At 63.0% G+C, this 57671-nt stretch carries 48 protein-coding genes (1 of these 48 running past the window's edge); 23 read left to right on the top strand and 25 right to left on the bottom strand.

Going from position 1 to position 57671, the window contains the following annotated elements; genetic code table 11:
• The 19 genes from CKO27_RS12785 to surE all read right to left on the bottom strand — a co-directional run.
• Positions 1-73: the 5' end (the start) of a response regulator gene (locus CKO27_RS12785; RefSeq protein ID WP_200375283.1), read on the bottom strand. The gene continues 296 nt to the left of window position 1, outside the view; the window shows 73 of its 369 coding nt (coding positions 1-73); its start codon is at positions 71-73; its stop codon lies off the left edge, out of view.
• 17 nt (positions 74-90) lie between these two features.
• Complete coding sequence (locus CKO27_RS25295; RefSeq protein ID WP_420825831.1) at positions 91-771, bottom strand: methyl-accepting chemotaxis protein; 681 nt, start codon at positions 769-771, stop codon at positions 91-93.
• A gap of 741 nt (positions 772-1512) precedes the next feature.
• Complete coding sequence (locus CKO27_RS12775; RefSeq protein ID WP_200375282.1) at positions 1513-2667, bottom strand: DUF5610 domain-containing protein; 1155 nt, start codon at positions 2665-2667, stop codon at positions 1513-1515.
• Between the two features lie 139 nt (positions 2668-2806).
• Positions 2807-3031, bottom strand: coding sequence for a DUF2835 domain-containing protein (locus CKO27_RS12770; RefSeq protein ID WP_200375281.1), 225 nt, complete (start codon positions 3029-3031; stop codon positions 2807-2809).
• A 109-nt stretch (positions 3032-3140) separates the two neighbouring features.
• Positions 3141-3434 (bottom strand): PilZ domain-containing protein, encoded by a 294-nt coding sequence (locus tag CKO27_RS12765; protein WP_200375280.1) that lies wholly within the window; start codon positions 3432-3434, stop codon positions 3141-3143.
• 49 nt (positions 3435-3483) lie between these two features.
• Entirely contained in the window at positions 3484-5139 is a 1656-nt protein-coding gene (locus CKO27_RS12760; protein ID WP_200375279.1) for a methyl-accepting chemotaxis protein, read from the bottom strand.
• Positions 5140-5273: 134 nt separating this feature from the next.
• Positions 5274-5477 (bottom strand): cbb3-type cytochrome oxidase assembly protein CcoS, encoded by a 204-nt coding sequence (gene ccoS, locus CKO27_RS12755; RefSeq protein ID WP_200375278.1) that lies wholly within the window; start codon positions 5475-5477, stop codon positions 5274-5276.
• 5 nt (positions 5478-5482) lie between these two features.
• Positions 5483-8029, bottom strand: coding sequence for a heavy metal translocating P-type ATPase (locus CKO27_RS12750; RefSeq protein ID WP_338116017.1), 2547 nt, complete (start codon positions 8027-8029; stop codon positions 5483-5485).
• Positions 8030-8033: 4 nt separating this feature from the next.
• On the bottom strand, positions 8034-8543 hold the full coding sequence (locus CKO27_RS12745) for a FixH family protein (RefSeq protein WP_200375277.1): 510 nt from the start codon (positions 8541-8543) through the stop codon (positions 8034-8036).
• A gap of 67 nt (positions 8544-8610) precedes the next feature.
• A complete protein-coding gene (ccoG, locus tag CKO27_RS12740; RefSeq protein WP_200375276.1) occupies positions 8611-10044 on the bottom strand; it encodes a cytochrome c oxidase accessory protein CcoG in 1434 nt (477 codons plus the stop codon).
• A 432-nt stretch (positions 10045-10476) separates the two neighbouring features.
• Positions 10477-10623, bottom strand: a complete 147-nt coding sequence (locus tag CKO27_RS12735; protein WP_200375275.1) for a hypothetical protein — start codon at positions 10621-10623, stop codon at positions 10477-10479.
• 63 nt (positions 10624-10686) lie between these two features.
• Positions 10687-11583, bottom strand: a complete 897-nt coding sequence (gene ccoP / locus CKO27_RS12730; RefSeq protein WP_200375274.1) for a cytochrome-c oxidase, cbb3-type subunit III — start codon at positions 11581-11583, stop codon at positions 10687-10689.
• The gene (locus CKO27_RS12725; RefSeq protein ID WP_200375273.1) at positions 11570-11788 is read right to left on the bottom strand and encodes a CcoQ/FixQ family Cbb3-type cytochrome c oxidase assembly chaperone; all 219 of its coding nucleotides are present in this window, start codon (positions 11786-11788) and stop codon (positions 11570-11572) included. The genes ccoP and CKO27_RS12725 overlap by 14 nt, the downstream gene beginning before the upstream one ends.
• On the bottom strand, positions 11781-12527 hold the full coding sequence (gene ccoO, locus CKO27_RS12720; RefSeq protein WP_200375272.1) for a cytochrome-c oxidase, cbb3-type subunit II: 747 nt from the start codon (positions 12525-12527) through the stop codon (positions 11781-11783). The genes CKO27_RS12725 and ccoO overlap by 8 nt, the downstream gene beginning before the upstream one ends.
• 17 nt (positions 12528-12544) lie before the next feature.
• Complete coding sequence (ccoN, locus tag CKO27_RS12715) at positions 12545-13978, bottom strand: cytochrome-c oxidase, cbb3-type subunit I (protein ID WP_200375271.1); 1434 nt, start codon at positions 13976-13978, stop codon at positions 12545-12547.
• Between the two features lie 239 nt (positions 13979-14217).
• Positions 14218-15231 carry an RNA polymerase sigma factor RpoS gene (gene rpoS / locus CKO27_RS12710; RefSeq protein ID WP_200375270.1) on the bottom strand — a complete coding sequence of 338 codons (1014 nt, stop codon included), beginning with the start codon at positions 15229-15231 and terminating at the stop codon, positions 14218-14220.
• Between the two features lie 30 nt (positions 15232-15261).
• Entirely contained in the window at positions 15262-16095 is an 834-nt protein-coding gene (locus CKO27_RS12705) for a peptidoglycan DD-metalloendopeptidase family protein (RefSeq protein WP_200375269.1), read from the bottom strand.
• Positions 16096-16206: 111 nt separating this feature from the next.
• Positions 16207-16878: a protein-L-isoaspartate(D-aspartate) O-methyltransferase gene (locus CKO27_RS12700; RefSeq protein ID WP_200375298.1), complete on the bottom strand. Its 672-nt coding sequence runs from the start codon at positions 16876-16878 to the stop codon at positions 16207-16209.
• Positions 16869-17618, bottom strand: coding sequence for a 5'/3'-nucleotidase SurE (gene surE, locus CKO27_RS12695; RefSeq protein WP_200375268.1), 750 nt, complete (start codon positions 17616-17618; stop codon positions 16869-16871). The genes CKO27_RS12700 and surE overlap by 10 nt, the downstream gene beginning before the upstream one ends.
• Before the next feature lie 228 nt (positions 17619-17846).
• On the opposite strand from surE, the gene CKO27_RS12690 reads away from it, so the two are divergent.
• The 9 genes from CKO27_RS12690 (at position 17847) to CKO27_RS12650 (ending at position 30869) form a co-directional block, all read left to right on the top strand.
• Entirely contained in the window at positions 17847-18404 is a 558-nt protein-coding gene (locus CKO27_RS12690; RefSeq protein WP_200375267.1) for a Smr/MutS family protein, read from the top strand.
• The gene (locus CKO27_RS12685) at positions 18401-20374 is read left to right on the top strand and encodes a glycoside hydrolase family 17 protein (protein ID WP_200375266.1); all 1974 of its coding nucleotides are present in this window, start codon (positions 18401-18403) and stop codon (positions 20372-20374) included. Before CKO27_RS12690 ends, CKO27_RS12685 begins: the two co-directional genes overlap by 4 nt.
• Positions 20375-20388: 14 nt before the next feature.
• The gene (gene lgt, locus CKO27_RS12680; protein ID WP_200375265.1) at positions 20389-21237 is read left to right on the top strand and encodes a prolipoprotein diacylglyceryl transferase; all 849 of its coding nucleotides are present in this window, start codon (positions 20389-20391) and stop codon (positions 21235-21237) included.
• Between the two features lie 230 nt (positions 21238-21467).
• Positions 21468-23495: a type I restriction-modification system subunit M gene (locus CKO27_RS12675; RefSeq protein WP_200375264.1), complete on the top strand. Its 2028-nt coding sequence runs from the start codon at positions 21468-21470 to the stop codon at positions 23493-23495.
• Positions 23492-24601, top strand: a complete 1110-nt coding sequence (locus CKO27_RS12670; RefSeq protein WP_200375263.1) for a hypothetical protein — start codon at positions 23492-23494, stop codon at positions 24599-24601. Before CKO27_RS12675 ends, CKO27_RS12670 begins: the two co-directional genes overlap by 4 nt.
• Entirely contained in the window at positions 24598-24978 is a 381-nt protein-coding gene (locus CKO27_RS12665; RefSeq protein WP_200375262.1) for a hypothetical protein, read from the top strand. Before CKO27_RS12670 ends, CKO27_RS12665 begins: the two co-directional genes overlap by 4 nt.
• A complete protein-coding gene (locus CKO27_RS12660) occupies positions 24975-26345 on the top strand; it encodes a restriction endonuclease subunit S (RefSeq protein ID WP_200375261.1) in 1371 nt (456 codons plus the stop codon). The genes CKO27_RS12665 and CKO27_RS12660 overlap by 4 nt, the downstream gene beginning before the upstream one ends.
• Positions 26342-29572, top strand: coding sequence for a type I restriction endonuclease subunit R (locus tag CKO27_RS12655; RefSeq protein ID WP_200375260.1), 3231 nt, complete (start codon positions 26342-26344; stop codon positions 29570-29572). The genes CKO27_RS12660 and CKO27_RS12655 overlap by 4 nt, the downstream gene beginning before the upstream one ends.
• On the top strand, positions 29565-30869 hold the full coding sequence (locus tag CKO27_RS12650; RefSeq protein WP_200375259.1) for an ISL3 family transposase: 1305 nt from the start codon (positions 29565-29567) through the stop codon (positions 30867-30869). The genes CKO27_RS12655 and CKO27_RS12650 overlap by 8 nt, the downstream gene beginning before the upstream one ends.
• A gap of 91 nt (positions 30870-30960) precedes the next feature.
• Here CKO27_RS12650 and rpsT read toward each other — a convergent pair whose 3' ends face one another.
• Positions 30961-31224 (bottom strand): 30S ribosomal protein S20, encoded by a 264-nt coding sequence (rpsT, locus tag CKO27_RS12645; protein WP_200375258.1) that lies wholly within the window; start codon positions 31222-31224, stop codon positions 30961-30963.
• Between the two features lie 163 nt (positions 31225-31387).
• On the opposite strand from rpsT, the gene murJ reads away from it, so the two are divergent.
• Together murJ and CKO27_RS12635 are read left to right on the top strand one after the other, a co-directional pair.
• A complete protein-coding gene (gene murJ, locus CKO27_RS12640; RefSeq protein WP_200375257.1) occupies positions 31388-32917 on the top strand; it encodes a murein biosynthesis integral membrane protein MurJ in 1530 nt (509 codons plus the stop codon).
• 364 nt (positions 32918-33281) lie between these two features.
• A complete protein-coding gene (locus tag CKO27_RS12635; protein ID WP_200375256.1) occupies positions 33282-33641 on the top strand; it encodes a PilZ domain-containing protein in 360 nt (119 codons plus the stop codon).
• A 21-nt stretch (positions 33642-33662) separates the two neighbouring features.
• On the opposite strand, the gene CKO27_RS12630 is transcribed toward CKO27_RS12635, so the two are convergent.
• Complete coding sequence (locus CKO27_RS12630; protein ID WP_200375255.1) at positions 33663-35666, bottom strand: HDOD domain-containing protein; 2004 nt, start codon at positions 35664-35666, stop codon at positions 33663-33665.
• A gap of 211 nt (positions 35667-35877) precedes the next feature.
• Here CKO27_RS12630 and CKO27_RS12625 point away from each other — a divergent pair, with 211 nt between their 5' ends.
• Together CKO27_RS12625 and CKO27_RS12620 are read left to right on the top strand one after the other, a co-directional pair.
• Positions 35878-36141 (top strand): SemiSWEET transporter, encoded by a 264-nt coding sequence (locus CKO27_RS12625; RefSeq protein WP_242470893.1) that lies wholly within the window; start codon positions 35878-35880, stop codon positions 36139-36141.
• Positions 36142-36209: 68 nt separating this feature from the next.
• Positions 36210-36725, top strand: coding sequence for a hypothetical protein (locus CKO27_RS12620; RefSeq protein ID WP_200375254.1), 516 nt, complete (start codon positions 36210-36212; stop codon positions 36723-36725).
• Between the two features lie 26 nt (positions 36726-36751).
• Here the strand turns inward: CKO27_RS12620 and CKO27_RS12615 are convergent, their stop codons facing one another.
• A complete protein-coding gene (locus CKO27_RS12615; RefSeq protein ID WP_200375253.1) occupies positions 36752-37594 on the bottom strand; it encodes an MBL fold metallo-hydrolase in 843 nt (280 codons plus the stop codon).
• 477 nt (positions 37595-38071) lie between these two features.
• Here CKO27_RS12615 and CKO27_RS12610 point away from each other — a divergent pair, with 477 nt between their 5' ends.
• On the top strand, positions 38072-40609 hold the full coding sequence (locus CKO27_RS12610; RefSeq protein WP_200375252.1) for an autotransporter family protein: 2538 nt from the start codon (positions 38072-38074) through the stop codon (positions 40607-40609).
• Here the strand turns inward: CKO27_RS12610 and CKO27_RS12605 are convergent.
• The 3 genes from CKO27_RS12605 to CKO27_RS12595 are packed head-to-tail and all read right to left on the bottom strand — an operon-like array spanning position 40606 to position 44834.
• On the bottom strand, positions 40606-41463 hold the full coding sequence (locus CKO27_RS12605) for an alpha/beta fold hydrolase (RefSeq protein WP_200375251.1): 858 nt from the start codon (positions 41461-41463) through the stop codon (positions 40606-40608). The genes CKO27_RS12610 and CKO27_RS12605 overlap by 4 nt on opposite strands.
• The gene (locus tag CKO27_RS12600) at positions 41460-42929 is read right to left on the bottom strand and encodes a transglycosylase SLT domain-containing protein (RefSeq protein ID WP_200375250.1); all 1470 of its coding nucleotides are present in this window, start codon (positions 42927-42929) and stop codon (positions 41460-41462) included. Before CKO27_RS12600 ends, CKO27_RS12605 begins: the two co-directional genes overlap by 4 nt.
• Before the next feature lie 57 nt (positions 42930-42986).
• Positions 42987-44834: a type VI secretion system Vgr family protein gene (locus CKO27_RS12595; protein WP_338116015.1), complete on the bottom strand. Its 1848-nt coding sequence runs from the start codon at positions 44832-44834 to the stop codon at positions 42987-42989.
• Positions 44835-45474: 640 nt separating this feature from the next.
• Between CKO27_RS12595 and tssA the strand changes: the two genes are divergently transcribed.
• From tssA to tssH, 9 genes are all read left to right on the top strand, one after another.
• The gene (gene tssA, locus CKO27_RS12590; protein WP_207280791.1) at positions 45475-46521 is read left to right on the top strand and encodes a type VI secretion system protein TssA; all 1047 of its coding nucleotides are present in this window, start codon (positions 45475-45477) and stop codon (positions 46519-46521) included.
• Between the two features lie 34 nt (positions 46522-46555).
• On the top strand, positions 46556-47083 hold the full coding sequence (tssB, locus tag CKO27_RS12585; protein WP_200375248.1) for a type VI secretion system contractile sheath small subunit: 528 nt from the start codon (positions 46556-46558) through the stop codon (positions 47081-47083).
• Positions 47084-47086: 3 nt separating this feature from the next.
• Positions 47087-48583, top strand: a complete 1497-nt coding sequence (tssC, locus tag CKO27_RS12580) for a type VI secretion system contractile sheath large subunit (protein WP_200375247.1) — start codon at positions 47087-47089, stop codon at positions 48581-48583.
• Between the two features lie 212 nt (positions 48584-48795).
• A complete protein-coding gene (locus CKO27_RS12575) occupies positions 48796-49296 on the top strand; it encodes an Hcp family type VI secretion system effector (protein ID WP_200375246.1) in 501 nt (166 codons plus the stop codon).
• Positions 49297-49388: 92 nt separating this feature from the next.
• Positions 49389-50210, top strand: a complete 822-nt coding sequence (locus CKO27_RS12570; RefSeq protein ID WP_200375245.1) for a type VI secretion system accessory protein TagJ — start codon at positions 49389-49391, stop codon at positions 50208-50210.
• Positions 50203-50715 carry a type VI secretion system baseplate subunit TssE gene (gene tssE, locus CKO27_RS12565; RefSeq protein ID WP_338116013.1) on the top strand — a complete coding sequence of 171 codons (513 nt, stop codon included), beginning with the start codon at positions 50203-50205 and terminating at the stop codon, positions 50713-50715. Before CKO27_RS12570 ends, tssE begins: the two co-directional genes overlap by 8 nt.
• Position 50716: 1 nt before the next feature.
• A complete protein-coding gene (gene tssF, locus CKO27_RS12560; protein ID WP_200375243.1) occupies positions 50717-52609 on the top strand; it encodes a type VI secretion system baseplate subunit TssF in 1893 nt (630 codons plus the stop codon).
• Positions 52573-53607, top strand: a complete 1035-nt coding sequence (gene tssG, locus CKO27_RS12555; RefSeq protein WP_200375242.1) for a type VI secretion system baseplate subunit TssG — start codon at positions 52573-52575, stop codon at positions 53605-53607. Before tssF ends, tssG begins: the two co-directional genes overlap by 37 nt.
• A 102-nt stretch (positions 53608-53709) precedes the next feature.
• Positions 53710-56403 carry a type VI secretion system ATPase TssH gene (gene tssH / locus CKO27_RS12550; RefSeq protein WP_200375241.1) on the top strand — a complete coding sequence of 898 codons (2694 nt, stop codon included), beginning with the start codon at positions 53710-53712 and terminating at the stop codon, positions 56401-56403.
• The last annotated feature ends 1268 nt before the right edge of the window (positions 56404-57671 follow it).

Below are 57671 nucleotides of genomic sequence, written 5' to 3'. Positions count from 1 at the left end.
CACCCTTGAGCGCGATCGTCACCACGCTCCGGAACGACGCCGAATCGTCGATCACCATGATGGTCTTCGCCATGCCAAACTCCGTTTCGTCTAAAAAAATGTCAGCTCGGAGGCCGCCGATTCTACCCTCGCCGCCCCTCCGGTGGTGTGCAGATCACGCTCCTCGATGGTGCTGTAGGAGGCCAGCATCTGGGCCAGCAGGCCGTCGATCTCCAGGATATCCAACTCCTGCTGGGTCAGATCGTGCTTGGAGGTCGCCAGCAGCCGCTCGCTCAGGTGTTCGAGTCCCTCGCAAACGTGCGCGAGAACCTGACTGGTCCGATCCTGGAATTGAAGATCCACCAGCGAGGCCCCGACCCGCGACCGAATACTCTCGCTGAGATGACGCAGGCGCTGGGCATCCTCGTTGAGCGACTCGGTGGTTTGCCGCAGTCGACTCATGACGGCCTCCACCTTGTGCTCGGATGATTTCACCAAGGAATCCGCGCTGCTCATGGACGCCTTCACCATGCTCTGGGTCTGGGCCAGCGAGCGGGCCAGTTCCTCCACCTTGACGCTGATTCGCGCCCCGGTCGCGGCCGAGGAGCCGGCCAGCTTGCGCACCTCGTCGGCGACCACGGCGAAGCCGCGACCCTGCTCGCCCGCGCGAGCGGCCTCGATCGCGGCATTGAGCGCCAGCAGATTGATCTGCTCCGCGACCGAGCGAACGTCCTGGGCCATGCGTTGCATCTCGCCGCCGAAGCCAGCCAGGCGCTCGACCTGTTCGCTCATGGCCAGCTCGCGATGCAGGATGCTTTCGAAATCGCCGATCACCTCGGTCAGTTTCGCCTGACTTTCCTGGAATTGCCCGACGATGACGTGATCCTGGAGGTCGCCCGCCTGGGTGGCCGCGATGACCTGCTCCAGGTCCATGACCAGTTCGCTGAAGGAGCCCGCCAGATGGGTGACGCTCTGCTCGGTGAGTTGGCGGGAATGCTCGATGTGACGGACGAAGATGGGGAAGAGTTCGATGCCCAGCCGCTCGAAGGCACGCTCCCAGACGTTCAACTGACGGGATTTGTTGTCCAGATGCGACTGGAATTCGGCGCGGGTGGCGGCGATCGCGGCCTTCAGCATCCGATGCTGGTGGTACTCGATGAACAACGCGAACGACAGGAGCGCGGCGGCGAGCAACCAGGCGAGCGGCGAGGCGTGATCCATCACCAGGACGGAACCCGCCGCGAATACCCCCAATAGAATGGTTTTCCAGGGTTTCCCGACGAAGGACGAGATCGAACGCATGGCTTGGTTGGACACCAGCTTCTCCTTATTCACCAACCGAACGCGGGAAACGAGGCTCGATGCGACATCCAGGTGATGCCCCGAGCCGAAACCAAGCCCGGCGACTCGCCAATGGCGGGAGCACCCGGTCGTTTCCCGTAAAAGCGATGGCGACTACCTCGTAGTGCCACCGGCACGGATCCTAAGCCAACTCGCCCCGGCGTGAATACCGGGCTGAACCAGGATAGCGTCTTATTTTTCCACTTCGAGCGAACTCAGCAACCGCTCAAAGTTCTTCTTATAGAGCGTCTGCTGCTCCTCCGACGCATCCTTGAAGCGACTGTCCTGCTGGACCAGACCCTTCATGATATTACTCGCTTCCTTGCCAGCCTGGTCCAGGAAACCCAGCTCCGGTTTCTCGAAGCTATCGCGGAGTTCACGCATCATATGACCCAGACGGCGGCCGGATCTGGCCTGCTCAGGCTCTTCCAGACGCTGCGTCCCTTCATAGATCTTGGCCGCGCTGAACTGTTCGGACCGGCTCATGCGCAGATTCATCGACGCGAGTTGGGATCCGTCGAAGGCGACATCGGAGACCTTCTCGAACGCCTTCTGGACATCGCCGCTGAAGAAGTCGTTGGCGACCTTCCCGACATCGCGCACCAGATTCTGAATCGCGTCGATCTCATCCACGCTGAGATCGCCTTCCACGCTGAACGCATACTGGCTGCTTTCCGAGCGACTGAGATCCATGACCGCCGCTCGATTGCCCTCGCCGTCGCTGGACACCGCGAAACTGCCCTGCGCGTCCAGATTCCGGCTGAAGCTCACGCGGACTTTGTCGCCGTCGCGCGTCGTCAGGTTCAGCTCGAAATCCTCGGCCTTCTGATAACGTTGAGCGACCGCCATCCCGGTCATGGCGGTTGTTTCGGTCACGCCTTCCCCGCTCTGGCTTGGCGACAACCCGGCCAATGCCTCGAAGGTCGCCTTCTCGGTCGCCTCCACCTGCTCGGCGACGGGTCCATCCAGGAGCTTGAGGTTGGAGAGAATCTCCTTGGCCTCCTTGAACCCCTGCTCCACGCCCTTCACCGCGCTGTCATAGAGCGCCTGAACCTCCTCCTCGGACTTGCCGCTCGCGCGGGCATTCTCCAGCCCCATGGCAACGAACTGGCCGATCCGCCCGGCGACCTTATCTGGCGTGTATTCTGCCGGATCGAGCGCCTTCAAGGATGAGGACTCCATCCCAGGAATCTCGCGCGCCAAGGCGTTCAGCGCCTTCTCCTGAAGACTGGACAACGCCGTCTGGCTGGGGTTCTGGCCGACCGTGGTTCCCTGGCTCCAGCTTTGACTGGTGGATTTCAGGGTGAAACGGCTGGATACGAGCGAGAGTTGCGATTCGATGGACATGCGGGTTGCTCCGAGGGCGGTGGGCACGCCCTGGTTAACGGCGAACCGGCGGTTTCCTTGAGCCGATCGGGCGAATCCTCGCCCGAGCCGCCGAGGCCCCGCGCCAAAACCCAACGCCCGTGCCACGGGCCTGGCCCGTCTACGGCGTCTGTCGTTCGAGCGAGATCAAACGGTGGTCCTGATCGACCGTCAGACAGAAGCGACCCTTGACGCCCGCGCTGGTGACGAAGGGACGCAGATTGGCGGCCGGGATCGACAGGCTGCGCGCGTCATGGGCGCGTACCAGCACCCGCCTGGCGGAGCCCTGGTAGTAGCGAAGATACTCGCTGGCCGAGATATCCAGACTGAAATAGAAGCGCTGCATGGATGGTTGGGCGGACGAAGCAAGGCCCGACCGGGCCTTGGACAATGGTGATGGAGCCACGGGACGCGTGGCCAATGGCTCGTTCGGGAGGCTGTTCCCGGATCGCGCCTCAGTCCTTCTGGTCGAGGAATCGCACCCCCACCAGCCGCCCCTGGTCGCTCTGTGTCACGCGCACGACCAGCGCGGCGCGGCGCAGCGGTTCGATCCGGTCGCTTGGGCTGCGCACCAGGATCTCCAGTTCCTCGTCCAGCTCGATTCGCGGATCGGAGTGGAAGGCGCAGCCGGAAGCACTCAAATCGACCAGATCGGCCTTCAGCACATCCCCGGAGGTCAGTCGGGTGATGGTCACGTCCGTTTCGGCTATCAGACGTTTGAAATCGCGGCGTTCGTCATCGACTAACATTGAGTTTTACCCCCTGCGGAAGGCTGTCGCAAAGCGACATTCCAATTGATCATATCCGGAATCGGCCGGTCGTATCTTGCAGGTTCGCCGCGAGTTTCGCCAGTTCCGCGCTGGCGGCGGTTACTTGCCGCGACCCACCTGAGATCTGGTTCACACCCTGGGCCATGGATTGGATGTTGCGGTTGATCTCCTCCGCCACGGCCGATTGCTCCTCGGCGGCGCTCGCGATCTGGGTGTTCATGTCGTTGATTCGGGCAATGGCGACGGCGATCGCCCGGAGCGACTCGCCCGCCCGCCGCGCCTGGGCCACGCCATCGCGGGCCTTGATCTGGCCCTGCTCCATGACCGCGACCGCGCCGATGGAACCCGTCTGGACACGCTCGATCTTGCCCTGGATGTCCTGAATCGAGTCCTGGGTGCGGCTGGCGAGCGTGCGCACCTCGTCGGCGACCACGGCGAATCCGCGCCCCTGCTCGCCCGCTCGCGCCGCCTCGATCGCGGCGTTCAAGGCCAGCAGATTGGTCTGCGCCGCCACGGCGCGAATGACGTCGAGCACCGCGCCGATCTCGCGGCTGTCCTCCGAGAGTCGGCCGATGAAGCCACCAGCGGTTTCGACCTCGCTGGCCAGGCTCTCGATCGCCAGGATGGTCTGTTCCACCACCAGGGCGCCGGCATCGGCCTCGCGGTCCGTCTCCTGGGCGGCGCGCGCGGCGTCTGCGGCGTGGCGCGCGACCTCCTCGACCGTCGCCGTCATTTCATGGATGGCGGTCGCCACCTGATCGGTCTCGGACAATTGATGCCGGACCTGTTCGCTGGTCTCACCGCTGGTGACCGACAGCTCCTCGGCCGCCGACGCCAGATGCGCGGAGACGCCCGCGACCTCCCTCACCATTCCATGGATCCGATCGACGATGAGATCGAAGGTTCGGGCCAGATCCGCCAGCTCATTGCGACCCTCCACCCCAAGTCGCTGACTCAGATCGCCCTCGCCTTCCGCGATCTCCTTGAGCCGCCCGGTGACTTGCCGGATCGGCCGGGTGATCATCCGCGACAGCCCATAGACACCGACGACCCCGAGCACCATCACCAGCGACAGGGCCAATCCCATGCGCCGGAGCAGATCGCCCATGCCGGCCGACTGGATGGCGTCGGCGCGAACCCGCGATATCCCGAGGCCGTAGGCGCCGATCACCTGACCGGACTCATCGAGCAGGGACTCATAGGCGGTCAGATGCGGCTCGCCCAGCACATCGGATTCGCCCACATAGCGCTCACCCCGAATCAGTGGCGCATGGGCCGCGCTGGACTCCCCGAGCCGGGTGCCGAGCTGACGCTGCCCGTCCTTGTCGCGCACGCTGGTCGAGATCCGGACGAATTCACCACCGTCGCGGCTGAACAGACTGAACACCAGCCCCAGATCCTGACTGATGGCGTCGACCACCTCGAACCGACCCTCGACCGCCTCGCCCTTCGCATCCACCAGGCGGCCGTCGCGCGACAAGAAGCGACCGTGGATACGCTCGATGTAGAGCTTGGTGGCGCGCAGATCCCCATCCGCCTTCATGAGCAAGGTCTGATCGACCAGGCTCCGCGCCATGCTGGACGCGGTGAGATAGGCGATGAGAACGAGCAGCGTCCCGATCAGCAAGACACCGGGCATCGCAACGACCATGAGCCGGGTGCGGATGGTGAGATTCTTCCACATGCGAGCGTTCCTTGATCCACGAAGAAAGAGAGGGTCAGCCTAGACTGGAAATATCGGCAGGGTGCAGTGAAGGATGAGCGGAAGTTAGATGCCGTGACCGCCATCAAGCGTTGAGAATGCGGCACGGGTCAACATCAACCGTTACGGTCGCCAGGATCCTCGTCCGGATCGGCGTCCGGCAGGCGTCTGGGATCGATCTCGTCCTCGTCGAGCAGGATGCGCTGGCCGTCGCCGTCCAGGTCGTCGAACTGGCCGCTGCGCGCGGCCCAGAAGAGCACGGCGACCGCCGCGAGCCCCAGGACCAGCATGCCGGGAATCAGGCCATAGATGACGTCCATGATGCTTAGCGGGCTCCTGGGAATGACTTGAAGGAAGCGCCGATGCGGGCCGAGTTGCCGATGACGGCCAGGCTGCTCAGGGGCATGGAGATGGCGGCGATCAGGGGTGTGATGAATCCGGCCATGGCCAGCGGCACCATGATGAGATTGTAGAGAATGGAGAGGGCGATGTTCTGGCGGATGGTTCGCAGCGTGCGCCGCGATAGTTCGGCGGCCTCCAGCACCCGCTCCAGTTCGCTCGACATGAGCACGATGTCGGCGCTGGCGATGGAGATGTCGGTCCCGCTCCCCATGGCGATGCCGACAGCGGCGCGCACCAGGGCCGGGGCGTCGTTGACGCCATCGCCGACCATGGCGATGGGCTCGCCCTGGCGCTGGAGATCATCGATGACGCGATCCTTGCCCTCGGGCAACACCTCGGCGATCAGGTCGACATCGCCGATCTGACGCGCGATGCGCTCGGCGGCCTCGCGCCGGTCCCCGGTGAGCAGGGTGACGCGAATCCCCTGTCGACGCAGACGCGCGATGACCGAGGCCGCGCCCGGCCGCAACCGATCCTCCAGGCCCAGTCGCATCACCAGGCGACCATCGAGCGCGCAGCAGACCTGGCTCGTCGGATCCGGATCCTCGGATGCCGAAGCGTCCGTCTCCCCAGCCCAATCCGGGATGCCATCGAGGATCAGCCAATCGCGGCTGCCGATGACCAGACGCCGCCCCTCGACTTGTCCCTTGATCCCCATTCCTGGGACCACTTCGACGGCTTGCGCCTCGATGCCGGACGGATCGATCCCGGCGCGCGCGCAGAGGTCCAGCAGAGCGAGCGCCGCCGGATGCTCGGAAAGACGCTCCAGGGCGGCGAAGCGCCTCAGATCCGCGCGATGTTCCGGCGTCAGGTTCGCGCCATCCGTCTCGATCGGCCACCACGGACCCGAAGCGTCGCGCAGGGCCATGACCGCCGGACGCCCCTCGGTGAGGGTGCCGGTCTTGTCGAAGACCAGGTGGCGGATCGCCGAGAGCCGTTCCAGCACGGCCCCGTTCTTGATGAGGATGCCCCGCGCGGCGCCGACCCCGGAGGCGACCGCGACCGCCATGGGCGTGGCCATGCCGAAGGCGCAGGGACAGGTGATGATAAGCACGGCGGTCGCGGCGGTGAGCGCCAGTTCGATATCGACGCGGAACCAGAGGGAAAAGGTCAGGGCCGCCAGCCCCAGGGTCGCGCCCACGAACCAGGGCACGATCCGATCGGCCAGACGCTGGATGGGGGCGCGGCTGGACTGGGCCTCCTCGACCAGCCGGATGATGCGCCCGAGCGTCGTCTCGCGCAGCAAGGCGGCGGCGCGGACCTTGAGTACACCAGCCCCGTTGATGGTTCCGGCCGAGACCCGATCGCCGGTCCGCTTGGCGATCTGGCGCGACTCGCCGGTCAACATGGACTCGTCGACCCCGCTCCGTCCGTCCATCACCTCGCCGTCCACCGGGATGCGTTCACCGGGGCGCACTAGCACCCAGTCGCCAAGAATGAGCGAGCGGATCGGGACCAGCCGCTCCCCGCCATCCTCGATCCGGGTCGCCACCTTGGGCTGGAGATCGAGCAGACGCTGGGTCGCGGCCACCGCGCGCCGCCGCGAGATCGCTTCCAGATAACGCCCGACCAGGATGACGAAGAGGAAGTTGACGACCGTGTCCCAGTAGACCGCGCCGATGTCCGACCCGCCCAGGGTCACGTACAGGGAGTAGCCATAGGTGGTGGTCACGCCGATGGCGATCGGCAGGTCCATGCTCAGATGACCGGAGCGCAGCCCCGACCAGGCCCCCTTGAAGAAGGGCGCGCCCGAGTACAGCAGGGTCGGGGTGGCCAACAGCCAGCCGATCCAATGGAAAAGATCGCGGAACTCCCCCCGATCCGCGCCGCTGTAAAGCGCGATGGAGATCCACATGAGATTCATCATCGCGAATCCGGCCCAGGCAAGCCGAAACAGCAGGTCACGATTCTCGCGGCCGATGGCGCCCTCGGCGGAATCCGGATCGAAGGGGGTCGCGGCGTAACCCAGATCGGCGAGACGGCGCAGGATGCGCGAGAGTTTGAGCCGGCCGTTATCCCAGCGCACGCGCAACCGGCGGCCGGTGAGATTGACCCGCGCCTCCTCGACGCCGGGTAGGGTTTGCAGTCCCTTCTCGATCAGCCAGACACAGGCGGCGCAGTGGATGCCTTCGACCAGCAGGTTGATCTCGCGGCCTTCGCCGGCGATGTCGGTGAATTCCTCCTGCACCGCGTCGAGGTCGAAGATGGCCAGATCCCTGGGCGGCTCGGGGGGCGGCCCAAGCACCTCGCCCTCGGGCGTGCGCCGGTAGAAGCCCTCCAGACCCGCGGCATGGATGGCCTCGCAGACCGCTTGGCAGCCGGTGCAGCAGAAGCCTCGCTCACAACCCTGGATGACGGCCGTCTCGGGGGCCGAGGCCGAGACCGGCAGTCCGCAGTGAAAACAGCGGAGCGCCTCTTGGGATTCGGCGGTCGGATGGTGCCCGATCGCAAGCGTCTCGGCGCCAGGCACGGATTCAGTCGCGACCCACGCTGACCCGCTCGCCGAGGCTGAGTTCCTCCTCGCCGGAGCGCACGGCGATCAGGGTGTCCCAGACGCCGACCAGGGGAAAGGCCAGCTTGACGACATAACGCCCGCGATCCTCTCGGGTCATGGGCCGGGAGAAGTCGTGTCCGGCGTCGGAAGGACGATAGGCGTGGAAGGTGACCGAATCCGGATCGACCGGCTGACCCACGCGATCGACGAGCACGATCCGGATGGTGTCGGGGGCGTCGACCGTGAGCGGCTTGGGGATGTCCGAGCGCATGGTCCAGTTTGGAGCGCGGGCCTGGCGCGAGACGAGCGTCTGCTCGTAGTCCTGGCCACGCTCGTAATAATCGGCGTTGACCAATCCGGGACTGGTCGAGAAGGCGAGATAGACCATGAGGACGTTCACGAGGAGAACGGTCGAGAGCAGGGCGAGCCAGCCAAGCACCCAGGGGCTGCGCAAGGCGGGCGTGGGGGTTGCGTGGGTTTCGGAAGTCATTTCTGTTGATCCACATGAGGCGCCGATCCAGATAGGCGCGGACTTTAGGCTGTTTCCCGGAAATCGCCTATTTCGGGGGTCCGATGAAGACACTTTCACGCTCGGTCGCGACGGGATCGCCGGATGAGCGCTCGGCCTCCACCCGGAAGACGATGGGTTGCTGTTCGGCCGCGAGCAGCCGGCGGGGGATGCGCACGAACACCACCGCTGGGGTCACGCCGCCCGGCGCGGTCTCGATCGGCTCCTCGGCGCCGGCCAGTCGGATCTGGTCGTGACCCGAGACACGGATGGTCACGGACAGTATGTCGGGCGTCTTATTGAGAATTTTCAAGGTGTATTTGTTCTGGATCGAGCCGTCGCTTTGCAGAACGAAGAGTGGCGCCCGTTCGTGCAGCACCTTGAGTTCCATCGGGGCCAGGGACGTCAGTCCGTAGACGATTCCACCCAAGGCCAGGGCGAGAATGGCCGAATAGACCCAGACCCGCGGCCGTAACAGCAGGGTCTTGGTCGGAAGGCCCTCCAGTTCGTCCAGAGAGGCATAGCGAATCAGGCCGCGCGGACGCCCGACCTTATCCATCACCTGGTCGCAGGCGTCGAGGCAGAGGGCGCAGGTGATGCAGCCTTCCTGCTGACCGCGCCGGATGTCGATTCCGGTCGGGCAAACCGCGACGCACTGATTGCAGTCGACACAGTCCCCGTTGGCACGCTCGGCGGTTGCCTCGTCGCGCCTGACACGTCCGCGCGGCTCGCCGCGCTTCTCGTCATAGGTGGGGACGATGGTGGTCTTGTCCAGCATCACGCCCTGGATCCGCGCGTAGGGACAGAGCCAAAAGCAGGTTTGCTCGCGCAGAAACCCGGCCAGCACATAGGTTCCGGCCGCGAACAGGGCGACCGTCGCATAGGCCACGCTGTTGGCTTGACCGATGAAGAAGGTGCTCCAGAGGGTCGGGGCATCCGTGAACCAGGCGACGAAGCTGAATCCGGTGAGGAATCCAATGAGGATCCAGAGGGCATGTTTCGTCACCTTGACCCGCGCCTTGGCCAGGGTCAGGGGCGCCTGATCGAGCTTGCGACGAGCAGCCGGTGGTCCTTCGAGCCGCTCCTCGATCCAGGTGAAGACATCCGTCCAGACCGTCTGAAAGCAGAAAAAGCCGCACCAGACGCGACCGACCAGGGCCGTCATGACCGCCAGCAGGATCGCGAAGAAAAGCAGCAAGAGCGACAGCATCCAGAAATCCTGGGGCAGCACGGTCGCCGAGAAGATGTGGTACTTGCGATTCGGGATATCGAAGAGAACGGCCTGTTGCCCGTCCCAGCGCAGGTAGGGTCCGAGGAAATAGACAAGCCAGACGGAGGCCAGCAGCCATTTGATGGTGCGCCAGCGTCCGGGGAGCCGTTTGGCATGGATGGTCTGACCGCCGGTATTGAGGTGCCAGTCCTCGGACTCCGCGTAGAGGGCGTCCACGGCGGACAACGGGGCTATGTCAGGATTCGTCTTCAAGTTGACCTTCTCCACTGCGGGGTCAATGGTGTCGTCGAGATGGTTGCATCGGATGGGCAAGCAACCCCATGGATCCAAAATTATCGATCCTCAAGCGCGGGATTGAACGGCGGCGCGGGTTGCCAAGGGAGGAGAGCGAAGAGTCCATGGACGGATATCCCTGACCGGCCCGGTGACCGAGGCGGCGAGGATATCCAGGAACCTTGATGGCGAACGGAATTGGAGCCGCCCAGTCGCGGGCGTTTCGGCAGCCACGGAATAAACCGAAGGGATCGACGCAATCCCCCTGAATCAACAGGGCTTCCCGGCTCCGAAGGGCCGATCACCCTGTCGATCCTGAAAATTCCGTCGAGGTTGCCAGCGGCCGACGCCAGGCGAGGGATCGGAACCAAGAACACCCCCTGTCGGCACGCCGTCACACCGCGCTGGAGGCTAGGATCCGTCCTCGTTCGACCGCGCGTCGCGATTCATGAGTCGCACGACCTTGAATCCCAGAAAGACGATGATGCCGATGGCGATCAGAACCATCGCGATCGACATCAGGGTCACGAGATCCCAGGTGAGAAAGAAACCGGTCATGGCTTGGCTCTCCCAAACTCCATTGATTGACTGACGCGACGGTCGACCCCAGACCCGTCCGGTCTAGCGACCGCCACCGAGGGAGTGAACGTAGACCACGAGCTTCTTGATTTCCTGCTCGCTGAGCTTGCCGGCCTCCGCGAACGCCGGCATCACCGCGCCTCTCGACTCCGGAACCCCGGACTGATTCACCCCGTACAGGATGGTGTGCCTAGCGCTCTCGTAGCCGCCTGGCTCGAAACGCCAGATTCCATCCGTCAGGTTGGCGGCACCCACGGTGACGACATCGCCGTTCGGAAGCGCGACCAGTATGCCGTTCGCCTCCTGGCCGTGGCAGGCGGTGCAGCCCTTGCTCTTGAAGAGCGTCCAGCCCTCGTCGCTTCCGCCCTGACCGGCGGTCTCGCTCATCTGGACGACCCAGTTGGCGAGCGTATCCACCTCGGTCTCGGTCAGAATGGTCTGGTGGGGCGTCATAGCGCCCTGGCGACCGCCCGTGATGGACTCGGTGATCTTGGCCGTGCCGCCGCCATAGAGCCAGTCGTCATCGGCCAGGACCGGATAACCGGGATTCCCCTGACCGCCGCTGCCGTGACAGGCCGAGCAGTTGTCGCCAAACAGCACCTTGGCCGAGGCGAGCGTGTATTGAGTGAGACCAGGATCGGCCAGGATCTCGTTGGCGCTCATGCCGCGAATCCGATCCTCGAACTTGGCCCGTTTGGACTCGACCTGCTCCATGCCTTTCTCGTATTCCTTCATCTGGGTCCAGCCCAGGACGCCCTGGGTCGGCTCCTGCCCGACCGGCCAGGTCGGATACAGCAGGGAGTAGCCGATCACGAAAAGGATGGAGGCCCAGAAACCCATCATCCACCAGCGTGGCGGGGGGTTTTTCAACTCGCGCAGATTGTCGTCCCAGACATGACCGGTGTTGTTCTCACCGGGGAAGGGATTATTTTCCGCCATCGCTGTCTCCGAATCTGTCGTCGTCGTCCTCATCGAACGGGATGTGTTTCCTGGCTTCGAACCGTTCCCGATTCTTGGGACGAAAGACCTGGAAGTAGGCCACGATCATCAGCAGGAAGATGACGACGGTGAGAATGGTTCCAATCCAGTCCGTGGCCGTCATCGCCTGCCAGTCGGTCTCGAAATATTCGAGCAAACTATTCACGGTAAGCCTTGGCGTCATCGAGCGCGACCATGGTTCCGAGCACCTGCAGATAGGCCACCAGGGCGTCCATCTCGGTCTTGCCCTCGGCGAGCGCCGGGGCGGCCTCGATATCGGCGTCCGAATAGGGAGTGCCGACGACCCGCAGACCCTTCATATGGCGGCTGAGCTTCTTGCCGTTGAGATAGGACTCCTCGAGCCAGGGGTAGCCCGGCATGACCGACTCGGGCACCAGGGCGCGCGGCGCGCGCAAATGCTGACGCTGCCACTCGTCGGAGTATTTGCCGCCTACCCGCGCCAGGTCGGGTCCGGTGCGCTTGGATCCCCATTGGAAGGGATGGTCGAACATGGATTCCGAGGCCAGCGAATAATGACCGTAGCGCTCCTTCTCGTCGCGGAAGGGGCGGATCATCTGCGAATGACAGAGATAGCAGCCCTCGCGCTGATAGACATCGCGACCGGCCAGCTCGACGGCGGTATAGGGACGCACCCCATCCCCAGGCTTCCAGTTCCACTGCTCCTTGCCGGCCTGATCAATGGCGACGATGGGTTCCTTACCGGCCTTCTCCCAGACGATCTCGGGAAATTGATTGTGCTCCATGGTGTTCTTCATGAAGAAGAGAGGCACGATCTCCACCAGCCCGCCCACCGACAGCACCAGGGCGGTCACGATCAGCAACCCCCAGATGTTGATCTCCAGCCATTCCTGGAAGCTCTTGGGTTTGGTCTTTTTCTCGGACATCTTTTTTACCCCTGGCTTCAAGCGACGGCCGGAAGGGCGCGCGCCTTGGCCAGGCTGCCCTCGACGACGGATTTACGGACGGTCATGAGCACGTTGAACAGCATCACGACGGCGCCAAGCAGGAAGATCATGCCGCCGATCGCCCGCATGGCGTAGTAGGGATGCATGGCGTCGACCGATTCCACGAAGGTATAGGCCAGGGTGCCGTACTCGTCGTAGGCCCGCCACATGAGACCCTGCATGATGCCCGAGACCCACATGGCCACGATGTAGATGACGGTGCCGATGGTCGCGGTCCAGAAGTGGAAGTTGATCAGACGCTCCGAGAACATCTCGGTGTGATAGAGGCGCGTCATCAGGTGGTAGATGGAACCGATGGAGACGCCAGCAACCCAGCCCAAGGCCCCCGAATGCACATGACCGATGGTCCAGTCCGTATAGTGCGAGAGTGCGTTGACGGTCTTGAGCGCCATCACCGGCCCCTCGAAGGTCGACATGGCGTAGAAGGCCAGGGCAATGATCAGGAAGCGCAGCACATAGTCGGTGCGCAGCCGGTCCCAGGCACCCGAAAGGGTCATCATGCCGTTCACCGCGCCGCCCCAGGAAGGGATGATCATGGCGATCGAGACGGCGGCGCCGAGCGATCCGGTCCAGTCGGGCAGGGCCGTATATTGCAAATGGTGCGCGCCGAGCCAGACATAGCCAAACATCAGCGCCCAGAAATGAATGACGGACAGACGGTAGGAATAGATCGGGCGCCCGGCCTGCTTGGGAACGAAGTAGTACATGATCCCCAGGAAGCCCGCCGTCAGATAGAAGCCGACCGCGTTATGCCCCCACCACCACTGGATCATGGCGTCCTGCACCCCGGAGAAGATGGAGTAGGACTTGAAGAGCCCGACCGGGATCGCGAGGCTGTTCACCACATGCAGATAGACGATCATGATCATCATGCCGAGAAAGAACCAGTTCGACACGTAGATGTGCGAGCTCTTGCGGATCGCGATGGTCATGATGAAGTTGATGGTGAAGGAGAGCCAGACGACCGCGATCAGGATGTCGATCGGCCATTCCAGCTCGGCGTATTCCTTGGACTGGGTAAGGCCGAAGGGCAGGGTCAGCACCGCCAGGACGATGACAGCGTTCCAGCCCCAGAAGGTGAAACGGGCCATCCTGTCGCTCCACAGCCGCACGCCGCAGGTCCGCTGGACCGTGTAGAAGGCCGTGGCCATCAGTGTGCAGCCGCCGAAGGCGAAGATGACGGCGTTGGTGTGCAGGGGGCGCAAACGCCCGAAGGAAATGTAAGGGCTATCGAAATTCAGGAACGGCCAGGCCAGTTCCGATGCGATATAAACCCCGACGGACGCGCCCACCACCAGGTAGACGACGGCCATGATCGTGAACCAGCGTACAATATCGAGATTGTACTTCTGCTCCAGACTGGTTTGCATAGACCCTCCCCAAGAACATCGGGAAACAGCATGAGGTTACGAGGCACTCCAGCCTGGGACTCGATGCCTCGATCCCGGGGCGTCGCGCGGCTCATAACAATGGATCGCGCACCGAAAGTCAACACACACTGGGGCAAATGGCGATTAGAGGCGCGGCATAGGCCACGGTGACCAGACGTCCAGGGACGGAAATCGAATTCCCCTAACAAATTTACTGAATTGAACGAGGTGAAAAACGCTTACTTGAAGAAGGAATCGACGGAAAACCCTTCCTTTTCGAGGATATCTCGAAGCCGTCGAAGTGCGTCCATCTGGATCTGACGTACACGTTCACGGGTAACCCCAAGCTCCTGGGCCACACTCTCCAGGGTCGAGTTCTCGTACCCATGCAGACCGAAGCGGCGCTCGACCACCTCGCGCTGTTTCTCGTTGAGCTTCCCCAGCCAGTGCTCGAGATTGCTCTGGATATCGTCGTCCTGTATCCGGTCGCTGGGGTCGCCGGCCGCCTCGTCATGCAGCATGTCGACCAGCGGCTTGTCGGCGTCCTTGCTGTAGGGCGTATCCACGGAGGCGATCCGCTCATTGAGGCCGAGCATGCGCTTGACATCGCCGATGGGCTTGTCGAGCAGGTTGGCGATGTCCTCGGAGGTCGGCTCGTGGTCGAGGCGTTGGGCCAGCTTGCGCGAGGCCTTGAGATAGACGTTGATTTCCTTGACGACATGAATCGGGAGCCGCACGGTGCGGGTTTGATTCATGATGGCGCGCTCGATGGTCTGGCGGATCCACCAGGTCGCATAGGTGGAGAAGCGGAAGCCGCGCTCCGGATCGAATTTCTCCACCGCCCGGATCAACCCGAGATTGCCTTCCTCGATCAGGTCCAGCAGGGGCAGACCCCGATTCAGATAGCGCCGCGCGATCTTCACCACCAGACGAAGATTGCTCACGATCATGCGCTGACGAGAGGCATTGTCGCCCGCCTGCGCCAGGCGGGCGTAATAAACCTCCTCCTCGGCGCTCAGGAGTTTGGATTCACCGATTTCGTTGAGATAGAGGCGCGTGGCGTCGAAATCGCCATCGCCGGAGCTGAACCGCTCGCTGGACGCCTCGGGTGCTTCGCTCTCCGGAACCTCGCGGTCTTCCCTGTAGGGCTCCTCGGATTCGATCGAATCGCAATCCTCGCTCATCAGCACGAGCGATTCGCTATCGACTTCGGGCGAGTTCTCGTTGGCCTCGCTGTCTTTGGCGGTTGGCATCCACATCTCCCTCCGGCGCGCCTGATGGATTTAGTTTCGCTTGGGCAGATAGAGCATCGGATCGACGGCCAGGCCATCGCGGCGAACCTCGAAGTGCAGGAGATAGGCTCCATCCGCGCCCTGCCCGACTTCCGCCACCACCTGACCGCGCTTCACGCGCTCGCCTTCCGCGACCAACAGCCGGCGGTTAAAGCCATACGCGCTCAAATATTTGTCATTGTGCTTGACGATGATAAGGTTCCCGTATCCCTTGAGTCCACTGCCGCTGTAGACGACCTGGCCATCCGCCGAGGATCTGACATGCTCGCCCGCGCGGGCGCCGATACGCAGGCCCTGGCGCGTTCGGTCGCCATCCCGGAAGGTCCGGACCAGGGGTCCGGTCAGCGGCCATTCCCACTCCAGGCCCGATGATCCCCGACGACTGCCGGATCCATCGACGGGCGCCGCCCGACGGCCAGGTTTTCTCGTCGCGGTCGCGACGGGTGACTGCCGGGCAGGTTTGCGAGCCACCCTCGGCTTGTCCCCGAGCGCCGCCGGCGGAGTCAGCCGGCGCGCGGTACGGACCGGCGGCGAGCCATCCGGCGGCGCGATTCGCAGCAGGGTATCGGCGTAGATCCGGTAGGGCGGTTTCAGCCGATTCCAGTGCGCGAGTTGGCTCAAACCGATCCCAAGTCGTTCCGCGACCTGGCCGAGACTGTCGCCGCCGCGTACCAGGTAATAGCCGTCGGGGACTGGCCCCGACCAACTCCAGCCGAGGACAGGGGCCGGCGGCTGAGTCGAGCAACCGCCGATCAGGGTCGCCATCAACATCGTCAGAGCGAACAGTCGCAGCGCGATCCGGCCCCTGGCGGCGGCGCCCGGCATACATGGGGTTCCCAGGGGTCGGAACAAGATCATGGCGCCATGGGGCCGGGGAGCATCAAGGTACGCGCCGTTCGAACCGCGCCCCCTCGCTTCGCGGAAATCATCGCCGGATCAGGAAACCCCCGTCAGCAGCGGCACGAAACTCACCGACTCCAGAACCTCTTGCTCGAAGCCATGCTCGAGTCGGACCACCCGCACCAGTTGGTGCCGGGCACCCTCGCCGACGGGCAACACCATCACCCCTCCCGTCGCGAGTTGCTCGGCCAGCAGTCGCGGTACGCCACGTGGCGCCGCGGTCACGATGATGCCCTGATAAGGCGCGTATTCATGCCAGCCCAAGGCACCGTCGCCATGTCGAAAACGGATATTGCGCTTCTTGATCAAGCTCAGCCGGCGCTGGGCGCGCTCGAACAGCTCGCGCACGCGCTCCACGCTGTAGACACGGCGGACCAGGGAGGCCAGGACGGCGGTCTGGAAACCCGAGCCGGTGCCGATCTCCAGTACCGTGTCCGGTCGCGCATACTCGAGCAGGGCCTGGGTCATGCGGGCCACCGTGTAGGGCTGGGAAATGGTCTGCCCATGGCCGATCGGGAGCGCCGAATCCTCGTAGGCCCGGCTCGCCAGGGCTTCATCGACGAACAGATGGCGCGGCAATTCACGCATCACCCGCAGCACGTCGGGCGAGTCGATACCGGCCTCCATCAGACGCTGAACCAGACGCTCGCGCGTGCGCCTGGAGGTCATCCCGATCCCTGGGTCGAGCCCGTCCATCGTCAATGGCATGTAGCTAGCCAGCACCCAAGCGAATCCAGCGCGGTATGTCGGGTCAGATCGACCTGAAGCGGCGTGATGGAAACGAAGCCCTCGCGGATCGCGTCGAAATCCGTACCCGGTCCGGCATCCTGCTCCGGCCCCGCCGGTCCGACCCAGTAAATGGGGTGACCTCGGGGATCCAGGGACTGGATCACCGGCTCCGCCTTATGCCGGTGACCCAGGCGCGTCGCCTTGAAACCCCTGAGATCCTCGTAGGGCCGGTCGGGTACATTCACGTTCAGGATGATGCTGGGCTCCAGCGAATCCTCGCGCAGTTTGGCGACCAACTGGACGGCCACGCGAGCCGCCGCGTCCAGATGCCGCGGCTCGTGCGCGGCGATGGACACCGCGATCGAGGGCAGACCCAGGAAGCGCCCCTCGGTCGCCGCGGCGACGGTTCCCGAATAGAGCACGTCATCGCCGAGGTTGGGTCCGTGATTGATGCCGGCGACCACGATGTCCGGGTCGATCAGGGACAGACCCGTGAGGGCGAGGTGCACGCAATCGGTCGGCGTTCCATCGACCCGAATGAACCCGTTGGCCATGCGCTTGGCTCGCAGCGGCACGTCCAGTGTCAGTGAATTGCTGGCGCCGCTGCGATCGCGCTCGGGGGCGACGACCACCACTTCGCCCAAGCGTCCGAGGGCCTCGGCGAGCGCGATCAAGCCCGGGGATTGATAGCCATCGTCGTTGCTGACCAGGATTTTCATCACTTCCTCGCTGTCTGACGGCCATCGCGACCGAGGCTCCGGGCCGGGCGAACCGCCCGATTCGGAAACCCTTCGGGTCGGCGCCTGCTCGCGGACTTCGCTCGCTCCAGGACACCAAGACCTGGGATCATACCCCACGGGGGCGGGGTCCGGCATCCCGGCGTCCGCGCCCCTTGATGACTGTTATACTCGCGCCAGGATCGCGCCCCCAACCGCCTCAGGTCGCACATGAAGAAACAACTCCAAGAAGCCGATCTTGAATTGTTTCGCGAGCAGGTCCAGGATGCCGAGCCGCTGCCATTCGAGGGTTCCGAGCCCTTCCGTTCCAGACCTCCGCCCTTTCCGCGCCCCAGACCCATCGAGCCCCCGGAAACCGGCGGATCGGTCACCCTGTCGGAGTCCGAGGTCGAGACTCAGGACTTCCTCCTGTTCTCCCGACCAGGCGTCCAGCGGCGCGTGATCGCGGATCTTCAGCGCGGAGCCTTTCCGATCGGACTGGAGGTCGATCTGCACGGACTCCATGCCGAGCACGCCCGCCAGATCCTCGCCGAGTTCCTCGCGGAATGCGCCCATCGCCATGTGCGCTGCGCGCGCATCATTCACGGCAAGGGGTTTGGGTCCGAGGGGAGACCGCCGGTCCTCAAACAGAAGGTCAACTACTGGCTGCGTCTCTATGACCAGGTGCTCGCCTTCTGCTCGGCGACCCGCCGCGACGGCGGCACGGGCGCGGTCTATGTGCTGCTGCGCAATCCGAACAAGGCCGCCAGGTCGGGAGCGCGCTCATGAAGGCTAGGCGCCGGCGCCTGGCGCTCGCGGCCTGGGTTGGACTCGCCGGCCTGGGCGACCAGGCCGCGAGCGCACCGATCCTGGGGCTCGCCTATCAACCCTATGTGGGCCAGTGGAGCCAATCGCCGGACAACCCCCATGCCCCCGGTCGGTTCCATGTCCCAGCCTTCAACACTTACGTCGGTGGGATCGACCTGGAGCATCCCGCGCGCTCGCTCCTGGTGGCCCGTCAGACGATCCGCCTGGGATTCGATCGCGGAGGCCGGCTGGAGACAGTCGAGGCCAGCGGAGCCCTGTCGTTTCAACCCGACGCCCTGCGCGACGCCGGCCCCGAGCCATGGAGCCACGCCCATTTCAGATTTTTCGAGGGGCGGACGGCCCTGCCGGCGAGCCTCATCCATCACGCGGCCTCGGTCTACCGTCAGCTCGACCATCTCAGGGAAGCGGCCGGCGGCGCGCCACTGACCTTGACGACCTATGGAACAGGCTTCCAGGCCGGCTACTGGCGGAGCGTCGACGGACACCCATACGCGACCCTGCCGGTGTGGACGGATGCTCAGGTTGTATATGCACATGGCGATGGATCGACGCCCACCCGGACCCAGGCGATCGAGGAGGTCTATTTCTATTTTCCGCCCACGGCGGCCTACGTCAGACCGGCCCCGGATCAGATCCAGGTCGAAACGACCGGCCGGCCCGGCCGCGATCTGAAACTGGTCGCGGTCCATCAAACCCTGTTCGAGCCGGCGCGCAAGACCGATCCCGAGGCCCGCCTCAACCCCGGATTCTTCGCCGGGGACGCCAACGCCCAGATCGCCCTCGCCGCCGCAGAGATCAATGCCCACGCCGGCCAGCCGCTCCTGACAATCAAGCTGGGCGTGGATAATCTGGTCGTGGACGGCACGCTGATCAACGACCGGATGCGCTTCTCCATCCTCTCCGCCCTGGCCCAGGCGCAAGTCGCCAACGGCCGCTTTCCAGGCACGGTCACCCATCTCGTCCTCTCGAACGAATACGCCCAGCCGCCGACCACGCCGGATGCCGCAAACACCTCGACCGAACAGATCACCGCGATGATCCGCTACGCCAAGGCCCGGATGCGTCCGGATGGCGAGTTCGCCGGTCTGAATCTGCTTGTCGGCGCGCGCGGGCACCGCTTCCGCGCGGTCGACGCGACCTCGACCGACCCAGGGATCCGTCGGTTCAGCCAGGACGTGGCCGCCCTGGTGGCGGAGGCGGATTTCCTGATGGAGAATATCTACCCCAGTCCGGAGGCCGTCGAATCCGCGCGTCAACGCGGTGACTGGAATGTCTTCCTCAAGCCGGAAACCGGTGAGCTGGACATCCAGTGGCGCCGCTTTCGGCAAGTGATCGGCGGCCTCGCCGGAAACAAAAGGATCGAGCTGATGATTGGCGAGATCGGCCACCCGACCAACGGTATCGCCTTCAATCTACCCGGCTATGTCGAGGGCGATGCCCAGCCGAGTCCCAATTCCGCGTTCGCCGAGGTCGCCGACGCCCTGGAAGCGAATGGCCCCGGCATCGCCCAGGGGGGGATCGATGTCTTTCAGCGTTACTTCAACGAACGCCTGGCAAGCGCCTTCGTCCGTGACGCCGTCGCCTGGTCGGTTCGCACGGGCGTTCAGATCCACCTCTTCGAAGCCTTCGACGAGCCATGGAAATTCAGACCCGACATCCCGCCGGGCCAGACGCCGGGGCGATCCAGGCTCCATCGATCCGGACCCTATGGGGCGGAGGGCTTCTACGGCCTCTTCGGCTACACGGGCGTATCCAATTTCCGGCACGACCAGGGATCGCCGGATCGCCTGCGTCCCGGCTCGAAACTGACGAATCCATTGCCGCCCGGATGGAACTGGGCGGGACCGTTCGACGGACGCTTCCACGCCAAGTCATCCAGACTCGATTTCGCCGGACTGGCGCGCTCCTTCGAACCCCTCACCCCGCCGTGATACCATCCGCGACCATGCTGACCTACCCCGACATCGACCCCGTCGCCCTCGCCCTCGGACCACTCAAGGTCCATTGGTATGGACTCATGTATCTGATCGGCTTCGCCCTCGCCTGGGTGCTGGGCCGTTGGCGCGCGCGTCGGCCCGGTTCCGACTGGACCGGCGAAATGGTCGACGACCTCGTCTTCTATTGCGTCATCGGCACCATCGCGGGCGGGCGCCTTGGCTACATGCTGTTCTACGGCTTCGACCAGATCCTTGACAATCCCTTGAATCTACTCAAGGTCTGGGAAGGTGGGATGTCGTTCCACGGCGGATTGATCGGCGTCCTGGTGGCCATCCTGCTGTTCGCCCGCCGGTACGGCCGGCGTTTCTTCCAGGTCGCCGACTTTCTGGCTCCGCTGGTACCGACCGGGCTGCTCGCCGGGCGTATCGGCAACTTCATCAACGGCGAACTCTGGGGACATCGCACCCAGATGCCCTGGGGCATTCAGCTCCCATGCGACCGCTTTCCGCGCCAGTGTCTCGACCAGCCCGCCGAATCACTCTGGAGCCCGCCGGTCCACGCCTCGCAGCTCTACGAGGCCGCGCTCGAGGGGCTGGCGCTCTTCCTCATCCTCTGGTTCTTCTCGCGCAAGCCACGCCCCATGATGGCCGTGTCGGGGCTTTTCCTGTTCGGTTACGGAATCTTCCGGTTCCTGGTCGAACTGGTGCGCGAGCCGGACGCGCATCTCGGCTATCTCGCCTTCGACTGGCTCACCATGGGGCAACTGCTGTCGCTGCCCATGATTCTGGCCGGTCTGCTGCTGCTCGTTCTCGCCTACCGATCCAGCACGACGAGCGAGCGCGCGACGGCTCGCTAGGAATCACTGGCGCGGCCGCTCGACAGGTCTTCCGTCGGCAGACATCAGGGAACACGAATCGTCTGACGGCGGCTCGAATTTCAGGCATAAAAAAACCGGCTTAACGCATTCCATGGTTGGTTCGACCCAATCCTAACCAAAGTTAAAATCCTCCGTTTTGTGCAAAACACGGTTGATTTATGCGATTGGTCTGTTAGCCTGCTTTGTGCAAAATATGGTTGGAGACCAACATGGCGGAACAGGCAGGCTCGGGCGCATCGCTGGCGGATTTCATCTGGAGAAACGCCGAAGACCTTTGGGGTGATTTCAAGCACACCGACTTTGGCAAGATTATTTTGCCGTTCACGCTGCTGCGCCGTCTCGAGTGCGTTCTGGAACCGACCCGCAGGCAAGTCCGCGACTCACATGCGGCGTTCAAGGAATCAGGAATCGACGTTGATCTGATCCTGCGCCAATGCACTCGCTATCCTTTCTACAACACGTCTGAGTACGCACTGGACAATCTGGGTAGCACGAAGACCCGCCAGAACCTTCAGGATTACATCGCCCACTTCTCCGATAACGCACGGGTTATCTTCGAGCAGTTTGATTTCTCGAATACCCTCATCCGGCTCGACAAGGCGGGAGTGCTGTTCAAGATTTGCAAGAACTTCGCCGGCATCGATCTTCATCCCGAGGTCGTGTCGGATCGGGTCATGAGCAACCTGTACGAACACCTCATTCGTCGCTTTGGCGCCGAGGTGAACGAAGGGGCGGAAGACTTCATGACACCGCGTGACGTGGTGCACTTGGCCACGGCACTGCTGCTTGATCCCGATGACGCCCTATTTGAATCCAATCCGGGCCTCATTCGGACGCTGTACGACCCGACCTGTGGCACGGGCGGCTTCTTGACGGACGCCATGAACCACGTCGCCGACTATGGAAATCGCTTCAAGGTGCCGCCTGTTCTCGTTCCTCATGGACAGGAGCTTGAACCTGAAACCCACGCGGTCTGCCTCACCGGCATGCTGCTGCGCACACTGGAATCCGATCCTGGGCGCGATCTGTCCAAGAACATCCGACTCGGCAGCACGCTCTCCAACGATCAGTTCGCGAACGATCGCTTCCACTACGGCCTATCCAATCCACCCTTCGGCAAGAAATGGGAGAAGGATCAGGAGGCGGTCAATGCCGAGCACAAGGACAAGAAATACGACGGTCGTTTTGGCCCCGGCCTGCCACGCATCAACGATGGCTCCATGCTGTTCTTGCTGCACCTGACGAGCAAACTGGAGTTGCCTGAAAACGGTGGTGGCCGTGCGGCGATCGTGTTGTCGGGGTCGCCCTTGTTCAATGGCGGAGCATCGTCAGGGGAATCCGAGATTCGCCGTTGGCTGCTCGAAAACGATCTGGTCGATGCCATCGTCGCGCTCCCCACGGAAATATTCTTCCGGACAGGCATTGGCACCTATCTGTGGATTCTCTCGAACAAGAAGCCCGATCACCGCAAAAGACGGGTACAGCTCATCAACGCGACCGGCTTTTGGACGTCAATCAAGAACGAGGGTAACAAGCGCCGGATCATCAGCGATGACCAACGCCATCGGATTGTCGACCTCTACGCCGCGGCCGAGAACGGCGAACACAGCCGGATGCTCGATGACCGTACCTTCGGCTATCGCCGGATCAAGGTGCTGCGTCCGCTTCGGATGTCCCTGCACATTGACGAAGCGGGCCTGGACAGGCTCAAAGCAGACAAGGCATGGCACAAGCTGTCGCCAGAGCATCAAGCCCTCTGGGAATCTGCGCTGCTCGATCACCTTGGCGCGACGCATCCCGTTGGCTGGGCCGAAGCCTTGACGGCTGACGTGGTGCAAACGGCGCTGGCGGCGGGCAAGGCGACCAAGACAGGCAAGCCATTCATCAAGGCACTGACCAATGCCTTTGGCCTGCGTGACCCGGATGGCGAGCCGGTACGGGATGCCGCTGGGCAACTCGTCCCTGATGCCGAACTGACGGACTACGAAAACATTCCACTCACGGAGAGCATCCAGAACTATGTTGCTCGCGAGGTGCTGCCGCACCTGCCCGATGCCTACATCGATGAGACGTTTCGCGACGAGAAGGATAAGCAAGTTGGCAAGGTGGGCTACGAAATCAACTTCAACCGCTTCTTCTATCGATATGTACCGCCGCGCAAGCTGGCCGACATTGATGCCGATCTGAAGCAGGTTGAGGCCGAGATCGCTGAACTGTTGGGAGAGGTAACAACATGAATCAAGAGTTCCTGAAGCCTCGACTGGTGGGTCGCCGTTTCGACGAGCACACACTTCCTCTTGAGATTCTGACGGACTTCGCGGCCTTGGAAGCGATGCTTCTGGAGGTGGCCAAACGTGAGTTTCGGCAGGCGAATCCGAATCGCACCCGCATCCCAAAGGGTTTCACCAAGGGGTTCGAGTTGCATCTCGTCACGGTGGAAGAAGGAAGTGCCATCCCCATCATCGCCCTTATTTTTCCGACGCTGCTTCCCCCGTCGGATACCGATTACTTCGAACGGGCCAGAGACAAGATCATCGAGGCGATCGCCAGTGTGGAGCACGGACAACCGCCGACCCTGGCGCCGGATCTGCTGCGCTACTTCGACCGTTTTGGACGCGGTCTGCGCGACGGTGAAGCCATGGAATTCACGCGCTCCGGCGGGCAAACGACCGCGCTGACGCCAGCGATTCGTGAGCGGTTACTCCGCGCTTCCCAGGCCGAGGAGTGGACCGAGGAGGCCACTATCAAGGGGCGCATTCCCGAGGTCGATCAAGCGGATCTGAGTTTCGAGCTTGAGCTGCGAAACGGGCTCAAGCTGAAAGCGCCGCTGGATGAGCAGCACCGCGAGACCGTCCTGCAAGCCAGCGTGGCCTACCGCGACGGACAGCTCGTCGCTGTACAGGGGGTCATCAAACGCGATCGCGCCGAGCGCCCCAAATCGTTCGAGTCTATTGAGCACATCAGCCCACTGGATGCATTGGATGTCGAAACCCGTTTGGAGGAATTGGCGGCGCTGCCTGACGGCTGGCTCGATGGCCAGGGAAAATGCCTTGATCGCGGCGCCCTAAGCGCCTTGGCGCAGGATTTCGACGACCACTTCGACTCCGAGTTGCCACTTCCCTATCTCTATCCGACCGCTGAAGGTGGGGTTCAAGCTGAATGGACTCTGGGCGACTGGGAGGTGTCGCTTGAGATCGACCTTCAGAACCGCTCGGCACACTATCAGGCGGTGCGGTTGAGTACCGACCATGCGCTTGACCAGACGTTCGATTTGGCGCTGGGGCAAGACGAATGGACCAAGCTCAACGATGCGCTGCGAAGCCTGTTGGAGGGTGGCGCGTGAACGCTGAAACCTCGTTGTTGCGCCAGATTCATCCGAACTTCGTGCAAGCCGGACGTGTCACCTCCCAGGCATTTCGACCCACTCCGAAGGACGAGCAGCGATTGTCGGTGGATAACGGAGATCAGATCCACGTCAAGGCGGCATGGGAGCGCTTCGTCAGTGATCCGGCCTGTTCATCGGTTGGCGTCATGGCAGTGACTCACGCTGAATGTGAGGTCCAGTCCCTGCCTGTCATCGAAGATGGTGTCCCCTATCCCGAGCATTGCTCCATCGATTTCTCCGCCTTCGAGAAGCGGGAGATTGAACGCAAGGCGAAACACTTGTCCCGCCAGGCGCAAGATCGGGGCTGGCTGTTTCTGGCGAGTGGGGCTGCATGAGTCACGGCAAGCCCTATTCGGCCTACAAGGCATCAGGAGCAAGCTGGCTCGGAAGCATTCCTGAGCATTGGTGTATCGCTCAGCTTAGCAAAGTGACCAAAGAACGGTGTGACGGTCCATTCGGTAGCGGACTGAAGTCGGAACATTATCAGCCCAATGGCGTACGGGTTGTCCGATTACAGAACATCGGATGGGCAGGATTCAACGGTTACGACGCGGCTTATATTTCCGAGGAGCACTGGCGCGAAGAGCTTGGTAGCGGCCACGGAGTCGAGCCGGGAGATGTTCTGATCGCTGGTCTGGGCGATGACAACAACCCGTTGGGACGTGCCTGTGTTGCGCCTGACGACATAGCGCCAGCCTTGGTCAAGGCGGATTGCTATCGTTTCCGCGTGGACCAAAAGCTTGTGATTCCGGCATTTACGGCACTTGCCCTTTCTGCAACTGCGCGCGCCGAGTGCGGGCTCCTGGCAACCGGTGCGACTCGGGATCGCCTGAACCTCGGATTAGCCAGCGCCCGTCGGCTTCCAATCCCACCACTCGACGAGCAGCGGCGAATCGTCTCCGTCCTCGACCGCGAAACCGCCAGCATCGATGCTCTCATCGCGAAGAAGACCCGTTTTATCGAACTGCTGAAGGAAAAGCGCCAAGCGCTCATTACCCATGCTGTCACCAAGGGGCTTGATCCCAAGGCCAAGATGAAGGATTCCGGCGTGGACTGGATTGGAGAGATTCCTAGCGATTGGATCGTTGGTCGACTGCGCGATTTTTGTACCGCTATATCGACCGGCCCATTTGGAACGGCTCTCGGGGCAAATGATTATGTTGAGAGCGGAATTCCCGTCATTAACCCTTCACACATGGAGCATGGTTGTTGCGCACCCGCTCCAACGGTTTCCGTAAGTCTCGCGACCGCAAAAAGACTTCAGTTTTGGGCTCTGAGGAAAGGGGATGTCGTTGCGGCTAGACGAGGCGAACTCGGCCGAGCTGCCATCGTTAGAAGTCATGAAGTCGGTTGGATTTGCGGGACAGGAAGCCTTCGGCTAGCACCAAACCAAGAACGTATCACCGCCGATTATATTTACAGCGTTCTCCAATCCAGCTATGCCCGCGCTTGGTTAGCCCAAGAGTCGGTCGGCAGCACAATGCCAAACTTAAACGAAGCCTTAATCGGCAAGCTGCCGTTAGCAATTCCTTCAACCATTGCTGCGCAAGCCTCCCTGCGCTCCATGCTTGAGACAAATCTCTCAAGGCTAGCTGCCTTAATTGCTAAAACCCAACGCAGCATCGACCTTCTCAAAGAGCGCCGCTCTGCCCTCATCACCGCCGCCGTCACCGGCCAAATCGACCTTCGGGAGTCGCCATGAGCGACACCGCCCACCAGGAAAGGCACTTCGAGACCTATGTCGTTTCCAGGCTGGAAGCACAGGGCTGGACGATTGGCAGTACGCTCCACTACGACACCGAGCGTGCCTTGTACGCGGATGACCTCATTGCCTGGCTGGAAGCCACGCAACCCGAGAAATGGGCGAAGCTCTGCAAGGACAACGGTGAGCGTGCCCGCGAGGGGTTGATGGATCGGTTGGCCAAGGCGCTGGACACGCATGGCACCGCCCAGGTGCTCCGCCAAGGCTTCTCCATTGCTGGGTGTGGGCATCTCGATCTTTCCGAAGCCGCACCGGAAGACCAGCGCAACGCCGACGTATCGAAGCGCTATGCGGCCAATCGCCTGCGCGTGGTGCCGCAACTCCAATACCACCCCTCGCGCAACCTGGCGATTGATCTGGTGTTGTTCATCAACGGTATCCCTGTCGCCACGGTGGAACTGAAGACCGACTTCACCCAGTCGGCCGAAGCAGCGATGGACCAGTACCGTACCGACCGACTGCCGTATGACCCCAAGACCAAGCGCCGTGAGCCACTGCTGACCTTCAAACGCGGGGCCGTCGTGCATTTTGCGATGTCGGATTCCGACATCCAGATGGCTACCAAGCTCGATGGCGAGTACACCTTCTTCCTGCCCTTCAACCAGGGCAACGCAGGCCATGCAGGCAACCCCGAGCGCAAGGACCAGGAATACCCTGTCGCCTACTTCTGGGAACAGGTCTGCCAGCCTGACTCCTGGCTGCGCATCTTCCACAGTTTCGTGTATGTCGAAAAGAAGGACGTGGTCGATTTGAAGGGTAACTGGTCGAAACAGGAGACTTTGATCTTCCCGCGTTTCCATCAATGGTCAGCAGTCAATGAAATGATCGCCGACGCCAAGACGAATGGCGCCGGCATGTCATATCTGGCCGACCATAGCGCAGGTTCAGGCAAGACCAGCACCATTTCCTGGACGGCTCACGATCTGATCAAGCTGCGGCGGGACAACGGCGAGGCTATCTTCAGCAGTGTCATCATCGTGACGGATCGCATGGTCCTGGATGGCCAGCTTCGGGATGCGGTGAAGCAGATTGACCATCAGTTCGGCGTGATTGCGGCTATTGATCGCCAGAAATCCTCGACGTCGAAGAGTCAGCAACTCGCCGATGCCTTGCTGGCTGGCACGCCCATCATTGTCGTCACCATCCAGACCTTCCCCTATGCGATGGAAGCCATCGTGACGGACAAGGCCCTGAAGGGCAGAAATTTTGCCGTCATCATTGATGAGGCACATCACTCGCAAACTGGATCGACGGCCGCCAAGCTCCAGACGGCGCTGGCCATGAGCGGCAAAGGCAAGATGTCCACGCTGACGGTGGAGGAACTGCTGGAACAGGTTCAGAAGTCGCGGGCGCGTCCGGACAACATCAGCTACTTCGCCTTCACCGGTACGCCGAAGCACTCGACCCTCATGCTCTTTGGCCGACCGACCGACCCGACACAACCGCCCTCGAAGGATAATCTGCCCCAAGCGTTCCATCGCTACCCCATGCGGCAGGCGATTGAAGAGGGGTTCATCCTGGATGTGCTGCGGGGCTACGTGCCCTACCAAACGGCGTTCAACCTCGCCAAGCAGATCGAGGACACCAAGCGGGTGAGCGGCAAGGCGGCCAAACGGGCGTTGGCGCAGTGGATGTCCTTGCACCCGACCAATGTCACCCAGAAGGTGCGGTTCATCATCGAGCACTTCAGCAAGAACGTTGCCCATCGGCTCGATGGCAAGGGCAAGGCCATGGTCGTCACCAGTTCGCGGGCGGCCGCGATCCGCTACAAGAAGGGCTTTGATGCCTACATTGCCAAGCACTCCGAATATGCCGGCATTCGCTCCCTGATCGCCTTCTCCGGAAAAATGACGGGCAAGCAGGTGATGCACCCGAATGACGAGCGATTGGCTGACGAGACATTCCGCATCGACGAGAGCGAGGAATTCACTGAGGAAAACATGAATCCGGACATTGCCGGACAGGATTTGCGATATGCCTTTGATCGCCCGGAATACCGGGTGATGCTGGTGGCCGACAAGTTTCAAACTGGATTCGATCAGCCGAAACTGATGGCCATGTATGTCGACAAGAAGATTGCCAACGACGTGGAAATCGTCCAGACCTTCTCCCGCCTCAACCGGATGGCTCCGGGCAAGGATGATGTCTTCATTATCGACTTCGTGAATGATCCGGCCAATGTTCGGCGTGCGTTCGCCATGTATGACGACGGGGCACGGATCGCAGACGTGCAAGACTTCAATGTGGTCTATGAGATCAAGGAACAGCTTGACGCTCAAGGGCTGTACGAAGCCGATGACCTAGACCGCTTCAAGGAAGCGCGCTTCAAGACGATCCGCGACATTACTCATGCCCATGAGCCGCGGCACAAGGCGTTGTATGCCGCCACGGAAAGGCCGACACGACTGTTTAACCAGCGACTGAAGATGCTGCGCGAAGCGATTGTCACCTGGGAAGCCACCTTCAATAAGGCGCACAGCCTGGGCGACGAAGCGGGCATGAAATCGGCGGATCATCATCGCAAAGAACACGCCGACCAGATCAAGACGTCGACAGCCTTCAAGACCGGGCTCGGGCGCTTCTGCCGTACCTATGCCTATGTGGCCCAGTTGATCGACTTCGGCGACCCGGAGTTGGAGAACTTCGCGGCCTTTGCCAAGCTGCTCCAGAAACGTCTCAACGGCGAAACGCCGGAGAACGTCGACCTGAAGGGCTTGGTGCTCACGGGATTCGACATCAAGCGAAAAGAAGACGATCCGTCTAGCGATGACGATACGCCGGTCTTGAAGCCGGTCGGGTCGGGCGGCGGCGGTTCCGCGGGCGACAGCCCGCATTTCCTTCACGAGATCATCGCGAGACTCAACCACCTGTTTGGCGATGCCACGCCATTGCGCGACCAGGCGACCTTCGTCAACCACATCGTCGCGATTACCCGCGAGAACGATGTTGTCATGGCCCAAGTCGAAAACAATACGCGAGAGCAAGCGCTGAAGGGCAATCTGCCCGGTGCGGTGCAACAGGGCGTTGTTCGTGCACTGACCTCGCACCAGCAACTCGCCACCCTGGTTCTGAAGTCGGATCGCCAGGCGATGGCAGCGCTGACCGATGTGATCTATGAACTGATCCGCGACCAGCAGAACATTGACCTGGACGACTTGGGTGTTTGATCTGCTGAACCTGCCCGGCGTGAAGCCGGTCGACTTACGCACAGGCAATCGCGTCATCACCATCCTTGCCGACGTGGTGGAGGCTGAATTGCCTCACTGCCCGGATTGCGCAAAGCCACTGTATCGGCATGGGCGACGGTCGAATGTTTTTGCCGACACACCCATGCAGATGCAGCCAGTTCGGCTGGAAATCACCCGCCCACGCTATCGGTGCGATACGTGCGGCAAAACCGTCACACCCGAACTGGTTTTTCTGGATGAGAAGCGCCGGGCCACCAAGCGGCTAGTGGACACGATCCGCCAACGCTGCCTTGGCATGACCTTCCATGCCCTCGCGGAGCAGACTGGCCTGGCGGTCAATACGATCAAGAACATTGCCCATGACCTGATTGAAGAGCTGGAACACACCGTTCATTACGAGACGCCGGTCATAATGGGCATCGATGAAGTGAGTCTGGCGGGTGACTATCGTTGCGTCATCACGAACCTGGCCACGAACAACGTCTTTCAGATGCTGGAGTTTCGCACCCAGGATCATCTGAAACCGTTCTTCAAGAATTTGCGGGACAGGGAACGAGTTGAGTGGGTTTGCACGGATATGTGGAGACCGTTCAAACAATCATTCAGCCAATACCTGCCGAATGCCAAGCTGGTCATCGACAAGTTCCATGTCGTGAAAATGGTCTCCGAAGCCTTTGAGGAAGAGCGGAAGAAGTATCAGTCGACGCTGGCCAAGGAGGAGCGTATCCATGTGAAGAAGTCGATTCGCTGGCTAACGCTGAAGCGGCCAAGCAACCTCACCGCCGCCGAGCAGATAGCGCTGGTAGAGGTTCGCGAGAAGATTCCAGAACTGGCCCAAGCTTACGATTTCAAAGAAGCCTTCTTCCAGATTTACGACGAGCCGGACAAAGCGTCCGCAATGCGTGCCTTTGAGGCATGGGAGAACACGCTGCCAGAGAATGAGCTTGAGAAATTCCGTGGCCTCGCCAAGACCGTGCATAACCACTACGACAGTATCTTTGCCTATTGGGACTCGCCCGCCCAGATCACCAGTGCCTATACAGAGTGCCTGAACGGCCTGATTAAGCTTTCGAACAGAATGGGGCGCGGGTACAGCTACGAGATCATCCGGGCCAAAACCCTGTATGCCAAACATGCGCGCAAGGTGGGTAGTGGAGCGCGCCTAGCAGCCCCGTCCGAAACCCCATTTCCAACCAAGGGCGCCTCCGAAACGGTTGAGTACGGACCTCATATTCCAACCTTGATCGAGATTGCCGAAGCCGGCGGTCTTAACTAGGAAGGTAGGTAGGACTTTCCAACCTCAGATTGCAAATAGCCAAAAAAAACCGGCTTAACGCCGGTTTTTCTTGCCGATGCGACCGAGGCCGTCAGGCCATGGCCTTGATGTGCGCGTTCAGGCGGCTCTTGTGGCGAGCGGCCTTATTGGCATGGATCAATCCCTTGCGAGCGGCGCGATCGATACGCGGCACGGCATCTTTATAGGCTTGAACAGCCGCTTCCTTGTCTTCGGCACGGATTGCCTTGATCACCTTTTTGATGAAGGTACGCAAGGTGCTGCGCTGCGCCGTGTTTCTCTGACGGCGGACTTCCGCTTGACGGGCGCGCTTGCGTGCTTGTGGTGAGTTAGCCAAGTGTGTCTCCTGAAAATCCGGCTCTGAAATCACGGTCAAAAATTTAGATCGCGCAGTATTTCGGATTTGGCCGAGATTGTCAATTTCCTAAATCAGTTCGCGCTTCGCCCGAGTCCCGGCCGCCCCTATAATCCCTCCCCTTTGCGCCAGGAGAAACACGCCCGTGGCTTCGCTGCTCGCCTCGATGGCCAAAGTGGGTAGCGGCAGCTTTCTGTCGCGGGTTCTTGGGTTCATACGGGATCTGGTCGTGGCCAGGGTGTTCGGGGCCGACGCCGCGACCGATGCCTTCTTCGTCGCCTTCAAGATCCCCAATTTCGCGCGCCGGCTCTTCGCCGAGGGCGCCTTCTCGGCGGCGCTGGTGCCCATTCTGCACGAATACCGGGAGCAACCCGGTCTCGCGGTCCTCAAGCGCTTCGTCGACGACATGGCCGGCACGCTCGGCGCCGCCCTGCTGCTGCTCACCGCGCTCGGCATCCTGTGCGCCCCAATCCTGATCCTGGCCTTCGCGCCCGGCTTCGGCGCCGACGCCAGTCAGTTCGACCTGGCCGTGGCCATGCTGCGACTGACCCTGCCCTATCTGCTGTTCATCACGCTCGCCGCCTTCGCGGGCAGTATCCTCAACACCTACGAACACTTCGGCGTCCCGGCCTTCACGCCGGTTCTGCTCAATCTCATCCTGATCGGCTGCGCGCTTTGGCTGGCACCGAACCTGGAACAACCGATCCTGGCGCTAGCCTGGGGCGTGCTAATCGCCGGCCTGGTCCAGTTGGCCTTTCTGCTCCCCTTCCTCAAGCGACTTGGACTCCTGCCCCGCCCGCGCCTCAACCCTCGCGATCCGGGGGTGAAACGTGTCTTCAGACAGATCGGACCCGCCATCCTGGGAGGGTCCGCAGGCCAGATCAGCCTGCTCCTGAATACCCTGCTGGCCTCCTTCCTGACGACCGGCAGCATCTCCTGGCTCTATTACGCCGACCGGCTGATGGAGTTCCCGCTCGGTATCCTGGCCGTGGCCCTGGGCACGGCCATCATGCCGCGTCTGTCGCAGCGTCACGCCGCGCGGGATCCAGCGGCCTTCTCCGCGACCCTGGACTGGGCCTTGCGTCTCGTCCTGCTGCTCGGCCTGCCATCCGCGATCGGGCTCCTCGCCCTGTCCGGACCACTGATGGCCACGCTCTTCCACTCGGCCGAGTTTGGCGGGGAGGACGTCGCCATGGCCGCGCGCGGTCTCATGGCCTACTCGCTGGGCGTCGTCGCCTTCATGGCGATCAAGGTCCTGATCCCCGGCTACTACGCTCGACAGGACATAGGTACGCCGGTACGCATCGCCATGGTGGCTCTGAGCGTCGGGCTGATCGCCAATCTGGTCCTGATGGTTCCGCTGGGGCACGCCGGACTGGCCCTGGGCACCACCATCGCCGCCACGGTCAACGCCGCGCTTCTGCTGCGCGGCCTGCGACGGGAAGGGATCTATCGCCCAGCACGCGGCTGGCGGAGACGGCTCGTCCAGGGACTGACCGCGAGCCTCGCCATGGGCCTGCTGCTGTCCTGGGGAACCGGACCGACCGCGGACTGGATCGCGGCCAGCGGCGCCGAGCGCGTCTGGAATCTCGTCACTTGGATTCTGGCGGGCGGACTCTTCTATGTGGCCGCACTGGGAGCGACCGGGGTGCGGCCAGGCGATCTGAGGCCATGACGGCCGGCATCGAAAGTGATGAAAAAGGATCGCGCCCGAGCGAAGGCTCCGGAATTGGACAGGATTAACAGGATTCTTCAAGATTTACAGGATTAAAAACAGGGCTTTATCAATCCTGTCAATCCTGCGAAATCCTGTCCATGGCCCGGCGGACCATGGGTTTCCCGGAAATCACTTTAGACTTGAATCGACACAATCGCGGTCTACATTCATTAGGAGACAAGAACATCACGACCCAAGTGGTCAGAGCCTCCCAGCCAGTGTCCCGGGCGGGTCCGAGGGTCAAGTATCGATCCGCGTGGAAATCGGAACCATCCAATGCCCGGATCCATGAGCCGCTTGGCTAAAACCTGGATGAGATTCGATGCCGTCAAACCAGTCGCTTCACGCCATCAATCGGCGTCGCCATCATCGCGAGTCCATGGTCTGCGAGGTTCAGCTTCAAGCCATTGACTCGGCTCCTTCCAACGCCGATGGCGGCAGCCATTTTTGCCATTCGCGCGACATCAGCGCCAGCGGCGCCAGACTCAGCGCGGACCAGCCCTACCCCGTCAACACACGGGTACTCATGACCATCGAGTGCAAGGAGAACGGCTGGACGCGGATCACCTCCCGCGCCGCCTCGGTGGTCTGGGCCGAGTCCGGTCCCTCACTGGGTTCCTGCGAGATCGGCATTCAGTTCACGGAGGATGCCGCCAAGGTCGAAATCGACGACCCCGCCTGATCGCTCCTCACGGCGCGCCCCTCAAGTGTCCACCCGGATCCCATCGGTTTCGGGTTCATGCTCGGACCAGGCGGACACCACGCGATTGCGTCCGGTCCCCTTGGCGCGGTAGAGCGCTGCATCGGCCGCCGCCACGACCTCGTCGGATCCCTGATTCGGATCCTCCCACATGGCCACCCCGAGACTCACGGTCAACGCCTGTCCCGGAAAACGTTCCGCGAGGACCAGGCCACGGCTCTCGATTTCCCGCCGTATCCGCTCGGCGAAGGCGAGCGCGCCACGCCGCCGAGCATCCACCAGGACGAAGAGGAACTCCTCGCCACCATAGCGACCCAGAAAATCGCTCGGGCGGGTCAGCCCGCGCATGGTATCGGCCACGATACGCAGCACATCGTCTCCCGCCTGATGGCCAAAGGTATCGTTGAAGCGTTTGAAGTGATCGATATCGATCAGGCCCACGGCGAAGCGCCGGCCGAATTGACTGACTTGCTGGAACGACTGCGTCAGGAAGCGATCGACCGCGCCCCGGTTGTTGAGCTGGGTCAGGGCGTCGATCTCCGCCCGTGCCCGTTCGCGCGCGAATGCCAGACTGCGCTCCAGCGCGATACCCAGTTCGCCGGCGACGCTCATCACCTCGGGCAGCGGGGCCAGGTCGAACTGGCCACCGTTCCGACGACCGCCGACCCAGAGCACGCCCATCAAACGCCCATTGCACATCACCGGAACCGCGGCCGCCTCCGCGACCCCCAGGATCGCGAGCACCCGTCCATTGCCGGCCGGCTCCCGGATCAGCACCGGCCGGCGCTCGCGCAGACAGCGGACCAACTCACCCGAGAGCGCGTTGATCGTCAACTCCAGGGGCGCGCCCGTCGCGAAGCCCGGTATGACCGGATAGACATGGGTCGCCACCAGGCTGCGACGTTTGGAATCGATCCGCATCATCAGCAGACGCTCGATGCCGAAATCGCGGTGCAGCGCCTCCAGGGTCAGCGGGATGAAATCATCGGGATCCAGGCTCCGATGGGGGGCCACATGGCTGGCGCGCTGACCGGACATCGGCGGCGCCGCGTCCCCCGATGCCCCCTGGCAGAGCGAGAGCGCGGTCGCCACCAGATTGGCCCTCAACTGGGGCGAGGGAGGAAAGGCGAGCCCGTAGAAGGTTCCGATCTCGGTGATCTCCGCGTCGGCGCGCTCCAGGATATCGGACAGATCGATTTGATCGAGCGCGATCAGCTTGAGGACATCCGGCGAGAGATCGGGGCGATTGAACCGGTCCACCGACCCGATCCCCTGCGTCCAGGCGATGAAATCGGCCAGGGCCACGATGGCGACCTCTTGCGCCTGCTGGGTCGTGAGCCCGACATCGATCAGATCCCGATGGTGGAGCGATTGCACCCGACACACCAACTCGGGCAATTCCCAGCGTTCGCAGATCACCGCGCCAACCACGTCATGGGTGACGCCGAAGTAAATCCGTTCGTTCTCCCGCATGGAATTCAGACTATGGGCGGAAGCGGTCAGGAAGTCGCTGTAGCGCACGCGCCCATGGGATTCCAGGATGACCTTGCCCAAGTCATGCAACAGGCCCGCCGCGTAGAGCGCATCGGGATCCGGATGGCCGAGCCGCTCGGCCATCTCGCGACCGAGGATCGCCACCAGCAAGCTGTGTTGCCAGAAGTGCAGCCGGTCGAACGCCCCCTTACCGCCGCGCCTGATCATCTTCTCGTAGAACAGAATCTGAAGCGCCGCCTGGCGCACCGTGGACAATCCCAGCAGGGTCACCGCCCGGTGGATGGACTGAATCCGTCGGGGAAAGCCGTAATAGGCCGAGTTGACGATTTGCAGCACCTTGACCGCGAGGGCGGGTTCGGTTTCGATCAGACGCGAGATGGCCGCCACCTCCGTGCCCTCGTCACGGGTGAGGCTCAATAGCTTGACAGCCGCCGCCGGCGCGGGAGGCAGTCCGCCCACCTCGCTTCTCAGCGCCGCCCGAACGGCCTTCGTGATTTCGCCTCGTGTCTCCACCCGTCCCTGTCCTCATCGACGCCATGCGCACGTCTTCATACGTTCGCTGTTTTCGGGCCAGGAAGCCGTGAAGCCTTTCCCAGTTCGCGAGCATGGATGAACGCCAGACGCGCCAAGGGATCGCTGCGCGAAGTCAACCGGGTTCCCTCTTCCAGTCACGGCGTCCATCGGATCTGCGAGAATAGGGAAACTCCATCCCTGGACATCCCCCATGTCGCTTCCCGATCTGCTTGGCTATGCCGCGGCCATCCTGACCACCGCGGCCTTCGTGCCGCAGGTGGTCCACACAGTGCGCACACGCGACACCCGGGCCATTTCGCTCGGAATGTACCTGCTGTTCTGTTGCGGAGTCGCCCTCTGGGGCCTCTACGGAATCCTTCTGGCGGCCTGGCCGATCATTCTCGCCAACAGCCTGACCCTGCTGCTCGCCCTGATCGTGCTCGGGTTCAAACTCACCGAGACCCGACGCGCCTGAGTCAAGAACCAACAGAGGCCCCGGGCCGCGAGGCTCCGGACATTCTCCACCAAACGGAGCCAGACTGGATGAACCCTATTCCCAGCACCTATCTGGAGATCATCAGCCCGCTGATCGATCAGGCCCGCCGGATCATGGAGCAGGGCGAGTCACTCGTCCCCTTCGCCTTCGTCGGCAATCTGACCCGCGAAGAGATTCTGCCCGTCATGCTGCACACCGAAACCGACAAGGACAAGGACGCCTCCGCCGCGCTGATCCGGGAGATCGCGCGCGAGATAGAGGCCGACTTCATCTTCGTCATCACCGAGGCATGGTCGTTGCCGAGCGAGCAGGCGCCGCGCTACGCGGAGATCATCGCCGAGTATGGTTCGATCGGCGACTCGCCTCATCGGGTGGATATCGTCTCGTTCACGCTGGAGACCGATCATGGGATATGGGCGGCGCAAATCCCCATCGGCCCGACCGGACACTCACCCAGCGGGCGGACCTTCACCCCGCCCCGGTTCCAGTACGTCAGTGACATCGGCGGACGACTGACCTCGCTGCTGCCCGACAGGAATCCGACACCACGCACCCTGCATTGACGCGCCCATCCTCGCCCGCGGCCTCCTCAATCGGAACGGGCAGAACCGAAGCGGTGTCGGGTTCCGGCGGGCGACTCCTGGAACCGGGCTGGAAACCGCTGACGGAACAGACAGACACCGGCGAGCCCGGTGCAGTGATTCGGCGCCAGATAGGCGATCCCAAGCCGTTCGAAGGCCTGGGCGATGAACTCCAGTCGCGCGGCATCGGCGCCCAGCAGGTGCATACCGCCGAGCACCGCGTGGATGGGCCGACCGGGGATCTGGTGCTGGATCCAATCCAGTGTGTTCACCACGCCGGAATGCCCGCAGCCGAGCACCACCACCAGTCCCTCGGGGGTGTCGATCGCGAGCGCCTGGTCGTCCGCGAGCGAATCGAGCTGGGTGCCCTGGGCATCCCGATAGAAGGGACCGCCGCTGTCCTCAATGGCGTGCGTGCGCGGGATCTCGCCGGTCAGCAGGATCCCCGGAGCGATGAGCGTTGGCTCGCGGGACATGAGCAGGCGACGCAGGCGCGGACGCAGGGTCTCCGGATCCTCGGTGGGGGCGCCGATCGCGCGCCCCACGCGATTGAACTTGGGCCTCAGGGCCTCGGGATGCAGATAGAGGTCGACCGCTCCGGTTAGATCGAGCGCCGCCGACAACCCGCCCGTGTGATCGTAATGACCATGACTGAGCACGATGGCCTCGACCCGATCGAGCGCGACGCCCAGACGCTCGACGTTGTGACGCAGCGCGAGCCCCTGGCCGGTATCGAAGAGCAGGCACTTGTCGTCCGCCTCGATGAAGAAGGCGGCGCCATGCTCGCCGAGCAGACCAGGACCGCCCGCCGCGTTCTCGACCAGTTGGGTGATTGTCAAACGTTGAATCATGTCTTGCCGCTCCGAAGGCTGCCGTGAACCGTCCAGGGTGATCAAAAAGCGACCGGTGGAAGAATTCCCTTTCCTGGATAAATTGTTACCGCGCCATGACACAGCTTATCCACAACCGTGCGCACATCGATTGGGGACAAGCGTCCAGCCCGCCCCAGGGGATCCGCGACGGTCAAGCCTCCCTGCGGGCGGGCGACTTCAATAGGGTTTCCCGATGACCCGCGTCCCCACGCCAGAGACGTGCCGGCCTGGCCACGCGCCTATCCGGACATCCGCGCCAAATGGTCTAGACTAACTAGCGTGGCATCCGCACACTCGCGAACTAATGTGCAAAAGACATCATAAACCAATTATTTTTCATTAGCTTAATCAGGACATAAAGACTACGGCAAGAGGTCGCCGATCAGGTTTTGTTGTAAAAGTGTCACGAAGATCAATGGGGGCATTCAAATGATAGAGGCTGTATCCAATCGATCCATGCGGCCAGCGCGAACCCATGGCCACCGGCTCGCGATCGGCGCGCTGATCCTGGGCCTGTCCGCGCCAACACTCCAGGCCGAGCCAAGTTTCGATCCCGATTCACCCAACGTCGAGCTGACGCCCGGTTCAAGCCTGACGATCGCCATCACCCCGGAACAATCGGAACTGTTGCGCTACGCGGAATGGACCGAGAACAATGGGGCCTTATCCAGGACCAAGGAGTTGATGCGAACCGGTGATAGCATCGATTATCAGGTTCCGACCGATGCCCGGCATTGCGCGCGCCTGGCGGACGAGCTGACCGTGCACTATTCCGAGGCCGTCAGCACCTCCAACCTCGATTTTTCCAAACCGACAACAATAGATGTCACCGTTCTCGACCCGCTCGAACTGAGTCCAGCCTCGGCCTCCATCAGTGGGGCGCCCGGCAGCCTCGGGACGGTCGCCGTCCGCTTATCGGGCGGCGCGACGCCCTACCAGGCCCCGGTGAGCGCGAACAACGCCCAGGTCGGCTACTCCGACGGCGTCCTGAGCTATAGAATCCCGGCCGGTGTCACCTCCAGCTACACCGACACCATCAGCTTCAACGGCGCCAGCGATGGCGACGCCTGCGGCGGCAACTCGGCCAGTCTCTCGATCAGCGTCAACATCCTGGCCGACAGCCTGGTGGTAAGCCCGCTCGCTCAGGATCTCGGCGAGCGCCAGCGCGGCGAGACCGTCGAGGCGACCTTCAGCCTGGCTGGCGGACTGCCACCCTACGCGGCGGAGCTGGTCTCCGGCCCCAGCGGGGCGACGGTCTCGGTCGGCGCGGGCTCCGCGACCTTCCGCTATGACATCCCGAGCGACGCGACACCAGGAACAACGACGGCCACCATCAAGGTCATGGACAGCGGGGATCCATCGATCCAACAAAGCCTGACGGCGACGGTGAGCTTCAGCGTGGCCGCGCCCGCCGGCCCCGCTCTGTCGGCCAGTCCGGCCGACATCACGCTTGAAGCGACCTCGCAGGTCGACCTGTCCAACGAGATCACCGAAAGCTTCGCGGTCAGCGGCGGCCTTCCGCCCTATGCCCTGAGCGTGGCCGGCGTCTCGGGCGGCGTGGTCGGACGTGTCGAGCCGGCGCGGCTGAGCAGCGCCGGCACGGCCCAGTATCGGGTCGATATCCCGGCGAGCACCCAATCCGACCTGAGGTTCGTCAACCAGATCCTGATCACGGACGCGGCCGGAACCTCGGTCGCCATCCGGGTCCAGGCCAACGTGACCGCCTCCAACGCCCTCTCGACCCTGCCGGGCCTGACGCCCAACCAACGCAGCGTCGCCCGCGCGGTGGAAAGCGTCTGTCCCCGTCTGGCATCGATGCCTCGACGCACGGCCGACCAGGAAGACCTGCTGACCCAGTGCACCAACATGCTGAACAATCCGCGCGCGGCCGGCATCCCCGAGACCCTGGAGCAGATCACCAACGAGAAGGCCAACGCCGCGCGCGGCGCCGGGATCGAGACCGGCACCCAGCAACTGGCCAACATCGGCTCGCGCCTGGCGGCACTGAGGGCGGGCGCCAGGGGCATCGACTTCGGATCGCTCGCCGTCAATGTCGATGGCGAGACCTTCTCGGGTAGCCAGTTGGCCGCCCTGGCCGCCAGCGGCGGTGGCGCGAGCGCCGACGAGACATTCGGGAAATGGGGCTTCTTCCTGACCGGCACCCTGAATTTCGGCGAGCGTGAAAAGACGAATAACGAGACCGGATTCGAGTACGACTCGACCGCCATCACCGGCGGCGCGGATTACCGTTTCAGCGAGAACTTCATCGCGGGCGGCGCCTTTGGCTACGCGACCCACGACCTCGACTTCGACTCCGAGGATGGCGGACTCGACACCGAGACCTGGCATCTGGCGGCCTATGCGACCAGCTATCTGACCGAGCGACTCTATCTCGACGCCATCCTCGAGTACGGCTGGAACGACTATGGCTCCAAGCGCAACATCGACTATCGGATCAGCTCGACGCTCGACGCCGTCGGACGGCAGGCCGAGGCCGACTTCAACGGTTCGCAGTTCGGCGCCAGCCTGGGCGCGGGCTATGACATCAACGAAGGCCCCGTCGCCTATGGCGTCTACGGCAAGGTCGGCTATCTGAACGTCGATGTCGACAGCTACCGGGAGCGCAACGCGGGCGGCCTCAATCTGGAGATGGACGGCTTCGACGCCACCTCGGTAACGACCACCCTGGGCACGCGGATCTCGCGGGTCTTCAATACCGAAAGGGCCGTACTTATTCCGCAGGCCAAAATCGAATGGGAGCACGAGTACGACAACGACGCCTCGACCATCAATGCCCGCTTCGCGGCCGATCCGAGCGGAACCCGCTTCACCATCGATACGGACGAGCCCGATCGGGATTACTTCCGACTCGGACTGGGGCTCTCGGCGGTGTTCCCGCATGGCCTCTCGTCCTTCCTCAACTACAGCACCCTGATCGACAAGCGGGATTGGACGGACCACATGGTCGACGTGGGCCTTCGGTGGGAATTCTAGCGGGAGACGCGCCCAGGGCCTGACCCTGGGGGCAAGCGCTGGCCGAGCAGGCTCGGCCAGCGCTCGATCCAGCAGCAGCGGTGATCGAATCCCTGAAACACCTCGACGGTCGCGTGGGGGTTGCGGGCCAGGAAGCGCGCGATCGAGCCGGGAGGCACCTGCCCATCCCTCGCCCCCACCAGATGAAGCTGCCGGATGCCCGGGTCGAGCGGCGCCTGATCGGCCGGATTGAGCGAGCCGCTCAGGCGACTGTAGCCCTGATGATCGGTCCAGGCATCGATGTCCAGATTGGCGGCGATGGTCACCACCTCCGTCACCCCCCGCAGACGCGGCGCGAGCAGAACGGCGAGCGCGCCGCCCCCGCTATAGCCGATCAGCGTGACGCGCCGATCATCGCCCGGCGGCAGGATCCCATCAATGGCCCGCGCCAGGCTCTCGACGACCTCATCCCCATAACGACCATGGGTCCAGAGCCATGGCGAACAGCCCGCGTCCCCGGCGAGTCCGTGATAACAGGGGCGGCCGACATGGATGGCCGGATTAGGATCCGCGGCCATGAGCCGCAAGGCGAGCGGATTACGCGGCGTAGGGTCGGAGGCGATGCGGTGACGGCTGATCCAGGGAAGGCCATCGCCTTCCAGATAGACATGGATCCGGGCGGCCGACTCCAGCCTTCCCTGGACGAGGACACGATGCCGGAACCCCGCGCCGGGGACCAGTCGGGACTCCATCCCATGCGCCGCCGCGAGCGCGACGCTTGGGTCGCCCTGGCCGGATGGCGTCGCGCATCCAGCGATCCCCGCCAGCATGGCGACGAGCCAGACCAGGCGCCGCCACCCGAACCAGGCGCTCATCCCGACGCCAGGGGATTGGCGAAATCGAATCCAAAGAGCGCGGGATTCTCGCAAATGACGGTCGCCGCGACGATGTAGAAGACGTAGTCGTAGGTCTCTTTGGGAATTTTGTGGTCACGCAGCAATCGCCAGAAATTGCGCTCGCGCGGGTTCTCGGGCATCTGGCGCAGACGCTTGATGATGTTGCCCTCGCCCCAGTTGTAGGAGGCCATCACCAGCAGACCCGACGCTTGGGCGTCGGTACGGTAGATGTCCCGCAGATATCTCGCCGCCGCCTGGGTGGCCCTGGCGACGTCGTGGCGTTCATCCTCGGGATCGTAGTCGCCGCTGTGCTGAAGCGGTCCCGGCTGCAACCCATAGCGCTTGGCGGTCGCGGGAATGAACTGCCACATGCCCTTGGCGCGACCGTAGCGCGTCGGCGGCCCGACCGCCCTTGGCTGGAAATTGGTCTCCTGCAGGGCGACATACATGAATTGCGGCGGCAACCCCTGTTCGCTCAGGGCGCGCGCGATCATGGGGGCATAGCGATTCTCGTTGAGTCGGCGAATGGCGCGAACCAGCCTGGGCGAGGACTGCCATTTGCGGATGTACACCTTCACCTCCCCGGCGAAATCCTTCGGAACGTCCAGCTCCGTCTCGCCGAAGAGCCGGGCGACATGCAGGATCAGCTTGTCCTCCGTATTCAGCGGAATCGGCCGCGCGGCCTGGACCTGCTCGACGAAGGTCTCGTAGCGCTCGCGCATGGCCAGGAGGCGCCGTTTGGATTCGGCCACCTGCGCCTTCAGCCCGGCCGAGGCATCGGCCGCGATCCCGGCCTCCAGATTGGCGATCTGAAGCTCCAGTTCCTTCATGTCGTAGAAGATGTCGTTGGCCAGCCGCGTGGTCTCGACCAATTGCTGGTGCTGGAAAAGCGCAAAGCCGCCAACGGCCGCCAGCAGAACGAGGACGACGCCGATCAGGCCCAGATAGAGCCGGCGCTGGCGGCGTTTCTCGTCATGGAGAAAGCGACGGATGAAGCGGGTGTGCTCGCCCATGGCGCCCGGCCGATCATCCGCGAAATAGTGGCGGAAAAGCGGCTCGGCCGAGGTGGACGCGGGCGCCTCGGGGACGCGCTCTGGAAGCGTTACCCGGATCCGCGGTCCATCCGAGCCCAGTTGCAGGGTCGTCACACCCTCCAGCGGCAGGCGGTCGATCGGCCGACCGTTGATCAGTGTTCCGTTGCGGCTCCCCAGGTCGCGCACCCACCAGCGACCGGCCTCGGGGTAGATGGCGAAATGCCGCCGGCTGACCAGCTCGTGATGGAGGCGCAGACCGCAGTCCTCGCCCCGACCGACGAGCATCGCCTCGCTGACAGAAACCTGACGCGCAAGGCCCTGGGGGTCGAGATATTCGAGTCGAGGCCGGTCGAGCGGGTCGAACCTGGCGCGGCCACGCGGGAGGATGATCGTCTCATCGTTGCGCGACATCGGCCCGGCCGTCCAGCCGTTACTCGATGCCGATGGGAGGCTCGCGGCGTCGCATCCCTAGCAATTGATCTTGACCATGCCGCCCTTGACCGTCGCCAACGCGCTTGCGCTGATCTCGATCGTCGGCGAGGAAATGGTGATGGAGGCCGGTGTCATCTCGATCGAGCTGCCCCCGCAGACGATCTTCACCGAGGTGGTTCCCGTGATCGCCACATCCATGGCCGAGACGCTGTAGGTTCCGGCCGGTGCCTCGATGGTGATGTCCCCGAGCGACACCCGCAGGGTATCGCTCCCCTGCTCCAGGGTCTCGGAGCGGTCGCCCGCCTTGATCCTCAGCGTCTCGTCGTTCTGGATCAGGGTCGTGCGGCTGTCTCCGATGTCGCGGCTTTCGTTGACCTCGACAAGGGTATTCAGATCGCGCTCGGCATGGACATAGACCTCTTCCTGCCCCTTCTTGTCCTCGAAACGGATCTCGTTGAAATTCTCTGGCCCACCATCCCTGGTGCTGCGGCTCTTGACCCCGCTCTGGGTCTGATTGGCCGGCAGGGCGTAGGGGGGCATCAAGTCTCCGTTGTAGACCCGACCCGTGATGATCGGCTGATCGGGATCGCCCTCAAGGAAATCGACGATGACCTCCTGGCCGATCCGGGGCAGATGCATCGCGCCCCATTGCTGTCCGGCCCAGAGCTGGGAGACGCGGATCCAGCAGGAGCTGTTGTCGTCCATTTCGCCATAGCGATCCCAATGGAACTGCACCTTCACCCGACCGTATTCGTCGGTCCAGATCTCCTCGCCGGCTGGGCCGACCACGATCGCCGTCTGCGGACCCCGGACGATGGGCCGGGGCGTCACCCGCGCCGGCCGGAAAGGCTCACGGGCGTCCATCGCGCTGAAGCCGCATTGATAGAAGGCGCTCCCTCCCAGGGACTCCGTCGTCTGGAATTCGTCCGAGCGCATCCGGTGCGACACGGAGATCAGGAGATACTCGCGATTCTGATCGGCGCGCGGACAGTCGGTGAGCGTGAAGAGATGTCCGGCGGCGAGACCGCGTGCCGAGCTGTCTCCCCTGACGATCTCGTGGTCCGCCTGCAACTCTTCCATGCGAATGCTGGCGTAACGTTCGCCTTCGCCCATCGCCTCGTACTCACCTGGGTAGTCGAAAATCTCATATGCCGCGTGCGCGTGCGGGCGCGTCAGGACGGCGGATGAGCGCAGCTCGGCCTCGGGCTTCCTGAAGTCGAAGGCGTCATGCGCGAAGGCCCCGGAGCGGATCACCGATGACCGCGACCAGTTGAAGATAAAATCCTGATGGCGCGCCCCAGTCGGATCGGCGGCGTGGTAGGGAATCTCGGCATATCCGGGGACCGCCCGATGGGAGCCATAATCATCGGCCATGACGAGGTTGTGCCGACCGTCCTCGTGGGTGAAATACCAGTAGATTCCCTCGTGCTCCATGAGACGGGTGACGAAATTGAAGTGTGTCTCGCGGTACTGGACGCAATACTCCCAGACCCGGTAAGCGCCGCTCAGACGGGTCTCGAAATCACTGAAACCCGCGTCGCGAAAGACCTGCGCGACGATATCCGGCACGCTCATTCCCTGAAAGATGCGGCAATCCGAGACGCGGGTCAGCAGCCAGAGCCAGGGCACCAGGGTCGCCCGATACACCGCCAGCCGCCCCTCGAAGCCGACGTGCGAGAAACGGCTCACATAGCCGTTGAAGAACCGCTGATTCTGATCATGGATCTCAAGCCGAACCGTCGCCGGCTGACCGAGCAGGCTCGCCGCCGGGATCCGGTCGTCCTCGCTCAGGAGATCGAGTTCGATCTCGAAAAGCATGCTCAGCCGCTCATTGACCGTCGCCTCCCGAAGCAAGAGCACATCCTTGCCGAGCGGGGTAGTCACCCCAATCAGTCTGGCGTCTTGAGTGTATCGCGCTCCAGATGACATGGTGCGTGGTCCTTGGCCAGTGCGTCGCGCGCCGTCGCAGAAGGGACGTCGTCGACTGGGTTGATGATCCTATTTACCAAAAAAACCGCGGAGACGCACAACAAACAGAGAAGACAATCCGGAATCAAGTGCATCGCATGTTGCTCTCGGTACAGCGGAAGTCCGCGTTGGCCTCGAACGCTTGAAGCGAATTGAACCCCTGCCGGCTCCACATCTCCGCGGCCAGCCCTAAAAGATGCCGCGATCGCCAACTCCCAAGCGAGTCATATTGGCTAATGCAAAATAGCGGCCATCTTCCCGAAGCCTTCATTGGCCAAAGATCCGTCCATCACCGGCGCCTGCCAGACAACCCGGTGGACGGGTCATTCTGGTCCGGTCGGGTCAGTTCGGACCGATCTCCGGATGAAGACGTGGCTGACCAATGGATCGGGAATCGACCCCATTGACATCGGACCCAAGATAGACGACCTTCACGATAGGATATAAAAAGACAGCCGGCATCCCCGGCGAAACCGGCCCGAGACCTGATCGAACCGGCTATCGCCACACCTCGGGATCCGCCCGCGACAGCCCAACCGACGATGGATTCAGAGCGATGGCTGTGATCGACATTCAAGACTTGCTTCGCGAGGTCTCGCCCGACGCCCCCTGTGGGGACGATCTGGAATACGACCCGGATTTCGGCGCGCTCGAACGCGCCGCCCAGGGGAAACCCGAGCAGCAGTTCGGCAGCACCATCGTCCCGGCCGAGGATCCGGAATGGCCGGAGGTCCAGCGCCTGGCGATCGGATTGCTCGGACGAACCAAGGATCTGCGGATCGCCGCCCTCCTGACGCGGGCTCTCGTTCGCACCCAGGGATGGAGCGGCGTCCGTGATGGCCTCGCCCTGATCGAGGGCCTGCTCGGGCGCTACTGGCAAGAGCTCCACCCCCGTCTGGATCCGGACGAGGACATGGATCCCACCCTGCGCATCAATGCCATCTTCTCACTCAGCGACCCGAGCACCATGCTCGACGCCCTGCGTAACGCCCCCCTGGTCAGCTCCCGCGCGCTTGGCATCTTCAGTCTGCGCGACCTGCAAATCGCCGCCAATGAGCTGCCCGTGCCGCCGGAGAGCCCGATACCCGACGCGAACCTGATCGAGGCCGCGTTCCAGGAGGTCGCCCTGGAAGACCTGCGGGCCACCGCCGAGGCCATCGATCAGTCCCTCAAGCTCATCACCGCGATCGATACCTTGCTCATGGAGCGCCTCGGGGCCACCCAGGCACCCGATCTCGGCCGGCTGATCGAGCTCGTCAGGACGGCCCGCAAAGCGATCGGCCCTCCGCTCGTGAAACGGACCGGGATCCCCCTGGAATCCGAGGATGCACTCGGGGACCAAGCCACGGCGGCGACCCAGGACTTCGCGTCCGCTGTCTCCCCAGGCGACTTGAGCGCCATCAACAACCGCGACGACGTCGTTCGCGCACTCGATCTCCTGTGCGACTACTACCGACGTCAGGAACCATCCAGCCCCATTCCGTTGTTACTCCAGCGCGCCAAGCGGCTCGTGCCCAAGGACTTTCTGGAGATTCTCGAGGATCTGGCCCCGGATGGCCTGCCCCAGGCTCAGCGGCTTCGCGGATCCGAGCCGAACCAATAAGCCCACTCAGACTCAGCCATCCAGGAGGTTTCCCGTGGCGGAAAGCAGCCAGAAGTTCATCGCCAGGAATCGTGCGCCAAGGGTTCAGATCGAATACGACGTCGAACTCTATGGCGCCGAGAAGAAGATCCAGCTCCCCTTCGTGATGGGCGTCATGTCGGATCTGTCCGGCAAGCCAGCCGACCCCTTGCCCGCGGTCGCCGACCGCAAGTTCCTTGAAATCGATGTCGACAACTTCGACGATCGCCTCAAGGCCATGAAGCCCCGCGTCGCCTTCCAGGTACCCAACACCCTGACCGGCGAGGGAAACCTGAACGTCGACATCACCTTCGAGAGCATGGACGACTTCTCTCCCGCCGCGATCGCGCGCAAGGTCGGCGCGCTCGCCAAGCTGCTTGAGGCGCGCGAGCAACTCTCCAATCTGATGAGCTACATGGACGGCAAGTCCGGCGCCGAGGAACTGATCGCCAAGGCCCTGCAGGATCCCGCCCTGCTCCAGGCACTCGCCTCGGCGCCCAAGCCACAAGGCGAGACCACCGCCGACGCAGGAACGGAGGGCTAGGACATGGCTGAAACAGAAACCCAGGCGCAACCCCAGGCGACCGAGGCCAGTCTCGAGGCCGGCGACTTCAGCTCGCTGCTCGAAAAGGAATTCCGCCCCAAGTCCGATCGCGCCAAGGAGGCGGTCACCGAGGCGGTCAAGACGCTCGCCGAACAGGCGCTGGCCAGCTCGGTCGTCGTTTCGGCGGACGTCGTTCGCACCATCGAGTCCATCATCGCCGAGATCGACAAGAAGCTCAGCGAGCAGGTCAACCTCATCCTGCACCAGGCCGAATTCCAGCAGCTCGAAGGGGCCTGGCGCGGGCTGCACTATCTGGTCAACAACACCGAAACCGATGAGATGCTCAAGATCCGGGTCATGAACATCTCGAAGAAGGAGGTTCACAAGACCCTCAAGAAATTCAAGGGCACGGCCTGGGACCAAAGCCCGCTGTTCAAGAAGATGTACGAGGAGGAATACGGCCAGTTCGGCGGCGAGCCATTCGGCTGCCTGGTGGGCGACTACCACTTCGACCATAGCCCACCCGATGTGGAATTCCTGGGCGAGATCGCCAAGGTCTGCGCCGCCATGCACTCGCCTTTCATCGCGGGCGTGGATCCGTCCGTCATGCAGATGGATTCCTGGCGCGAGCTGGCCAATCCACGCGACCTGACCAAGATCTTTCAGACCCCGGAATACGCCGCCTGGCGCTCGCTGCGCGAATCCGATGACGCGCGCTATCTGGGTCTGGCCATGCCCCGCTTTCTCGCCCGTCTGCCCTATGGCGCCAAGACCAATCCAGTCGACGAGTTCGATTTCGAGGAAGACACCGAGGGCGCGGACCACAACAAATACGCCTGGGCCAATTCGGCCTATGCCATGGCGACCAATATCAACCGATCCTTCAAGCTCTATGGCTGGTGCTCGCGCATCCGGGGCGTGGAATCCGGTGGGGCCGTCGAGGGTCTGCCGACCCACACCTTCCCGACCGACGACGGCGGTGTCGACATGAAGTGCCCGACCGAGATCGCCATCAGCGACCGGCGCGAGGCCGAGCTCGCCAAGAGCGGATTCATGCCGCTCATCCATAAGAAGAACTCGGACTTCGCCGCCTTCATCGGCGCGCAATCGCTGCAAAAACCCTTCGAGTACGACGATCCCGACGCGACCGCGAACGCCAACCTGGCGGCGCGGCTACCTTATCTGTTCGCTACCTGTCGTTTCGCGCATTACCTCAAATGCATCGTGCGCGACAAGATCGGCTCCTTCAAGGAGCGGGAGGACATGGAGCGCTGGCTGAACAAGTGGATTCGTCAGTATGTCGATGGTGACCCTGCCCGCTCCTCCGAGGAAAGCAAGGCCCGCAAGCCACTGGCGGCCGCCGAGGTTCGGGTGCAGGAGGTCGAGGGGAATCCCGGCTATTACACCTCGCAGTTTTTCCTGCGCCCGCATTACCAACTGGAGGGATTGACCGTGTCGCTTCGGCTTGTCTCCAAACTGCCGACGGAGAAAGGATTGTAGGCGGTTCAGAATGGTCCACCGGCCTAGGATGGACCAGTTCAAGGTCACCAACCGAGCACGAGGATCCAAAAAGAACACCTACCAAACAGCAGGTTAAGCAGTTCGATCCAATTGGCACAATGGGTGCGTTATCAAGATCAGATCATGCTTCGCATGGTCCGAATCGAAACCACCGCACCCCCTGATCATGGCGAGTTATTGAGGAGAACGACATGGCTTTTGACATGCTGCTTGACATCGACGGAATCCCTGGCGAAAGCAAGATCGCCGGGTTCGAAGAGAAAATCGACGTCCTGGCCTGGAGCTGGGGCGAGAGCAACGCCGGCACCTTCCACACCGGCGGCGGTGGCGGCGCCGGAAAGGTGAACGTACAGGATCTGTCGTGCACCAAATATGTCGATATCGCCAGCCCAGTGCTCTTGTTGAACTGCGCGACCGGCGAACACATCGACAAGGCTGTCCTGACCGTCCGAAAGGCCGGTGGCAAGGCCGGCGAGGACGCCCTGCAATATCTGGTCATCACCATGGAAAAGCTGATGGTGACTTCGGTCAGCACCGGCGGCAGCGGCGGCGAGGATCGGCTCACCGAGAACGTTACCTTCAACTTCGCCAAGTGCGAGGTCAAATACACCCAGCAGGACGACAAGGGTGCGGAGCAGGCCGCCAAGACCTTCAAGTGGGATATCGAGGCGAACAAGGGCGACGTCAGCTAACCCGCCGACATCGATCGCCCTCGGCCCCATCGGGTTCACGGGCGATCTCCTTCTCGGGGAATCAGGCCAAGCCATAGCGGAGAGTCGCCCAGATGCATGCCGAACAATACCTGCGGGATGGCGATCTCCAGGAGGCGCTCACCCAACTTCAGAGCCGGATTCGCCAGGATCCGGCCAATCCCGGACTGCGGGTATTCCTCTTCCAACTCCTGGCGGTGACCGGTCAATGGGAGCGGGCCCTGAACCAGCTCGGCGTGGCCGGGGAAATGGACGCCTCGACCCTGCCCATGGTCCAGACCTATCGCGAGGCGCTGCGTTGCGAGGTGCTGCGCGCGAAGGTGTTCTCCGGCAACCGTTCGCCGCTGGTGTTCGGCGATCCCGAACAATGGCTGGCCCTGATGCTTCAGGCCCTGTCCATGACGGCGGCCGGCGAACACGGCCAGGCGGCGGAACTGCGCGGCCGTGCCCTGGACGCGGCGCCCGCGACCGGCGGGCGCGTCGATGATCATCCCTTCGAGTGGCTGATGGACACGGATCCTCGGCTGGGGCCGATTCTGGAGGCCATCGTCAACGGGCACTATTACTGGATTCCCTTCCACCGCATCCAGACCATTCAGGTGGAGAAACCCGAGGATCTGCGTGACCTGGTGTGGATGCCTGCCCATTTCACCTGGGCCAATGGCGGCGAAACCGTGGGCCTGATCCCGACCCGCTATCCGGGCTCCGAATCGCACCAGGATCCGCTGATTCGACTGGCCCGCAAGACGCAATGGCTGGAACCCGCGCCCGGCCTCCATCTTGGCCTGGGGCAGCGCATGCTGACCACGGACAGCGACGACTACGCGCTCATGGATGTGCGCCGGATCGACCTGGACCCAGCCGAGACCGGCGAGGCGGATCCGCCCCGTGGCTGAGCTGACCCAGAAGGAGCGGCTGCAACCAGCCCTGCTCGACCGCCTCACCGACGATGAACCGGACAAGTCCGTGGAGTCGCGCGAGAAACGTGTCATCTCCATTCGCCAGTTGCGCGAGAGCGTGCTGCGCGACCTGGCCTGGCTGTTCAACGCCGGTCGTCTCGACAGTCTCCAGAACCTGGATGACTATCCCCAGGTCGCCCACTCGGTGCTGAACTACGGTATCCCGGATCTCACCGGAATCACCTCCTCGGGCGTCGACATCGGCGTCATCGAACGCGCGGTGCGCCAGGCGATCTGGGACTTCGAACCGCGCCTCCTGCGCCAGACGGTGCGGGTACAGGCGCGCCTGGACCCCGAGCGCATGAGTCACAACTCGCTCACCTTCGATATCGAGGGCGAACTCTGGGCGCAGCCGGTGCCGCTGCGGATCTATCTCAAGACCGAGCTGGATCTCGACCTGGGCGAGGCGCGGATCACCGAGCAGTCCGGACGCGGGGCCTGACATGGACCCGGACTTTCTGCGCTATTACAACCGCGAACTCCAGTTCATCCGCGAGATGGGCGCCGAGTTCGCCCGCGACTTTCCCAAGATCGCCGGACGTCTCGGGATGGACGGCATCGAGTGCGCCGACCCCTACGTCGAGCGCCTGCTGGAGGGCTTCGCCTTTCTCGCCGCGCGCGTCCAGCTCAAGCTGGACGCCGAGTTCCCCCACTTCACCCAGCATCTGCTGGAGACGGTCTATCCGCATTACCTGACCCCCGTGCCCTCGATGACCGTCGTCCAGTTTCAGCCCGATCCGACCAAGGGTGATCTCAGCGCGGGCTTCAAAATCCCTCGGGGAAGCAGTCTGCGCAGCGTCCTCGGCAAGGGCGAGCGCACCTCCTGCGAGTACCGCACCTCCGCGGACGTCACGCTCTGGCCGATCGAGCTGATCGAGGCCAAGCCGCTCTCCACGACATCCGCCCTGGCGGTCGGGGTAAAGGGTCTCAAGGGGGTCAAGGGCGGGGTGCGCTTCCGGCTGCGCGTCCCCGCCGGCCTGACCTTCGCGCAACTGCCGCTGGAGCGTCTGCGGATCTTTCTGCGCGGCGGCGACGGGTTGCGCATGCGGTTGTACGAGCAGTTGCTCGGACACGCGCTCGCGCTCGTGGTACGACCAGCGGACCAGCCGACACCCTGGCAGACCCGGCTCGATCCATCCCACATCCGGCGCGTCGGCTTCGACGACCAGGAGGCGCTGCTGCCTCATGGTCCACGCTCCTTCCAGGGCTACCGGCTGCTTCAGGAGTATTTCGCCTTTCCCGAGCGCTTCCTGTTCATCGAATTCAGCGGTCTCGCGGAGTCGGTCAGGCGCTGCGCCGGCAGCGAGCTTGAACTCATCGTCCTGCTCGACCGGGGCGACATCATCGAGGAAGACGCCTTCGATGCCTCCTACTTCGCGCTCCACTGCGTCCCGGCCATCAATCTCTTTCCCAAGCGCGCCGACCGCATCCATCTGACCGAGCAGCGCGAGGAACATCACCTGGTCCCGGACCGGACCCGGCCGATGGACTTCGAGGTCCACAGCGTCCAGGAGGTGGTCGGCATCGGCGCCCAGGGGAACGCGGAGCAGGAATTCCTGCCCTTCTACAGTTCGCACGACCTGGCCGGCGGGCGTTCGCACCGGGCCTATTACAGGATCCATCGCGACCCGCGCCTGCCCTCGACGCGACAACAATTGCGCGGACCACGTTCCAGCTATATCGGCGGCGAGGTCTTCCTCGCCCTGGTGGATGCCGACGAGGCGCCCTATCGTCACAGCCTGCGCCAACTGGCGGTCGGCACGCTCTGCACCAATCGCGACCTGCCGCTACAGCTTCCACTCGGCAAGGGCCGCACGGATTTCACCCTGGAGATCGGCGCCCCGGTGCTGTCGGTGCGCTGTGTCGCCGGACCGACCCGACCCCGCCCCTCCTTTCCCAAGGGCGACGGCGCCTGGCGGCTTATCAGTCATCTGTCGCTCAACTATCTGTCGCTCTGCGACCAGGACGCCGAGCAGGGCGCCACGGCGCTGCGCGAACTGCTCGCGCTCTACGGCGACTTGAGCGATGCCGCCACCCGCCGCCAGGTGGACGGCGTGCGATCGGTGCGCACGACGCCCATCACCCGCCCACTCCCACGCGCCCCCAACGAGGCCGATCGGGGCCGGGTCACCTTCGCCCGTGGCCTGGAGGTGCGACTGACCCTCGACCCGGCCGCCTTCGAGGGCAGTGGCGTCTTTCTGCTCGGGGCGGTACTGGAACAGTTTTTCGCCAAATACGTGTCGATCAATTCCTTTACCGAAACGATCGTGACGACCCCTGACGATGGAGAGGTGATGCGGTGGCCGGCGAGAATCGGACAACGTCACACCAGTTGACGCTCCTGCGGGCGCTGGAGGAGGCCCCGCACGGCTTCGGCTTCTTCCAGGCGCTACGCCAGCTTGAATGCGCCTACCGCGACCAGCCCCGAATCGGTCAGACCTCGCGTCCGACCGAGGAGCCGGTGCGACTCGCCCAGGATCCCTCGCTCAGCTTCGCCCCCTCGACGCTGGCCAGCGTCACCTCGGACCAGCCCGGCCGTCCGCCCCGGATGTCGGTCTATTTTCTCGGACTCTTCGGCCCCAATGGACCCCTGCCGCTGCATCTGAGCGAATACGCGCGCGAGCGCGAGCGCCATGCCGGCGACGAGACCCTGACCCGCTTCGCGGACATCTTCCATCACCGCCTGCTGACGCTCTTCTACCGCGCCTGGGCCAACGCACGCCCAACGGTCAGTTTCGACCGCCCCGAATCGGATCGCTTCGGCGTCTATCTCGGCGCGCTCCTCGGCCTGGGGATGCCCTCGCTGCTCGGGCGCGATGCCATGCCGGATCTCGCGAAGCTCCACTATGCCGGCCGTCTGGTCGCCCAGACCAAGCATCCGGAGGGTCTGGCCGCGATCATCCAGGACTTCTTCGGGCTGCCGGCAGACATCGAGGAATTCATCGGCCACTGGCTCAAGCTGCCGCGCGACTCCCAATGGAGCCTGGGCGCCTCGCCCGCGACCGGGCGTCTGGGCCTCACCACCATCGTCGGACCGCGCATCTGGGACCGCCAATGCAAATTCCGCCTCCGGCTCGGCCCGCTCGGACTCCTGGACTATCGACGCCTGCTGCCGGGCGGGGAAAGCCTGGCCCGGCTGGTGGCCATCGTCCGCAACTATGTGGGCGACGAGTTCGACTGGGATCTCAACCTCGTCCTGCGCAAGGAGGAGACGCCGCCGATCCAGCTCGGGACACAGGGCCAGCTCGGCTGGACCACCTGGCTGACCAGCCAGACGCCAGCGCAAGACCCAGCGGACCTCAAGCTTCAGCCATTGCGATTTACCGCCGCGTAGGATGGGTAGAGCGAAGCGAAACCCATCTTCAGCCCTTGCGATTAACCGCCACGTAGGATGGGTAGAGCGCAGCGAAACCCATCACCATAGGGAGAACCCAGCATGCCAGACATCAGTCGCGTCGCCCTTTTCGGCAAACTCAACCGGCTCGGTTACAAGGCCATCGAAAGCGCCACCGTCTTCTGCAAGCTACGCGGCAATCCCTACGTCGAGCTGGTGCACTGGATCCACCAGATCCTGCAAGTCCCGGACTCCGACCTGCACCGCATCATCAAGCAATTCAACCTGGAACCCTCGCGGCTCGCGCGTGACATCACCGAATCGCTCGACCGCCTTCCAGCCGGCTCCACCTCGATCTCCGACCTCTCGGCCCATGTCGAGGAGGCGGTCGAACGCGGCTGGGTCTATGGCTCGCTGATGTTCAAGGAATCCAAGGTCCGCACCGGTCACCTGATCGTCGGCATCCTCAAAACGCCGGGGCTGCGCAACGCCCTGCCCGCCATCTCCAAGGAATTCGACAAGGTCAAGATCGAAACCCTGATCGACCGCTTCGGCGAAATCGTCGGCGGCTCGCCCGAGGAATCCATGGGCCCCCAGGACGGCACCCAGATCGGCGGCGGCGCCGCGCCCGGCGAGGCCAGCGACGCCATCGCCCCGGCGTCCATGGGCAAACAGGAAGCCCTCAAACGTTTCACCGTCGACCTCACCGAACTGGCGCGCACCGGCAAGCTCGACCCCATCGTCGGGCGCGACGCCGAGATCCGCCAGATCGTCGACATCCTCATGCGCCGGCGCCAGAACAACCCCATCCTCACCGGCGAGGCCGGCGTCGGCAAAACCGCCGTGGTCGAGGGCTTTGCCTTCAAGATCGCCACCGGCGACGTACCACCCCCGCTCAAGGACGTGACGCTGCGCACCCTGGATGTCGGCCTGCTCCAGGCCGGCGCCAGCATGAAGGGCGAATTCGAGCAGCGTCTGCGCTCGGTCATCGAAGAGGTCCAGGCGTCCCAGAAACCCATCATCCTCTTCATCGACGAGGCCCACACCCTGGTCGGCGCGGGCGGTGCGGCCGGCACCGGCGACGCCGCCAACCTGCTCAAACCGGCGCTCGCGCGCGGCACCCTGCGCACCGTCGCCGCCACCACCTGGGCCGAGTACAAGAAACACATCGAAAAAGACCCGGCGCTGACCCGCCGCTTCCAGGTCGTCCAGGTCGAGGAGCCGAGCGAGGAGAAGGCCATCCTCATGATGCGCGGCGTCGCCTGCACCATGGAACAGCATCACAAGGTCCAGGTGCTCGACGAGGCGCTGGAGGCCTCGGTCAAGCTCTCGCACCGCTACATCCCGGCACGCCAGCTCCCCGACAAATCAGTCAGCTTGCTCGACACCGCCTGTGCCCGTGTCGCCATCAGCCAGCACGCCGTCCCGCCCGAGGTCGACGACTGCCGCAAGCGCATCGCCGCGCTGGAGAACGAGCTGGCCATCATCCGGCGCGAAACCGTGGTCGGGATCGAGACCGCCGAGCGCGAGGCGGCGGCGAACGAAAAGCTGGCCCAGGAGCAGGCCCAGTTGACCGAGGTCGAGGGGCGCTGGGAACAGGAAAAGGCGCTGGTGGAGAAAATCCTCGCCCTGCGCGCGCAACTGCGCGGAGCGGGCGGCACGGTCGAGGCGACGCCGGACGCGCCGGCCTCACTGACCGACGCCGACCGTGTCGCGCGGCTCACCGAACTCAAGGATCTGCAAAGCCAGCTCCATGCCATGCAGGGCGAGCGTCCGCTGATCCTGCCGACCGTCGACCACCAGGCGGTCGCCGCCGTGGTCGAAAGCTGGACCGGCATCCCGGTCGGGCGCATGGTCAAGAACGAGGTCGAATCCATCCTCAAGCTCGCCGACACGCTCGAACAGCGCATCATCGGCCAGCGTCACGCGCTCGACATGATCGCCCGGCGCATCCAGACCTCGCGCGCCAAACTCGACAATCCTAATAAGCCGATTGGCGTCTTTATGCTCGCCGGCACCTCCGGCGTCGGTAAGACCGAAACCGCGCTCGCGCTCGCCGAGGTGCTCTATGGCGGCGAGCAAAACGTCATCACCATCAACATGAGCGAATACCAGGAGGCGCATACCGTCTCCACGCTGAAAGGCGCGCCTCCCGGCTATGTCGGCTATGGCGAGGGCGGCGTACTCACCGAGGCGGTGCGGCGGCGGCCCTATTCGGTGGTGCTATTGGACGAGGTCGAGAAGGCGCACCCGGATGTGCATGAAATCTTCTTCCAGGTCTTCGACAAGGGCTGGATGGAGGATGGCGAGGGGCGGGTGATCGACTTCAAGAACACACTCATCCTGCTCACCACCAATGCCGGGACCGAATTGATCACCCGGCTGTGCGCGGATCCGGATCTGATGCCCGATCCGGAGGGGATCGCCAAGGCGCTGCGCGAGCCATTATTAAAGGTCTTTCCCCCAGCGCTGCTGGGGCGGTTGGTGACGATTCCTTATTATCCGCTCAATGATGAGATGATCGGTGCGATCGCGCGGTTGCAGTTGGGGCGGATTGCCAGACGGGTGCGAGAGAATCACAAAGTCCCATTTACTTATGACGACGCGGTCATCAAGCTTATCGCCTCACGCTGCACCGAGCTGGAGAGCGGCGGTCGCATGATCGACGCCATCCTGACCAACACCGTCCTTCCCAGGATCAGCGAGGAACTCCTGACGCGCATGATGGAGGGCAAGCCGATCGCACGAGTGGAAATCGGCGTCGAGGCGGGGGAGTTTCGGTACGGATTCGAGTAGCCGTAGTGCCCTGATTCGCAGGATGGCTACCCGAGAGGTTTTTCGGAAGCCCGGTTAGGCAGGCGTTGCCGGCGGCGATCCGCCATAGCCCATCCTGCTGATTGGGGCACTACCACCGTCATCCCCCACAGGGGCATAGTCCCGAGCCACAATCGGGTGATCCCACTCCAAAGGACGCGCCGAGGCCCGCCACGCATTCCAGTCCACAGCGTCGAGCCAGCTCACCCCGACAAGGTCGGACAAAATCCGTATAGCATCCACGCTCTGGCGGAACTGCCAATCCTTGAGCCCCGTCCGCTTCCCCAGGTCGGACAGATACCGCTCCACATCCGCCGGGGTCTGCACACCAAGCCTACGATCTGGAAAGGCCGCGATGTACTCCTCCGCGCGCCTCACCATCCAGCGGTCGAAAGGCGGCTTCACGTCTGATTCATTGACTCTTTGTACGTATCGATGCCAAAACGAACGGACCTTATCCTCAAAGGTTGACGGGTTGTTTCCCATGGCTTAGTCTCGGATCGTGCATACACGATGGAGGCGATCCAAGGCGCTTCAGAAACGGAGAGTCGCCGCGCGTGCACACGAATCTTAGACAGGATAGACCGAATCTGTCTAGCACAGAACATAAGGAATCGGTCTAGTACCATATCTATGGTTTCTGTCTAATCAACTGTTAGGCACCCGAATTAACTATGCCCACTTCCTTTGCCGTAAAGCACAACGCCAGCACGCGCAAAGCCCTCGTTTGGCGGCTTGCGACCTACAGCGTCACTCCGTGGTCCTTCTCTTCAAAGGAGCGAGAAACCGAGAGTGCCTCTCGCAGCGGGACGATCTATGTCATTGAAGTCAGGCGTACAAGCCAAAGTGGCACAACGTACTGGCTCGGCTACTGGTTTCGGTCGACTGGCAGGCTTCGGAATCCTGCCGGTGGGAAGTGGGACAACGAATTTGAGTACAAGAACGTATCCACTCCGCCCGGACCTGTGGTCGGACAGTACTTTCCCCAGCCGGTTCTGATTCAAGACCCGGAATTCAATGCTTGGTACCTAGGCACTCGAGGAATGGTCGAGCTCTCTTCGAAGCACGCTGCGCTACTTGAACGAATGTTTGTAGAGCCATCAAATGGCGCAAGAGCGTGCGCCATTACGGTAGGACGGCCAGTTACCTGACCGCCCCCGTACAGATCCCGGCGTGCGGAATTCCCGCACCGGGCTCCTCAGTGTGACTCGCTTCGCACATCAAGCGACCGTTTTGCTTTTGCTCAGAAG

The sequence above is a fragment of the Thiocystis violacea genome, assembly GCF_016583575.1.
In the GTDB taxonomy this organism is placed as follows: Bacteria; Pseudomonadota; Gammaproteobacteria; order Chromatiales; family Chromatiaceae; genus Thiocystis; species Thiocystis violacea.
This window is presented reverse-complemented; position numbering and strand designations above follow the sequence as displayed.

Bases quoted from the DNA above. Each gene is read 5' to 3' on its own strand.
- CKO27_RS25295 (WP_420825831.1), bottom strand. From the start codon at position 771: ATGAGCGAACAGGTCGAGCGCCTGGCTGGCTTCGGCGGCGAGATGCAA.
- CKO27_RS12775 (WP_200375282.1), bottom strand. From the start codon at position 2,667: ATGTCCATCGAATCGCAACTCTCGCTCGTATCCAGCCGTTTCACCCTG.
- CKO27_RS12770 (WP_200375281.1), bottom strand. From the start codon at position 3,031: ATGCAGCGCTTCTATTTCAGTCTGGATATCTCGGCCAGCGAGTATCTT.
- CKO27_RS12765 (WP_200375280.1), bottom strand. From the start codon at position 3,434: ATGTTAGTCGATGACGAACGCCGCGATTTCAAACGTCTGATAGCCGAA.
- CKO27_RS12760 (WP_200375279.1), bottom strand. From the start codon at position 5,139: ATGTGGAAGAATCTCACCATCCGCACCCGGCTCATGGTCGTTGCGATG.
- ccoS (WP_200375278.1), bottom strand. From the start codon at position 5,477: ATGGACGTCATCTATGGCCTGATTCCCGGCATGCTGGTCCTGGGGCTC.
- CKO27_RS12745 (WP_200375277.1), bottom strand. From the start codon at position 8,543: ATGACTTCCGAAACCCACGCAACCCCCACGCCCGCCTTGCGCAGCCCC.
- CKO27_RS12735 (WP_200375275.1), bottom strand. From the start codon at position 10,623: ATGACCGGTTTCTTTCTCACCTGGGATCTCGTGACCCTGATGTCGATC.
- ccoP (WP_200375274.1), bottom strand. From the start codon at position 11,583: ATGGCGGAAAATAATCCCTTCCCCGGTGAGAACAACACCGGTCATGTC.
- ccoO (WP_200375272.1), bottom strand. From the start codon at position 12,527: ATGTCCGAGAAAAAGACCAAACCCAAGAGCTTCCAGGAATGGCTGGAG.
- ccoN (WP_200375271.1), bottom strand. From the start codon at position 13,978: ATGCAAACCAGTCTGGAGCAGAAGTACAATCTCGATATTGTACGCTGG.
- rpoS (WP_200375270.1), bottom strand. From the start codon at position 15,231: ATGCCAACCGCCAAAGACAGCGAGGCCAACGAGAACTCGCCCGAAGTC.
- CKO27_RS12705 (WP_200375269.1), bottom strand. From the start codon at position 16,095: ATGCCGGGCGCCGCCGCCAGGGGCCGGATCGCGCTGCGACTGTTCGCT.
- CKO27_RS12700 (WP_200375298.1), bottom strand. From the start codon at position 16,878: ATGCCATTGACGATGGACGGGCTCGACCCAGGGATCGGGATGACCTCC.
- surE (WP_200375268.1), bottom strand. From the start codon at position 17,618: ATGAAAATCCTGGTCAGCAACGACGATGGCTATCAATCCCCGGGCTTG.
- CKO27_RS12690 (WP_200375267.1), top strand. From the start codon at position 17,847: ATGAAGAAACAACTCCAAGAAGCCGATCTTGAATTGTTTCGCGAGCAG.
- CKO27_RS12685 (WP_200375266.1), top strand. From the start codon at position 18,401: ATGAAGGCTAGGCGCCGGCGCCTGGCGCTCGCGGCCTGGGTTGGACTC.
- lgt (WP_200375265.1), top strand. From the start codon at position 20,389: ATGCTGACCTACCCCGACATCGACCCCGTCGCCCTCGCCCTCGGACCA.
- CKO27_RS12675 (WP_200375264.1), top strand. From the start codon at position 21,468: ATGGCGGAACAGGCAGGCTCGGGCGCATCGCTGGCGGATTTCATCTGG.
- CKO27_RS12670 (WP_200375263.1), top strand. From the start codon at position 23,492: ATGAATCAAGAGTTCCTGAAGCCTCGACTGGTGGGTCGCCGTTTCGAC.
- CKO27_RS12660 (WP_200375261.1), top strand. From the start codon at position 24,975: ATGAGTCACGGCAAGCCCTATTCGGCCTACAAGGCATCAGGAGCAAGC.
- CKO27_RS12655 (WP_200375260.1), top strand. From the start codon at position 26,342: ATGAGCGACACCGCCCACCAGGAAAGGCACTTCGAGACCTATGTCGTT.
- CKO27_RS12635 (WP_200375256.1), top strand. From the start codon at position 33,282: ATGCCGTCAAACCAGTCGCTTCACGCCATCAATCGGCGTCGCCATCAT.
- CKO27_RS12625 (WP_242470893.1), top strand. From the start codon at position 35,878: ATGTCGCTTCCCGATCTGCTTGGCTATGCCGCGGCCATCCTGACCACC.
- CKO27_RS12620 (WP_200375254.1), top strand. From the start codon at position 36,210: ATGAACCCTATTCCCAGCACCTATCTGGAGATCATCAGCCCGCTGATC.
- CKO27_RS12615 (WP_200375253.1), bottom strand. From the start codon at position 37,594: ATGATTCAACGTTTGACAATCACCCAACTGGTCGAGAACGCGGCGGGC.
- CKO27_RS12610 (WP_200375252.1), top strand. From the start codon at position 38,072: ATGCGGCCAGCGCGAACCCATGGCCACCGGCTCGCGATCGGCGCGCTG.
- CKO27_RS12605 (WP_200375251.1), bottom strand. From the start codon at position 41,463: ATGAGCGCCTGGTTCGGGTGGCGGCGCCTGGTCTGGCTCGTCGCCATG.
- CKO27_RS12600 (WP_200375250.1), bottom strand. From the start codon at position 42,929: ATGTCGCGCAACGATGAGACGATCATCCTCCCGCGTGGCCGCGCCAGG.
- tssA (WP_207280791.1), top strand. From the start codon at position 45,475: ATGGCTGTGATCGACATTCAAGACTTGCTTCGCGAGGTCTCGCCCGAC.
- tssC (WP_200375247.1), top strand. From the start codon at position 47,087: ATGGCTGAAACAGAAACCCAGGCGCAACCCCAGGCGACCGAGGCCAGT.
- CKO27_RS12575 (WP_200375246.1), top strand. From the start codon at position 48,796: ATGGCTTTTGACATGCTGCTTGACATCGACGGAATCCCTGGCGAAAGC.
- CKO27_RS12570 (WP_200375245.1), top strand. From the start codon at position 49,389: ATGCATGCCGAACAATACCTGCGGGATGGCGATCTCCAGGAGGCGCTC.
- tssF (WP_200375243.1), top strand. From the start codon at position 50,717: ATGGACCCGGACTTTCTGCGCTATTACAACCGCGAACTCCAGTTCATC.
- tssH (WP_200375241.1), top strand. From the start codon at position 53,710: ATGCCAGACATCAGTCGCGTCGCCCTTTTCGGCAAACTCAACCGGCTC.